At 48.8% G+C, this 49154-nt stretch carries 41 protein-coding genes; 19 read left to right on the top strand and 22 right to left on the bottom strand.

Annotation, left to right across the window (positions count from 1 at the left end; genetic code table 11):
• The first annotated feature begins 804 nt into the window (after positions 1-804).
• The 3 genes from ACFQ1C_RS10965 (at position 805) to ACFQ1C_RS10955 (ending at position 4495) form a co-directional block, all read left to right on the top strand.
• On the top strand, positions 805-2184 hold the full coding sequence (locus ACFQ1C_RS10965; protein WP_379558653.1) for a nucleobase:cation symporter-2 family protein: 1380 nt from the start codon (positions 805-807) through the stop codon (positions 2182-2184).
• A 118-nt stretch (positions 2185-2302) separates the two neighbouring features.
• A complete protein-coding gene (locus tag ACFQ1C_RS10960; RefSeq protein ID WP_379558652.1) occupies positions 2303-3646 on the top strand; it encodes an 8-oxoguanine deaminase in 1344 nt (447 codons plus the stop codon).
• A gap of 144 nt (positions 3647-3790) precedes the next feature.
• The gene (locus tag ACFQ1C_RS10955) at positions 3791-4495 is read left to right on the top strand and encodes a phosphatase PAP2 family protein (protein ID WP_379558651.1); all 705 of its coding nucleotides are present in this window, start codon (positions 3791-3793) and stop codon (positions 4493-4495) included.
• 93 nt (positions 4496-4588) lie between these two features.
• On the opposite strand, the gene ACFQ1C_RS10950 is transcribed toward ACFQ1C_RS10955, so the two are convergent.
• Positions 4589-5767, bottom strand: coding sequence for a CinA family nicotinamide mononucleotide deamidase-related protein (locus tag ACFQ1C_RS10950; RefSeq protein ID WP_379558650.1), 1179 nt, complete (start codon positions 5765-5767; stop codon positions 4589-4591).
• A 143-nt stretch (positions 5768-5910) separates the two neighbouring features.
• Here ACFQ1C_RS10950 and metA point away from each other — a divergent pair, with 143 nt between their 5' ends.
• Positions 5911-6855, top strand: a complete 945-nt coding sequence (gene metA / locus ACFQ1C_RS10945; protein WP_379558649.1) for a homoserine O-acetyltransferase MetA — start codon at positions 5911-5913, stop codon at positions 6853-6855.
• A gap of 73 nt (positions 6856-6928) precedes the next feature.
• Here the strand turns inward: metA and ACFQ1C_RS10940 are convergent, their stop codons facing one another.
• Complete coding sequence (locus tag ACFQ1C_RS10940; protein WP_379558648.1) at positions 6929-8218, bottom strand: cation:proton antiporter; 1290 nt, start codon at positions 8216-8218, stop codon at positions 6929-6931.
• A 244-nt stretch (positions 8219-8462) separates the two neighbouring features.
• Between ACFQ1C_RS10940 and metH the strand changes: the two genes are divergently transcribed.
• Positions 8463-12143: a methionine synthase gene (gene metH, locus ACFQ1C_RS10935; RefSeq protein ID WP_379558647.1), complete on the top strand. Its 3681-nt coding sequence runs from the start codon at positions 8463-8465 to the stop codon at positions 12141-12143.
• Between the two features lie 182 nt (positions 12144-12325).
• Entirely contained in the window at positions 12326-13630 is a 1305-nt protein-coding gene (locus tag ACFQ1C_RS10930; protein WP_379558646.1) for a serine hydrolase, read from the top strand.
• Between the two features lie 561 nt (positions 13631-14191).
• Here ACFQ1C_RS10930 and ACFQ1C_RS10925 read toward each other — a convergent pair.
• The 3 genes from ACFQ1C_RS10925 to ACFQ1C_RS10915 all read right to left on the bottom strand — a co-directional run bounded on the left by ACFQ1C_RS10925 (position 14192) and on the right by ACFQ1C_RS10915 (position 15949).
• On the bottom strand, positions 14192-14683 hold the full coding sequence (locus ACFQ1C_RS10925) for a methylated-DNA--[protein]-cysteine S-methyltransferase (RefSeq protein ID WP_379558645.1): 492 nt from the start codon (positions 14681-14683) through the stop codon (positions 14192-14194).
• Positions 14684-14786: 103 nt separating this feature from the next.
• A complete protein-coding gene (locus tag ACFQ1C_RS10920) occupies positions 14787-15113 on the bottom strand; it encodes an NGG1p interacting factor NIF3 (protein WP_379558644.1) in 327 nt (108 codons plus the stop codon).
• 266 nt (positions 15114-15379) lie between these two features.
• The gene (locus ACFQ1C_RS10915; protein WP_379558643.1) at positions 15380-15949 is read right to left on the bottom strand and encodes a PhnA domain-containing protein; all 570 of its coding nucleotides are present in this window, start codon (positions 15947-15949) and stop codon (positions 15380-15382) included.
• A gap of 127 nt (positions 15950-16076) precedes the next feature.
• Between ACFQ1C_RS10915 and ACFQ1C_RS10910 the strand changes: the two genes are divergently transcribed.
• The 5 genes from ACFQ1C_RS10910 to ACFQ1C_RS10890 are packed head-to-tail and all read left to right on the top strand — an operon-like array spanning position 16077 to position 21296.
• Positions 16077-17186, top strand: a complete 1110-nt coding sequence (locus ACFQ1C_RS10910) for an MlaE family ABC transporter permease (protein WP_379558642.1) — start codon at positions 16077-16079, stop codon at positions 17184-17186.
• Positions 17180-17974 carry an ABC transporter ATP-binding protein gene (locus tag ACFQ1C_RS10905; RefSeq protein WP_379558641.1) on the top strand — a complete coding sequence of 265 codons (795 nt, stop codon included), beginning with the start codon at positions 17180-17182 and terminating at the stop codon, positions 17972-17974. The genes ACFQ1C_RS10910 and ACFQ1C_RS10905 overlap by 7 nt, the downstream gene beginning before the upstream one ends.
• A 3-nt stretch (positions 17975-17977) precedes the next feature.
• Positions 17978-18916 carry an MlaD family protein gene (locus ACFQ1C_RS10900; RefSeq protein WP_379558640.1) on the top strand — a complete coding sequence of 313 codons (939 nt, stop codon included), beginning with the start codon at positions 17978-17980 and terminating at the stop codon, positions 18914-18916.
• The gene (locus tag ACFQ1C_RS10895; RefSeq protein WP_379558639.1) at positions 18913-19569 is read left to right on the top strand and encodes an ABC-type transport auxiliary lipoprotein family protein; all 657 of its coding nucleotides are present in this window, start codon (positions 18913-18915) and stop codon (positions 19567-19569) included. Before ACFQ1C_RS10900 ends, ACFQ1C_RS10895 begins: the two co-directional genes overlap by 4 nt.
• A gap of 20 nt (positions 19570-19589) precedes the next feature.
• The gene (locus tag ACFQ1C_RS10890) at positions 19590-21296 is read left to right on the top strand and encodes a chloride channel protein (RefSeq protein WP_379558638.1); all 1707 of its coding nucleotides are present in this window, start codon (positions 19590-19592) and stop codon (positions 21294-21296) included.
• 338 nt (positions 21297-21634) lie between these two features.
• Here ACFQ1C_RS10890 and ACFQ1C_RS10885 read toward each other — a convergent pair whose 3' ends face one another.
• Positions 21635-22516, bottom strand: a complete 882-nt coding sequence (locus ACFQ1C_RS10885; RefSeq protein WP_379558637.1) for a PA2778 family cysteine peptidase — start codon at positions 22514-22516, stop codon at positions 21635-21637.
• Between the two features lie 68 nt (positions 22517-22584).
• Entirely contained in the window at positions 22585-22977 is a 393-nt protein-coding gene (locus tag ACFQ1C_RS10880) for a PA2779 family protein (protein ID WP_379558636.1), read from the bottom strand.
• A 383-nt stretch (positions 22978-23360) separates the two neighbouring features.
• Here ACFQ1C_RS10880 and ACFQ1C_RS10875 point away from each other — a divergent pair, with 383 nt between their 5' ends.
• Positions 23361-24125 carry a glutaminyl-peptide cyclotransferase gene (locus tag ACFQ1C_RS10875; protein ID WP_379558654.1) on the top strand — a complete coding sequence of 255 codons (765 nt, stop codon included), beginning with the start codon at positions 23361-23363 and terminating at the stop codon, positions 24123-24125.
• Between the two features lie 138 nt (positions 24126-24263).
• Here ACFQ1C_RS10875 and ACFQ1C_RS10870 read toward each other — a convergent pair whose 3' ends face one another.
• Positions 24264-25265: an NAD(P)/FAD-dependent oxidoreductase gene (locus ACFQ1C_RS10870; RefSeq protein WP_379558635.1), complete on the bottom strand. Its 1002-nt coding sequence runs from the start codon at positions 25263-25265 to the stop codon at positions 24264-24266.
• 432 nt (positions 25266-25697) lie between these two features.
• On the opposite strand from ACFQ1C_RS10870, the gene ACFQ1C_RS10865 reads away from it, so the two are divergent.
• On the top strand, positions 25698-26693 hold the full coding sequence (locus tag ACFQ1C_RS10865) for a diguanylate cyclase domain-containing protein (RefSeq protein ID WP_379558634.1): 996 nt from the start codon (positions 25698-25700) through the stop codon (positions 26691-26693).
• Positions 26694-26959: 266 nt separating this feature from the next.
• Here the strand turns inward: ACFQ1C_RS10865 and ACFQ1C_RS10860 are convergent, their stop codons facing one another.
• The 5 genes from ACFQ1C_RS10860 to ACFQ1C_RS10840 all read right to left on the bottom strand — a co-directional run bounded on the left by ACFQ1C_RS10860 (position 26960) and on the right by ACFQ1C_RS10840 (position 31863).
• Positions 26960-27403: a universal stress protein gene (locus ACFQ1C_RS10860; protein ID WP_379558633.1), complete on the bottom strand. Its 444-nt coding sequence runs from the start codon at positions 27401-27403 to the stop codon at positions 26960-26962.
• Positions 27404-27524: 121 nt separating this feature from the next.
• The gene (locus tag ACFQ1C_RS10855) at positions 27525-28814 is read right to left on the bottom strand and encodes a TRAP transporter large permease (protein WP_379558632.1); all 1290 of its coding nucleotides are present in this window, start codon (positions 28812-28814) and stop codon (positions 27525-27527) included.
• A gap of 54 nt (positions 28815-28868) precedes the next feature.
• A complete protein-coding gene (locus tag ACFQ1C_RS10850) occupies positions 28869-29462 on the bottom strand; it encodes a TRAP transporter small permease (protein ID WP_379558631.1) in 594 nt (197 codons plus the stop codon).
• 187 nt (positions 29463-29649) lie between these two features.
• Positions 29650-30672, bottom strand: a complete 1023-nt coding sequence (locus ACFQ1C_RS10845) for a TRAP transporter substrate-binding protein (RefSeq protein ID WP_379558630.1) — start codon at positions 30670-30672, stop codon at positions 29650-29652.
• Positions 30673-31104: 432 nt separating this feature from the next.
• The gene (locus ACFQ1C_RS10840) at positions 31105-31863 is read right to left on the bottom strand and encodes a MipA/OmpV family protein (RefSeq protein ID WP_379558629.1); all 759 of its coding nucleotides are present in this window, start codon (positions 31861-31863) and stop codon (positions 31105-31107) included.
• A gap of 220 nt (positions 31864-32083) precedes the next feature.
• Between ACFQ1C_RS10840 and ACFQ1C_RS10835 the strand changes: the two genes are divergently transcribed.
• On the top strand, positions 32084-32434 hold the full coding sequence (locus tag ACFQ1C_RS10835) for a DUF488 domain-containing protein (protein ID WP_379558628.1): 351 nt from the start codon (positions 32084-32086) through the stop codon (positions 32432-32434).
• Positions 32435-32755: 321 nt separating this feature from the next.
• Here the strand turns inward: ACFQ1C_RS10835 and ACFQ1C_RS10830 are convergent, their stop codons facing one another.
• From ACFQ1C_RS10830 to ACFQ1C_RS10810, 5 genes are all read right to left on the bottom strand, one after another.
• A complete protein-coding gene (locus ACFQ1C_RS10830) occupies positions 32756-34981 on the bottom strand; it encodes an NADP-dependent isocitrate dehydrogenase (RefSeq protein ID WP_379558627.1) in 2226 nt (741 codons plus the stop codon).
• Positions 34982-35194: 213 nt separating this feature from the next.
• Positions 35195-36691 (bottom strand): diguanylate cyclase, encoded by a 1497-nt coding sequence (locus ACFQ1C_RS10825; RefSeq protein ID WP_379558626.1) that lies wholly within the window; start codon positions 36689-36691, stop codon positions 35195-35197.
• Positions 36692-36965: 274 nt separating this feature from the next.
• Positions 36966-38285 carry a dicarboxylate/amino acid:cation symporter gene (locus tag ACFQ1C_RS10820; protein ID WP_379558625.1) on the bottom strand — a complete coding sequence of 440 codons (1320 nt, stop codon included), beginning with the start codon at positions 38283-38285 and terminating at the stop codon, positions 36966-36968.
• A 276-nt stretch (positions 38286-38561) separates the two neighbouring features.
• Entirely contained in the window at positions 38562-39770 is a 1209-nt protein-coding gene (locus ACFQ1C_RS10815; protein WP_379558624.1) for an ammonium transporter, read from the bottom strand.
• Positions 39771-40108: 338 nt separating this feature from the next.
• The gene (locus ACFQ1C_RS10810; RefSeq protein ID WP_379558623.1) at positions 40109-41485 is read right to left on the bottom strand and encodes a hypothetical protein; all 1377 of its coding nucleotides are present in this window, start codon (positions 41483-41485) and stop codon (positions 40109-40111) included.
• A gap of 219 nt (positions 41486-41704) precedes the next feature.
• Between ACFQ1C_RS10810 and ACFQ1C_RS10805 the strand changes: the two genes are divergently transcribed.
• From ACFQ1C_RS10805 to ACFQ1C_RS10795, 3 genes are all read left to right on the top strand, one after another.
• A complete protein-coding gene (locus tag ACFQ1C_RS10805; RefSeq protein ID WP_379558622.1) occupies positions 41705-41950 on the top strand; it encodes a DUF2960 domain-containing protein in 246 nt (81 codons plus the stop codon).
• A gap of 204 nt (positions 41951-42154) precedes the next feature.
• A complete protein-coding gene (locus ACFQ1C_RS10800; protein ID WP_379558621.1) occupies positions 42155-44023 on the top strand; it encodes a sensor domain-containing phosphodiesterase in 1869 nt (622 codons plus the stop codon).
• A 254-nt stretch (positions 44024-44277) separates the two neighbouring features.
• Positions 44278-44760, top strand: a complete 483-nt coding sequence (locus ACFQ1C_RS10795) for a copper chaperone PCu(A)C (RefSeq protein ID WP_379558620.1) — start codon at positions 44278-44280, stop codon at positions 44758-44760.
• Between the two features lie 46 nt (positions 44761-44806).
• Here ACFQ1C_RS10795 and ACFQ1C_RS10790 read toward each other — a convergent pair whose 3' ends face one another.
• The 3 genes from ACFQ1C_RS10790 to ACFQ1C_RS10780 all read right to left on the bottom strand — a co-directional run bounded on the left by ACFQ1C_RS10790 (position 44807) and on the right by ACFQ1C_RS10780 (position 46185).
• Positions 44807-45244 carry a CoA-binding protein gene (locus ACFQ1C_RS10790; RefSeq protein WP_379558619.1) on the bottom strand — a complete coding sequence of 146 codons (438 nt, stop codon included), beginning with the start codon at positions 45242-45244 and terminating at the stop codon, positions 44807-44809.
• 93 nt (positions 45245-45337) lie between these two features.
• A complete protein-coding gene (gene trxC / locus ACFQ1C_RS10785) occupies positions 45338-45775 on the bottom strand; it encodes a thioredoxin TrxC (protein WP_379558618.1) in 438 nt (145 codons plus the stop codon).
• Between the two features lie 2 nt (positions 45776-45777).
• A complete protein-coding gene (locus ACFQ1C_RS10780) occupies positions 45778-46185 on the bottom strand; it encodes an META domain-containing protein (protein ID WP_379558617.1) in 408 nt (135 codons plus the stop codon).
• Between the two features lie 251 nt (positions 46186-46436).
• On the opposite strand from ACFQ1C_RS10780, the gene ACFQ1C_RS10775 reads away from it, so the two are divergent.
• On the top strand, positions 46437-47159 hold the full coding sequence (locus tag ACFQ1C_RS10775) for an MOSC domain-containing protein (RefSeq protein WP_379558616.1): 723 nt from the start codon (positions 46437-46439) through the stop codon (positions 47157-47159).
• Between the two features lie 132 nt (positions 47160-47291).
• On the opposite strand, the gene ybcJ is transcribed toward ACFQ1C_RS10775, so the two are convergent.
• Entirely contained in the window at positions 47292-47507 is a 216-nt protein-coding gene (gene ybcJ, locus ACFQ1C_RS10770; protein WP_379558615.1) for a ribosome-associated protein YbcJ, read from the bottom strand.
• A gap of 368 nt (positions 47508-47875) precedes the next feature.
• Here ybcJ and ACFQ1C_RS10765 point away from each other — a divergent pair, with 368 nt between their 5' ends.
• Positions 47876-49009 (top strand): aminotransferase class V-fold PLP-dependent enzyme, encoded by a 1134-nt coding sequence (locus ACFQ1C_RS10765; protein WP_379558614.1) that lies wholly within the window; start codon positions 47876-47878, stop codon positions 49007-49009.
• The last annotated feature ends 145 nt before the right edge of the window (positions 49010-49154 follow it).

Below are 49154 nucleotides of genomic sequence, written 5' to 3'. Positions count from 1 at the left end.
TAGTGAGATTGGTATTACTTCCTATAAAGGTCGGATAAACGGCCTACTCCACCGACACGCTGCAAGGGTTAATGATATTCACCATTTTAATTTACTGCGAATATTCACTGGATATTCGGTCAGATTAAAACAGTTCATCTCGGCGGAACACACTCGCCTATGACGCTCAAACACATAGCATCCCTGTTATGTGATGGTCGGTGGAGTAGAACCCTTTATCCGCCCCTATGCCACGGAACTGCCTGAGGGTGGGGTTATACCAATTGCACTAAATAAGTAGTCTGCTTTTACTTCCTATAAAGGTCGGATAAACGGCCTACTCCACCGACACGCTGCAAGGGTTAATGACATTCACCATTTTAATTTACTGCGAATATTCACTGGATATTCGGTCAGATTAAAATAGTTCATCTCGGCGGAACACACTCGCCTATGGCGCTCAAACACATGACATCCTTGTCATGTGATGGTCGGTGGAGCAGTGCCCTTCATCCTCTATTAACTCCCTCAGGTGACTGATGATGCTGTCTACAGGAAACTCGATGCTTGCAAAAAGAGGTCTTAGTGTACTATTTTTAGATGGATGCGAGTCACATTTAACCCTATTATGTATACATGTGTATAACATTTAGTTAACAGTTGTGTGTTTTTTGCTGTATTATCTAAAGCATCTATTATTTAGCTAGCGACAACGTGAAGTAAAATCTGAAAATCAGTGCCAAGCTTCTTATCAGGATGTTGGCGAATACAAACAGCGGGTAATGTATGTAGGTGCATTAGCAGCAATTAACAAAGGGATTTGTTATGACCCAGAATACAAAAGCAGCACCAAGAAAGAATCATGACTTATTGTACTCACTAAATGATAAACCGGGCTTTGTGCCATCTTCATTTGCTGCTTTACAGCATGTGCTTGCTAGTTTGGTTGGGGTAATTACACCGACACTCATTGTGGGCGGTGTACTCGGTTTAGGAGAGCATGTTCCTTATATGATCAGCATGGCCTTAATTGTGTCAGGTGTAGGGACTTTTATTCAATGTCGTCGCATCGGCCCAGTGGGCGCTGGTATGCTCTGTTTACAGGGGACTAGCTTTGCATTTTTGACCGCTATTTTATCGGCTGGCATGATTGTAAAAAACCGTGGTGGCAGCCCCGAAGATATATTGGCAACCATCTTCGGAGTCTGCTTCTGTGCCGCTATTATCGAAATTTTCTTGAGTCGTATCATCCATAAATTACAAAGAGTAATTACACCTGTCGTCACGGGCACCATTATTATCTTGATTGGTATTCCGCTGATTAAAGTGGCTATGACCGATATAGGCGGCGGTTTTGGTGCCGAAAACTTCGGTTCACTGGATAACCTGTTGCTGGCAGGCATAGTACTGTTTAGCGTCATTCTGCTAAACCGCTCCAAAAACCCCATGATCCGGTTAGCCGCAGTGGTTATCGGTTTGCTTCTTGGGATGGCTGCCGCATTCTTTATGGGCCGTTTAGACTTCTCTGGTTTGAGCTCATTACCTGTAGTGGCCGTGCCTATTCCTTTCAAGTTCGGTTTTCAGTTTGATTTGGCAGCGTTTATTCCGTTGGCCATTTTGTTCTGTGTAAGTGCGATGGAAACTACCGGTGACTTGACCGCCAACTCGACTATCTCAGGAGAGCCAGTAACAGGTCCTGTATACATGAATCGTATTCGTGGCGGCGTGTTGGCCGACGGTATTAATTCCATGATAGCGGCTACTTTCAACAGCATGCCCTCTACGACCTTTAGTCAGAACAACGGCGTTATCGCTCTGACGGGTGTGGCTAGCCGATTTGTCGGCATCTATATCGCCGCTATTTTGGTGATTATGGGACTGTTCCCCATCATAGGTGGTGTGCTGCAGCAAATGCCCAAGCCAGTATTGGGGGGAGCCACACTGATTATGTTTGGTACTGTGGCGGTAGCCGGTATTCGTGTGTTGTCTCATGCCAAGCTGGATCGTCGTGACATGATGATAGTGGCTATCTCGGTAGGCTTGGGTATTGGTGTTTCCACCGTACCAGATGTATTGCAGGAGTTCCCCAAGACTCTGGCCAATATTCTGAGCTCGCCGGTTGCTATGGGTGCTGTTAGTGCCATTTTGTTGAGCCTGATACTGCCAGAGCAGAAGCATGAGGAAGATGAGGCTGAAGTTAGTTAATGCTAATCAATAACGTCGCTTTATAAGCGTTAGCCCTGACTCACCTTCCCGGATTGTGTGTCAGGGTTTTCTACATCCGGGTGCGCGCACTTTCATATTTACAGGAGTCGGAAGTCTTATGCAAAACCCGAAAAACATCTGGATAAAGCACCCATTGGCAACACTAAAGCCAGACTATGCAGGTGGTTTGGTTGTCGCAGGCAGCCGTATTATCGAGCTGGTGGCAGCAGGGCGAACCCCCTCTCAGCCGGTTAATGAGATATTTGATGCCAGCGAACACGTGTTGTTACCAGGATTAATTAATGCTCATCACCACTTTTATCAAACCCTGACTCGGGCTCACCCAGTCGCGTTGAATAAGGCATTATTTCCTTGGCTGACCTCGCTGTACCCAGTGTGGGCTAAGTTACGACCAGAAATGGTCGAAGTTTCTACCCAAATAGCGTTGGCAGAATTATTACTTTCGGGCTGCAGTACCGCCAGTGATCATCATTACCTATTTCCGCAGGGCCTAGAGGATGCTATCGATATTCAAGTTGCGCAAGCGCAGCAGCTAGGAGTAAGGGTTCATTTAACCCGCGGCTCTATGAGTTTGGGGGAAGATCAGGGCGGCTTACCGCCACAGAGTACAGTGCAAAGTGAAGATATTATTATCGCTGACAGCGAGCGGCTGATAAGGCGCTATCATGACCATCAACCGGGTGCCATGGTACGAGTTGCGCTGGCCCCTTGTTCACCTTTTTCGGTGAGTACCGAGCTGATGAAAATGTCGGCTCAGCTGGCAACACAACATAATGTACAGCTGCATACCCATTTAGCAGAAACCCACGATGAAACGGCATTTTGTCAGAAAATGTTCGGCATGCGGCCCGTTGATTATCTGGAGTCGGTAGGTTGGCTCAGCAACCGAGTGTGGCTAGCTCATGGTATTCATTTTAATGAAGAAGAGATTGGGCGTTTAGGCCAGGCGGGGGTGGGTATCGCTCACTGTCCTTCTTCCAACATGTTACTGGCATCAGGCCAGTGTCCCACGCTGGATCTCGAAGCGGCCGGCTGTCCTGTGGGTATTGGCGTAGACGGTTCGGCTTCTAACGACGGCTCTAATATGATCACTGAGGTGCGCCAAGCCTTATTATTACAGCGCTTGCGTTACGGAGCCTCTGATATTACCCATCAGAAAGTGCTGGATTGGGCTACGCGGGGGTCTGCTGCTTGCTTGGGGCGAGACGATATTGGTGATATAGCCGTCGGCATGCAGGCCGATTTAGCACTCTTTCGCCTTGACGATATTCAATTTGCGGGAGCGGGTGATCCATTAGCCGCATTAATTTTGTGCGGAGCCAAGCAAGCCGATTGCATGATGGTGGCAGGCCGCTGGCGAGTGCGTAATGGGGCGGTTTGTGGACTAGATATTGAAGCTCTGAAAGCGAGGCAGCGCGAGTTGGCGGCACAGCTTATTTGATGGAAATATCTTATTAATCGGATTGCTAGGAAAAGGGCACTGTAATTAGTGCCCTTTATTTTAGTCGTAATTTATGATTGAACCTGCAAAATTTATTACTATCTGGTATAAACAGAGCCCATTTTTCAGATAAAAGATGTGGCTATGCGTTGGGATCTTAAAGGTTGGGCAGCGTTGCATGCGCTGGCATTATTGCTATTTTTTACGTGGTGGTTTGGCTACTGGCAAGGCTTAGATGAAGGTATCTTCTGGTGGTTTAATCAGCGCTTAGTGACGGTGCAGGGTTTTGCTGAGTTTGTTGCATTCGTTAACCAGCGTTGGATTGATGGTGCGGTTGCCTTATTGATGGCGGCCTTTGTGTTTCGCCATGCGTGGGAAGTAACAGGCCGTGAGCGGGCTAAGATAGGCTGTTTGCTGTTATTAATGGCAGGCTGTTTTTCACTGCAGGCGGCTGCCGGAAAAGCGTTGCCTATCGAACGAGCTAGCCCGACTATTGTTTATGAACAAGCGGAGCGGATAAGCCAGCTAGTCCCTGATATTAAAGCCAAAGACGCGTCAGGCAGCTCTTTCCCCAGCGATCATGGAATTGGCTTTGCTACCTTTTTATTATTTGCCTGCTATCGTTTTCCGCGGCGTTACTTATATGTCGTTGCACCATTGGTCTTTGCTTTGGCGATGCCGCGTGTGATGTCAGGTGCGCATTGGTTTACTGACTTTATCTGTGGTTCGCTCCCGTTGGCCTTGATCACGGGAGCCTGGCTATTTCATACGCCACTGGCCCATCGATTAACCGAGGCGATGGTGACGCCAGTAGAAAAGCTGCTCGCCAAATGGCGGCTGCAAGGCTAGACCCTTTGGGTAGCTATCAGCCTTAAGCTGTCCGCGATAAGCTAAGTAACAATACCAAGTAGAGGGCGACACCAATGTCGCCCTCTTTGTTTTTTATGCAGGCAGGGTGACACGTTCGCTGCAGGGCAGTATGTCGTAATCGATCATGACGGTTTCACCAACAAGGTGGCGGCGTAGCATATCAAGGGCGGCAAAAGCTAACAGCCGGCGCTGCGAAAGCGGATCGCGAAAGTGCATTTGTAAGGTTTGTACCATACAGGCTGCCTGCGTTTTTAGTGCGATGGGCGTACCTTGAGAGCCTTGAGCGCCAATGGCTAGAGTCAGTGGGCGCGCGGAGGTTTGTAACCATTGTGCTAATTCTTTGGCCTCATCCGGTAGGCCTGCCACATAGTGCCCTTCAAATTCGCGAGTAATGGTGCTAATAGTATCGGTTAAGCGACCGCCACTGGCATCTTCAAAGATCATTAAATCTTTGTCTGCTAGCTGCGGGCCTATACTGGCCGTAAAGTCCATCTCATTTCGAGCCACTAAATGAGTGCCTACTTCGGCTAGTAGCTGGGCCTCGGCATTAGCAATAGCCTCTGCATCTTCGGTATCTATGACTAGTTTTACCTCTATGGTCGGCAGATTGGCTCTGTAACCCAATGCGATACCGGCAGGCCAGCTCAGGCTATCGAGCCTGTCGCTTAACCCCGACTCAGAGAGGCCAAACAAGAAAAAACGACGCACCTGACTACGGCCATTTCGCCCTAATTGGCGACGCATTCGCGGTAAAATCTCGTCCGTCATCATCTTTTTTAGTTCAGACGGTACACCCGGCGTAAAAAAGAAAGTGGCGCGATTAAGCTTAACTGCAAACCCGCAAGCGGTGCCCACGGGGTTGTCAACCAGCTCTGCCCCTTGGGGCAGCATGGCTTGTTTGCTGTTGCTTTTAGGCATGGTGCGATTACGGTTAGCATACTTTTGCCGCATCACCTCCAGCCAGTGCTGATTAAGCTCCAGTGTGGTACCTGCTGCATCCGCCATGGCCTGTGCACTAATGTCATCGGATGTAGGCCCCAGCCCGCCGTTAACAATCACCACGTCGGCGTGATGACTACGTTGTTCAAACAGCTCTATTAAGTCAGCCTTGTCGTCGCCTACGGTGAAGCGACGACGTACCTGCCAGCCTTGTTCTAGCAATAATTGCGAAAGCCAACCGGCGTTGGTATCGGTGATTAATCCGGTGAGGACTTCATCGCCGGTGCTCACTAGCTCGATAACAGGTTCCATAATAGTCTTCCTTAAAGGGCGTTAGCATGATTTTACCGTATCTTGTGGCTTTGGCACACGTCGAGGATGACAAGATCCGTTACTTTGTTGTAGAGTTCTAGATGTCTAGACTTTTCTTTCGACGCTGTACTTGGAGTAAGCACATGCCCATCAGAATTCCCGACCGCCTGCCTGCGGCTAATGTCCTGTCTCAGGAAAACATCTTCGTGATGACGGAAACCCGAGCGGTCAGTCAGGAAATCCGCCCGATGCGCGTGTTATTGCTGAATCTTATGCCGAAGAAAATTGAAACCGAAAACCAGCTGCTGCGCATGCTGTCGAACTCGCCATTACAAATTGGTGTCGACTTGTTGCGCATCGACGATCGGCCGTCAAAAAATACGCCTCAGTCGCATCTAGAAAGCTTCTATCATGACTTTGAGCAGATTAAAGACCAGTTTTACGATGGCTTAATTATTACCGGTGCGCCGCTTGGTCTCACTGACTTTTGTGATGTGGTGTATTGGGAAAAAATAGAACAAATTGTCGACTGGGCGAAAAGTCATGTCACTTCAACGCTGTTTCTGTGCTGGGCGGCGCAGGCTGGATTAAAAATATTATATAACCTAGATAAGCGCACCCGACTGGAAAAGTTATCGGGAGTTTATGAGCATCATAATTTGGGTGAGTATGATCCGCTAGTACGTGGTTTTGACGATGTGTTTCTGGCACCACACTCGCGCTATGCCGATTTTCCGGTCGACTTATTACGTGAAAAAACCGATTTAAAAATATTAGCCGCATCAGATAAAGCGGGAGTCTATTTAGCGGCTAGCCCAGATGGGCGTCAAGTCTTTGTAACGGGTCACCCTGAATACGACTCTCATACTTTACACCATGAGTATCAGCGGGATTTAGAAGCGGGTCTCGCACCACAGATGCCGGAAAATTATTATCCGGATAATGATGATAGTCACTCGCCCCGCGCTACTTGGCGCAGTCACGGCCATTTGTTGTTTGCCAACTGGCTTAACTACCATGTGTACCAGCTAACGCCGTATGACTTGAACACTTTGAGTGCCACCGGCGAGTCACTGACGAGGGATTAACTCCCGTGAGGAGTAAATGGTGAAGAGTGAGGTGGTAACCCCACGTCTTACACCTCACCCCTCACGGTATTATTCAGTCAATCGGAAAGCCGGCTTTTTCTGCGGCTTTTGCCTTATTGATAATAGGGGTGATGGTCATGCCTTGTACGATAATAGAAAACAGTACGATGGCGTAGGTCATCATTAAGACCAGATCTCGCAGCTCGATTTGGTCATCGGTCCCCAGTTTAACGCCGGCGGGAATAGACAGCGCCATAGCCAACGACAAGCCGCCCCGCAGCCCGCCCCAAGTAAGAATACGCACCGAGAATTTGTTGTAGCTTCTAAAACGTCGAAAAATCACATAAGGCAGCGACACACTAATAAAGCGGCTGGCCAGTACCAAAGGAATGCCGCACAGCACCAGTACCCAAGCTTGCCAGTGAAATTCTACCAACAACATGGCTAAACCAATCAACAAGAACAACAAGGCGTTTAAAAACTCATCCAGTAAATGCCAGAACTGGTCGAGGTATTTTTCACTTTGCTCAGAAAACCCAGTGTAGCGGGTCCAGTTGCCGATCATGATCCCCGCGACGACCATGGCTAAGGCACCAGACAGCCCCAACATATTTGCTAAAGCAAAGCCTGCGGTAGGAATACACAACGTTATTAGCAGTTCCATAGAGCCGTCGTCGGTCGCGCTGATCATGATGTGCGACATTAAGCCTAATAAAGCACCAAAAATAATGCCACCAATGGCTTCATGCATGAATAATGTCATCACCGAACCAAGAGTTGCTTCGGTGCCACTAAAAGCCACTGCAAAAATAGTCAGGAAGATAACCAGACCAATGCCGTCATTAAACAAAGACTCGCCTTCAATTTGAATGGCGATTTGTTCTGGTGCGCCGAGCTTTTTGACGATCGCGAGCACGGCAATGGGGTCGGTAGGCGAGATAAGCGCACCAAATAACAGGCAATAAATAAATGGCAGAGGAATGGCGGCGACATAGGCTAATAGCCAGAGCCCTGCGGCAACCACACCGGTAGAAATAAGGACGCCAAAAATCACTAATATCGATATTTCCCACTTCTGGCTCTTAAGGGCTGGCAGATTAATACCTAAGCCACCGGCAAACAGCAAAAAGCCGAGAATACCTTGTAGCAGGAATTCACCAAAGTCGATATTTTCAAGGGTACCAATGGCATGGATTTGCAGCTCAGGCCAAGTGGTTTTACCCAGAATTAACATTAAGATAGAGATAACGAGGGCGCCAGAAGTAATGGCAATGGTGGTTTGTATTTTCATTATGTATTGGTTGACGAAGGCGATAGTGATCGCCGTGGCCGCCAAGAAACACAAGGTGTAATAGACGCTCATGAAGGACAGTTCCGGTAAGAGATTTTATTATATTTGCAAGCTTAGGGTCTGGTCTTCGCCAGTGGTGCATAGTGTGCCTTAATTGCAGGGTCTTCCATAGGAAAAACTGCGGTTAAATTGCTCACTTTTTTTAAAAGAATAAGGTGTTTTTTTGCTCGGAGCTGTAGATGTCTGAATTTCTAGCTAAGTATTGTGTGATAACATGTTAATCGCTAAAGGAATTAGGTTGTAACAGGAGTCAGCAGTGTCCAAATCCCCCGTTTTTTCCCAGCTCGAACAGGCGCTTGCCGAGCGCATATTAATTATTGATGGCGGCATGGGCACTATGATCCAGTCACATCGCTTAGACGAAGCGGCTTATCGCGGTGAGCGCTTTGCCGACTGGCCATCAGATCTAAAAGGTAATAATGACCTGCTGGTGCTGAGCCAACCAGAGCTAATCGCTCAAATTCACAGCGATTATTTTGCTGCGGGTGCTGACATTGTTGAAACTAATACCTTTAACTCCACGCATATCGCCATGGCCGATTACCAGATGGAGTCGCTGGCGGCGGAAATGAATTTTGAAGCGGCCAAGTTGGCGCGCAAAGTGGCAGATGAGTGGACGGTCAAAGAGCCCCATAAACCACGTTTTGTGGCCGGTGTATTAGGTCCAACCAACCGCACCGCATCTATTTCGCCAGACGTAAACGATGCGGGTTTCCGTAACGTGTCCTTCGATCAGCTAGTGGCCGCTTATACCGAAGCCACTCAAGCTTTGATCGACGGCGGCTCCCACTTGCTCATGATCGAAACCATCTTCGATACCCTTAATGCCAAAGCGGCCGTATTCGCTATCGAAACCTTATTCGCCAAGCTAGGCACCCGCATTCCGGTGATGATCTCGGGTACCATTACCGATGCATCAGGCCGTACATTGACGGGCCAGACCACCGAAGCCTTTTATCACTCGTTGCGCCACGCCAATCCTATTTCGTTTGGTTTGAACTGTGCGCTTGGCCCCAATGAGCTACGCCAATACGTCGCTGAATTATCACGCATCAGTGAAACCTATGTTTCTGCGCACCCCAACGCGGGTCTGCCCAACGCCTTTGGTGAATATGATCTAGAAGCCGAGGAAATGGCTGAGCATATTCGCGAATGGGCAGAAAGTGGCTTCTTGAATTTGGTGGGTGGTTGTTGTGGCTCGACCCCGGAACACATTCGGGTGATGTCTGAAGCCGTCGCCGGTATTAAGCCGCGGGTGCTGCCAGACATTAAGCCTGCTTGTCGTTTATCTGGTCTTGAGCCCTTTAATATTTTTTCCGACACCATGTTTGTGAACGTGGGCGAGCGGACTAACGTTACCGGCTCGGCCAAGTTTAAGCGGCTGATCAAAGAAGAGTTATACGACGAAGCGCTGCAAGTAGCGCTGCAGCAGGTAGAAAGCGGCGCACAAATTATCGATATCAACATGGATGAAGGCATGTTGGACTCGAAGGCCTGTATGACGCGCTTCTTAAATCTGATTGCCGGTGAGCCCGATATCTCTCGGGTGCCAATCATGCTCGACTCCTCGAAGTGGGAAGTAATAGAAGCGGGCCTGAAATGCATTCAGGGTAAGGGCATCGTTAACTCCATCTCGATGAAAGAAGGCGTCGAGCAATTTATCGAGCAGGCTAAGTTAGTGCGCCGCTATGGCGCCGCCGTAATCGTGATGGCGTTTGATGAAGTGGGCCAAGCCGATACTCGCAAGCGCAAGTATGAGATTTGTGAACGCGCTTATCGCATATTGGTCGATGAAGTGGGCTTTCCGCCAGAAGACATTATCTTTGACCCGAACATCTTTGCCGTTGCCACCGGTATTGAAGAGCACAACAACTACGCGGTTGAGTTTATCGAAGTAGTGAAAGACATTAAGGCGAATTTGCCGCACGCCATGATCTCGGGCGGTGTGTCGAACGTGTCGTTCTCATTCCGTGGTAACGAAACAGTGCGTGAGGCGATTCACTCGGTGTTTTTGTATCACGCTGTGCGCAACGGCATGGACATGGGTATAGTGAATGCCGGTCAGCTGGCTATTTATGAAGACATTGAGCCTGAGCTAAAAGAAAAAGTGATTGCCGTAGTGCTCAACGAAAATGACGAGGCCACCGAGGCCTTGTTAGAAATTGCTGAGCGCTATCGTAACAGCGGTGGGGAAACCATAGACCCCCGTGATTTAGAATGGCGTACTTGGCCGGTGAATGAGCGCTTGGCTCACTCACTGGTTAAGGGGTTAACCGATTTCATCGAAGAAGATACCGAAGAGTCGCGATTAGCAGCCGTTCGCCCGCTAGACGTGATTGAAGGGCCGCTGATGGACGGCATGAACGTGGTCGGTGACTTATTTAGTTCCGGTAAAATGTTTTTGCCGCAGGTCGTGAAGTCGGCGCGAGTGATGAAGCGTGCCGTGGCTTACCTTAACCCCTACATTGAGGCCAGCAAAGAGGTTGGTCAGACCAACGGCCGCGTAGTCATGGCCACCGTAAAAGGCGACGTGCACGATATTGGTAAAAATATCGTGGGCGTGGTGCTGCAATGTAATAACTTTGAAGTGATCGACTTGGGCGTCATGGTGCCGTGCGAGAAAATATTGCAAACTGCGCGCGAAACCAATGCCGATATGATTGGTCTATCTGGCCTGATCACGCCGTCACTCGATGAAATGGTACACGTGGCTAAAGAGATGCAGCGCCAAGGTTTTACTATACCGTTGCTGATTGGTGGCGCGACCACTTCTAAGGCGCACACCGCCGTTAAAATTGAACAAAACTACGACCATCCCGTGGTGTATGTATCTAACGCCTCCCGCGCCGTGGGTGTGGTACAAACCTTGCTTAGCAAAGAAAACAAGCCGGCGTTTGTAGAGCGTTTAAGCAAAGAATATGACGTGGTGCGAGACCAACACGCACGTAAGAAGCCGCGTACTAAGCCGGTGACGTTAGCCGAGGCTCGCGCCAATAAGGTAGATATCGACTGGGCAACCTATGTACCGCCGGTGCCCGCCAAGCCCGGAGTACACGAGTTTCACAACACGCCAATTTCTGTGGTGCGTGAATACATAGACTGGTCTCCTTTCTTTATGACCTGGGGATTAGCCGGTAAATATCCGCGTATTCTAGAAGACGAAGTCGTCGGTGTTGAGGCCACCAAGCTGTTTGCCGATGCCCAAGCCATGCTCGATAAGCTAGAAAAAGACGGTACCTTAAGTTGTGCGGGGGTGATTGGCTTATTCCCCGCCAACAGCGTGGGTGATGACGTTGAAATCTATACCGATGAGTCACGTAGTGAAGTGTTACAAACCCTGCGCTTCTTACGTCAGCAAACCGAGAAAAAAGACGGCTTCCCTAACTATTGCTTGGCCGACTATGTGGCACCAAAAGGTACGCAACCAGACTATGTAGGTGGCTTTGCGGTCACCGGCGGCATTGGTGAAGAAGACATCATTCGTCGCTATAAAGAGGCGGAAGATGACTACAATGCCATTTTGGCGGGTTCGGTGGCTGACCGTTTGGCAGAAGCATTTGCGGAGTACTTGCACCTGTTAGTGCGGCGTGAATACTGGGCTTATGCGGCTGACGAACAGTTGGCGTGCGATGAATTAATCCGGGAAAAATACGATGGTATTCGTCCGGCTCCTGGTTATCCGGCCTGTCCTGAGCACACCGAAAAAGGTACGCTGTGGGACTGGTTAGAAGTAGAAAAGCGCATTGGTATGCAGTTAACCGAGTCGTACGCGATGTGGCCGGGTGCTGCCGTGGCTGGATTCTATTTCTCGTATCCGAATACCCGTTACTTTGCGGTGGCACAAATTCAGGAAGATCAGCTACTGGATTATGCGGATCGTAAAGGCATGACGCGAGAAGAAGCGGAGAAGTGGCTAGCGCCCAACCTAACCGTCTAAGTGTTGTTACTTGTAATAAAAAAGCGCCTTTGGCGCCTTTTTATTATGCGAGTGGGAACCTAGCGTCTTAACTAATAAGTAAGGGCTTGGCTGCATTGCCATCAACACTCGATTTAAGGCTGGACAGAATTCAGACGATAACGTAGCGTCTGCAAAGTTTATATTATCTTTAGGGGCTTGCCATGTTAGTCGCCATCTTAGTCTCAACACGTAAAGTAACAACAAAATGGCTGCTAGCAATGGCGTTGCTGATCATAGGCGTAGGGCAGGTTAGTGCCGAGGTCAATCCTCGCTATGCAGCCATTGTGCTAGATGCAGACAGCGGCGAAGTACTGCACGCCGCGCATATGGATGCGCCGCGTTATCCCGCCTCGTTAACCAAAATGATGACCTTGTATCTGCTGTTTGAGGCTATGGATAAAGGCCTGATGCGTCTTGATACCGCCATGCCGGTATCGGCTCATGCCGCCTCTATGCCCCAGACTAATATTTCATTAAAAAAAGGCGACCGCTTGCGGGTGCGTGATGCTATTCCGGCGTTAGTGGTGCGTTCGGCCAACGATGCCGCCGTGGTGGTAGCCGAGGCGCTAGGCGGTAGCGAAAGCGAGTTTGCCAAGATGATGACGGCTAAGGCCAAAGCGATGAAGATGACCGCGACCACCTTTCGCAACGCATCGGGCTTGCCTAATGAAATGCAGCGTTCAACGGCGCGTGATTTATCAATCTTGTCGATGCGATTAATGAAGGATCACCCAGATTATTATCATTATTTTTCGACGCTTTCTTTTACCTTCAATGGCAAAACTTATAATAGTCATAACCGCATGATAAAAGATTATGCGGGCACCGATGGTATGAAAACTGGCTATATTCGAGCCTCTGGTTTTAACGTTGCTACTTCGACTTCACGAGACGGACACCGCTTAGTAGGCGTAGTCATGGGCGGCAAAAGCGCGCAATCGCGCGATGCCGAAATGGTCGCATTGTTAGATAAAAGCTTTATCAAAGCTGAGCAATTAGCGAAGTTATCACCCAAGGCGGCTAAAAAAACGGTAGCGGTACCAGCCAGCAACGTCGTCATTAGTACGCAAACGGTACGCAAGGTTAGTAGGTTGTCGTCGGACGTTGAGGTCAAACCCCAGCCACTAAGAGTCGTGACTAAGCCTATCTCGCAGACTGCTCCGTTAGCTAAACCTGCACCCTCCCAGCCTCTGATTGCGCAAGTGCTATCTGCTGAGTTAGGGTGGGCAGTACAGGTCGGCTCTTTTCGGGCATCAAAGCCAGCCCACGATAGAGCATCAGATGCAGCTCGTCGGTTTGACGACATTGCGTCTTCTCAAGTGAAGGTTAATGAGGTGAGTATCAGTGATCGCACTTTATTTCGTGCGCAATTGATTGGCCTTCAGCAAGAGCAAGCCAAACAAACCTGTGAGCGCTTAGTACGCCAAGGTATGGACTGTTTAGTGGTTAAGATGCCAAATAGCTAATGCCCATCGGGCAGCTGTATGCCTTAAGCTGTAAGCGATCAGTTAAGAGCAATATCGCTAATACGAAAATAGAAAAGGGGCAACATATGTTGCCCCTTTTTGTTCGTCTGCTTGGTTTGATCCGTAAACCGATGTTGCTCCCTGCAATCCCTGACGTGCCTATTCCTTTTCGGCTTTCCCTTTCCCAAATCCTTTGGGCTGTCCTTTATGTCATCCTGACCGCTAGTCTTCCTGACTTAACGTGTGCTTCTCCATCCTGGAGGTGTCCTTGGTGCCACTTCTGTGGTGTCCTGTGCCATCCTGGCCGCCTGCTATCCTAGCGGGCTCTTTGCTTCCTGCGAGATAAATAATACCTCAGCAGCAAAGAAATTTACGCCTCCACAATGGCGAATATATAGCTCTTGCTATTTGCATGTTATTTAAGTTATTGAAACTAATGAATAATTAATATTTTTATGGTTGATGGCGTGATCACAAAGCGCATATTTCTCCTGCTTTTTGCGTAATTACTTACAGTAAGCATGGCGAATGTCGCACACATTGATGCCGTCCGCGAAATCATTAGCTAGTGATTGCTGCCTCATGTTTTAACAGCCAAGCCTTGCGCTCTATACCACCTGCATAACCTACCAATTTTCCATTAGCACCAATCACGCGATGGCACGGAATAATAAGGGCGATAGGATTGCGGCTGTTGGCCAGCCCTACCGCACGCACGGCTTTGGAATTATGGATTTGCTCGGCGATGTATTTATAACTGCGGTGTTCGCCATGAGGAATGGTGAGCAAGGCTTGCCATACCTGTTGCTGAAAGGCCGTACCCTGTGGATCCAGTGGTAAATCAAAGTGCTGGCGCTGAGCGGAAAAATATTCATCGAGTTGCTGGCAAGCTAAACGCTGTAAGGGAGTACTAGGGGCGATGGCTTGTTCTATGTCATCACTAAAGTGCAGGGCTTTAATCACCTCTTGCTGACTGGCATGGGTGTCAGAAGCGCTGTCAGTTTCTAGTGTTATCCACCCCAACGGGCAGGCTTGGGTGCAAAGGGTCGACATAGCAGACTCCTATTATAGATAGTGAGGGGTGAATGGTGAGGGGTGAATGGTGAGGCGTGAGGAGTAAAACCGACAGCTATATTCGGTGCTAGCGTCTCATACCTTACTCTTCACTATGTGTAAACTCGCTGAGTTGCCAAGCGTCGAAGGCCGGTTCTTCATAGGGGTGGGCTGCTCGCAATGCGGCAATAGCGGGGCGGATAAGCGTATCGGCACACACCAGCTCGACCCGCACTTCGGTAACGCGCTCAAGTTTACCGGCATGTCCGATAAACGGGTTGGCTGCGGCCATGGGCTTAAATTGGCCGGTGCCGCGAGTTTCAAAGCAGCACTGCTCGTAATCGCCAATTTGGCCTGCGCCGGTGGCAAACACCGCCGCTTTTACCTCTGCAAGATGTGACTCAGGCACGAAAAATACTAACTTATACATAGGAACCTCAACTCGATAAGAGAATGTGAGGGGTGAAACGTAAAGAGTGAAGGGGACGGTATTAAATATAGCACCAAGCTAAAAGATAAACCTTAACGACTTTCTCGCCACGATTTTTTGTTACGAGCAGCACGGAAAGTAAGAATCAAATTTGAAAATAGGTAAAGGGTGATGGGTGAAGAACGGGAGATAAACTCACCCATCTTAGCAAGGGCGGTGTGGTTTTTGGCCGTCTTCTTCACCCTTCCCCCTTCACGTATTCTTTCTTAAACCTTCTTCAAGAACTTAACCGCCAGCTGAATTTGTACGCCGTTGACTCTGCCGCCCACATGCCCCGCTAGACTGGCGTTGAGGCCTATATTTTTTACGACAGTGCCGCGTTTAGCGGTAAAGCCGGCGCCTTTTACATCTAAGTCTTTAATGATGGTGACCGAGTCACCCGCTTGTAAACGAACACCATTACTATCAAGGAGGACGTCGCTGTCATCTTCTTCTTCAACCAAGCCCGCTTCTGCCCACTGTTGAACTTCTGGCTCCAAGTACATCATGTCCAGTAAGTCTTGCGCCCAACTTTCGCCGGACAGTTTTTTAAGCGTACGCCAAGCCAGCACTTGTACTGCAGGCTCAGTGTTCCACATACTGTCGTTTAGGCAACGCCAATGGTTTTGATCTTGTGGGGAGTCTAGCTCTTGCTGACAGATAGCGCATAATAAAACACAGTGTTCGGCGCTGTCATCGCTATAAGGTGCTACAGCTTGTACAGATAGCTGCTCGGTAGCCGTACATAATTCACAGCGCTGTTCGCTACGGGTTAATAATTGTTGTTCTATCGACATGGTTAGGGCTCTCATCCTGATAAAAAAGATGGCCAGATCCTAGCATAAAACCGCCTTGTTGTTGTGGTTATGGCATTGATGTCGGACAATAAAAGTCTCATATGAGTTTTTATCAGGGGCGAAAATAATGAAAAATAACGGCCCAACTTTAACCTTAGAAGCTGGCTGTGCTCAGTTGCAAGGCGCATGGACGCTAGAGCATTATGGCCAACTGAAACGTAACATGAGTGTGGTGGATGCCTCGCCGCAGCGGCTAGAGGCGAGCCAACTGATCGAGTTAGACACCGCAGGTGCCGCCTTGCTAGTTGAACTGCTGGGCGCCAAGGTGTTATGTCAATTATTGCCCAATGCCAGTGGCTTGTCAGCAGAACGGCAAGCCTTGCTATTGGCGGTGGCCGAGGCCATGCTCGACCATAAATCACCGCCCCAAGCGTCATTAAGTTGGACCGATAGTCTGGCTAATTTGGGCCAGAAAATGCTTAATGGCTGGCAACAGTTTGTGATGTTGCTGGGGTTTATGGGGCTGACCTTAAGCGCGTTGGCCTGCTCTATATTCGTCCCCAGCCGCTGGCGAATCACCGCCTTGGTAGCGCAAATGCAGCAATGTGGTTTAAATGCAGTGCCCATTGTTGTGTTATTGACGTTTTTGGTGGGGGCGGTGGTGGCTTTTTTAGGCGCCACTGTACTGGCTAATTTTGGGGCCACCATTTATACGGTGGACTTGGTCGCCTATTCTTTTTTACGCGAGTTTGGCGTGTTACTCACCGCCATTTTACTAGCTGGGCGCACCGCCAGTGCCTTTACCGCGCAACTGGGCTCGATGAAGGTGAATGAAGAGTTGGATGCGCTGCGCACTCAAGGGCTCGACCCTATCACTCTGCTTGTCTTACCCCGTCTATTAGCCTTGGTGTTGACCTTGCCCCTGTTAACCTTTGTTGCCATTTTGTCCGGTTTTTTGGGTGGGGCCATGGTGTCATTACTGTCACTAGACATATCGCTGGCGCAGTATCTGTCGATTTTGCAGCAAATACCGATACGACACTTATGGATAGGCCTGGGTAAGGCGCCCATTTTTGCTTTTTTAATCGCTCTCATTGGCTGCCTAGAAGGATTCAAGGTGAGTGGTAGTGCCCAGTCGGTGGGGCAACATACTACGTCCAGCGTGGTGCAATCGATCTTTGTGGTGATCTTACTGGATGCCATTGCTGCACTGTTCTTAATGGAGATGGGATGGTAATTCATAGCGAAACAGCGGTAATTAAAGTGCAACAGCTGGTTAATCGCTTTGGCAGCCATGTTGTGCACGAACAGCTGAATCTTAGCGTTTATCACGGCGAGATCTTGGGCGTGGTTGGCGGGTCTGGCACCGGAAAGTCGGTATTATTGCGATCGATTGTCGGCCTGCGCCAGCCCAACGAAGGCACCGTAGAGCTATTTGGCCATAACTTACCTGCACTATCAGATGCTAAGCGCAGCCAATTACAAAAGCGTATGGGGGTGTTGTTTCAAAAGGGTGCCTTGTACTCATCGCTGACCCTGAAAGAAAACGTGGCGCTGGCGCTGATTGAACAAGCGGGCTTGTCGCGCCAAGATGCCACCGCACTTGCTATGGTTAAGCTGGCGCTAGTGGGATTGCCAGCCGCGTCCGGTGATAAATACCCCGCTGAATTATCTGGCGGCATGATCAAAAGAGCGGCTCTGGCGCGGGCATTGGCGCTGGAACCCGATATCTTGTTTTTAGATGAACCCACCGCCGGCTTAGATCCCATCGCGGCGGCGGCATTTGATCGCTTACTGTTAACTCTGCGCGACGCCCTTGATTTAACGGTGTTTTTGGTAACTCATGATCTCGATACGCTATACGCCTGCTGCGATCGAGTCGCGGTGTTATCGCAAAAGCGAGTATTGGTAGCGGATCGATTAGCGGTGGTCGCCGCCACCGATGATGAGTGGGTTCGTGACTATTTTCATGGCCCTCGCGGCCGAGCGGCTCAGCAGGCCGCCGATACACTTGCTCAGGAGTAGACAATGGAAACCCGAGCTCATCATGTATTGATTGGTATTTTTACCCTAGCGATTGCCGCCGGTATTTTGTTGTTTAGTTTGTGGCTAGTGAAAGCGGGCAATCAGCAAGACACGCGTTTATATGACATTGTATTTCGCGAGGCGGTTAGTGGTTTAAGTGTGGGTAGTGCTGTGGAATACAGCGGTATTCGAGTGGGTGAAGTTGAACGACTCTCGCTGGATCCGGACGATCCGCGTCAGGTGTGGGCCAGGGTGCGCATTGCTCGACAAACACCCATTAAAACCGATACCCGCGCCCGTTTGGCACTGGCCAATATTACCGGCACGTCCAACATCCAGCTCAGTGAAGGCTCGCCAGACAGCCCGCGGCTACAAGCCGAAGATGACGCTATACCGGTCATAGTGGCAGACCCCTCGCCAATAGCGCAGCTGCGATTGAACAGCGAGGAGTTATTAAGTGGCTTTAAATCGCTGCTCGAAAATGCCAATGCATTGTTTTCAAAAGAAAACGGCGAGCATTTCAATCAGGTACTGGCCAACCTGAATGCCACCACCGGGGTGATTAGCGAGCAAAAAACCGAGCTCCGTCAAGGAGTGCAGAATTTGGTGCAGGCCAGCCAGCAGATGAAAATCACCATGAGTCGTGCCGCCACTTTGCTGGGCAAGCTGGAGGGGCAGTTCAATGATAAAGGGGAACGACTCTGGCGCAATGCCGACCTGACAGTGGCGTCGCTGGCGCGCAGCACGGCCCAGATTGAGCGCTTATTAACGGATAATCAGCAGGCGTTACACTCGGGGTTGCAAGGCATGGGCGAGCTGGAGCCCACCCTGCGCGAGTTGCGTAGTACCTTGAAGACGCTGGGCGAGGTGTCTCGCAAGTTAGAGCAAGACCCGAGTGATTTTTTGCTGGGGGGGGAACGCATTAAGGAGTTTCAGCCATGATCATGACGACAATACTCGGCCTCGTAAAACATATTCGCAGCCTAATATGGCTGTTGCTGCTTATGATGCTTACCGCCTGTACGCTACTGCCTGAACCGTCACCGGTGACTTTTTATCGTTTGCCTCCGTCCCATCTTATGTCCGCCTCGGTGTTCGCTGCGGGTTTGCCGCGGGCGATCACGCTGCGGGTCAATCAACCGGAAACCAGCGGTTTATTATCGGGTAATCGTATTGCGGTGATCCCAGGGCCCAATCAGTTAAGTGTTTATCAAGGCGCGCGTTGGGCGGCCAGTGTGCCGGTGTTGTTTCGGGATCTGCTGATTGATACTTGGCAGCAGCAAGGCAAGATCCAACATATTATTAGTGACAGTGAGGCATTACAGGCCGATATAGAGCTAAGAGGCACGTTACGTGCTTTTTATAGTGAATATCAGCAGGGTCGGCCGGTGGTTGTTATCCATTTTGATGCGCAGTTAGTTGATCCTCGCAGCCGTACCATCTTGGCGAGTCGGCGGTTTGCGGTTAATGAAGTGTCACCGACCACCGATGTCGCTGCGGTGGTGGCTGCATTTGGTATAGCCCACGCGCGGTTGGCCAACGAGATGCTGGGCTGGCTACTAGCGGTGAATATAAGCGATAGACATCAACAATAAAGAGTAGGAGCAAGGCCTAAATGAGCCACGCAAAGAGAACGCTACGTCAGTTATTTACGGGCCCTTCTAGCAGCCTGCTGCCTCTGGTGGTGATGGGGTGTGTGATTGGAGTGGTAGCGGGCTTGGTGATGGCCAGTTTTATTTCTTTATTAAATTTGATGCTGGGCTGGCTAAACGGCGCCTCGTTAGAAGACTTTGAATCGCTGTCGATGGGCTGGCGCTTTGGCTTGCCGATATTAGGCAGCATATTACTCATTTTACTGTATCGCATAACCCCGGCATCGGCCCAAACCGTGGGTTTGGTTTATGTTTTAGAACGTTTGCAGTTTGGCCGAGGCCGCTTACCGTTGGCCAATACGATGTTTCAATTTGTGGCAGCCCTTATTTCTCTCGGCTCTGGGCACAGTGTGGGGCGAGAGGGGCCCGCAGTGCAAATGGGGGCAGGTGTGGCCAGCCTGCTGGGGCAATATACTCACCGCCCGCCCAGTCAGTTACGACTGTTGGTCGGCTGTGGCACCGCGGCTGCTATTTCTGCGGCTTTTAATACGCCACTGGCCGGCGTACTGTTTGCCATGGAAGTGGTATTAATGGAGTACAGCATATTAGGCTTTGCCCCCATTATTGCCTCGGCCATTACTGCTTCTGCATTTACCAGCTCACTGTTGGGCACTCACTCCATATTAACGCCCACTCGTTTGTCACTGGCAGGCTATGGCGATATTCCCAGCTTGTTAGTCACTGGGATTTGGGTGGGGCTAGTGGCCGTATTGTTTCATTATATGGTGCGGCTATTTCTGCGCTTTCCCATTAAATCCCGCGCCGTTCGGCTGTTATTGGCGGGTGTGATAGCCGGTAGTTTAGCGTTGTGGGTTCCTCAAATTTTAGGGTCGGGCTACGACACCATTAATGCCACCTTAAGCGCTCAACTGCCTTGGCTACTGCTGTTATTCATTTTAGCGGCCAAGTTGGTTGCCACGGCTGCCGCCATTGGCCTAGGCGTGCCCGGCGGGCAGATTGCACCCATGCTGATGCTAGGCGTGTGTGCTGGAGGGATTGCAGGCGCCCTGGTACCGGGCGGATCTGAGCCGGGTTTATATGCATTACTCGGCATGGCCGCCATGATGGGCGCCATGCTGCATGCACCATTAGCGGCCATTGCCACGGTATTGGAATTATCGCTGAGTGCCGAGGCGATGTTTCCGGCGATGACGGTGGTGTTAACCGCCAATCTAGTGTGTCAGCATGGTTTTCGTCAGCCCTCTTTGATTTTAACCTTGCTGAAAGAACGAGGCCGCTTGTTGCAAACTCATCCCTTGCGAGCGGCGCTAGCTCAGCGTTATCTATCTGAGCTAGCCAGTTTTCGTTTTGTGGAGGTGGATCTGGCAGTGGAACAGGATTTAGCCGCCATCTTAGAGCAGCCTCGACCTTGGTTGGTTATAAGGCAAGATGAACACTGTTATTTGCTGAAAAAGAGCGTACTTGAACAGGCATATCAGCAACAAGAATCAGCACAGCCAATTACCTTATCCGAGCTGCTCACGCCCTTACTTAATGCCAATTTACAATTAATAGAACTCAGTGAAGACGCTTCTTTGCTCACCGGCTTGAAGATTCTTCAAAAAGAAGACACCCGTGGCTTTTTAATTCCCATCGCTCGCCAAGGCTTAGGGCTAGTTACCCGCCGTCGACTGGTCAAAATGCTTACCTCCGACGAGCCCATGTATTAACCCGGCGCAGAGCGCTAATGTTGAGTTTTGAATGCTTAATGTTGAAATGAAATACGTGGAGTAGGTTTCCTTTACCTTATCCCATGCTACACAGTAGCTGAGCAATGCTTTTTACTAGGGTCTATTTTTACGTTTCATTTAACATTAAAAACTAATACCAATCACATTAAGTATTTGGTCAGGTGTAGGGTCGGAACGTCAGAGGTAACACAGCCGCCTCCCATGACACGCTACGAGTACATCCATGTAAGCTCGGACATGCCATCCTTGGCATGTCACGGTCGTGGGAGGCTATCTCTGTTACCTCTCTTTAAGCTCCGAGTTGTCTGCTAACTTTCTTAAAGTTCTGCTAATGCCTGCTTTGCTTGCGGCTGCCACTTTCCGGATAGTGCCGCGGCTTGTTGTAGGCTGGCGCGGGCGGCTTGAGTGTTGCCTAATCCTTGTTGGGTTAACCCTAAGTTAAGCCAGGCGGCGGCCAGTGTGCTATCAGCTTGAGTGGCATGGCTAAAGGCATCGGCAGCCGCAGTAGGCTGGCCATCGGCATGTAGGGCATTACCCAAGGCAAACCAACCTAAGGCATATTCGGGCCAGCGCTCGACAACTGCTTTCCAGGCAGGCAGGGCGGCGTGGGCATCTGTCGCCGACTCAAAGGCGGAAATGCTATCGGCGGCAGCCTGTTCCGATATACCGAGAGGTAACTGGCCGGCGGGTAATACCACCATGGCCCAGCGGTCGCTGCGCGCCCAAGTCGCGTCAAAACGATTCATGGCAGTTACTTGGCGAGATTGTTCGCCGCTGTGCAGCAATAGCTGCTCTCTGCTTTGGTCATACCCAATGACTACCGCATAGTGCCACATGGGCAAAATTGGTAATGATAGATTTTGCAGTACGAGCACCGGGTGACCGGCATCGACTTCGGTTAACAGCGCATCAAAGCCGCCGTTAAGCGGGTAGCTAATACGTTGATGGCGGCGTACGGTGGCCATCATTTCTGGCTGTACACTACCTTCTCGATCGGGTAGAAAAACCTGTGGAATTAACGTATCAACGCTGACGCTTTGGCCGCTGGCGCCCAACACCATGGCTAATGCGGCAGGGCCACATTGGTAGTCACGCTGGCTATAAAACGGCACACCGGTTACATAAGACTGACTGGGCAGTTGTGCCTTGGTGTTATCAGATAACTGAGGCGTGGCAGCACAACCGGTAAGCAGCAACAAAGACCCGATCGCGAATAATAAAAAAACGCCCGCAAAGCGGACGTTTGTTGGCAGGCTAAAATGAGTCATTAGCGCGTGAAAGGAAAGACGTTAGTTAAACCTAACAGATCGGTGACTAACAACACGATAAACACGGTTAATAAAGCACCGATAACGGCGTTAGCACCGGCTGGCATATTGTCGAGCTGATCGGCCATTTGCAGCACTTCTTGGTCAGACATCGCCGCTACACGAGCTTCGACTTCACTCATTTCAACGCCGTAATTCATCAGCTGCTCTTGCACATCGCTGCGAGCCAACAAGTCATTGATGCGATCGCGTTCGTCGCTTATTTGCACGGCGTCCAGTGCACTTTGTGTCGACACTAACTGGCTGGGCTGCGCTTGCACTGCGATGGGCATGGTGCCCATCATTAGCGATAAAATGAGTAGCGGGTTAAGAATGCTGAATAATTTTTTCATTGTTATGATGCTCCTGAATAAATGGGACCTGATTATGGATAATGGCTGCGGTTGTTATGTAAGAATGCAGCACGACTCTCTTCTACTTATTTATTAATTTTTGTAGTGATGAATCTCTATTTAAATGAGAGTGATAGCAAGGTTTTTCCTGCTTTGCCAACGGGCGCTATTCGCTATATTTGCGCGTGAGCCGTTATCCATCAATAGCTTAGCTCCATTTGAACCATTTTGAAATGCGACAACTATCGACACGTATCAAGCTAATGGTAAGCGATGGAAACTAATAGTGATAAATCAAAGAGCATGCCTTTGATAGCATGGCCGATGTGGCATTGAGTTGAAAGAGGAACATCATTATTACGTTATTTTACGCAAACCTACAGCTGGCCATTTGGCTATATTGCTTATCGACGTTTGCTGTCACTGCTGCCGATATTCCTTCTGCTGCTAACCACGCGCCAGTAGTGCAGTTAACGGTTAAGGTGATTGAGCGCTTACCCCACGACCACACAGCGTTTACTCAGGGGCTGGAATGGCATCAAGGCGTGCTGTATGAAAGCACGGGTTTATATGGCAACAGCAGTTTGCGTAAGGTGGACCCGCGCACCGGCGAGGTATTGGCCAAGCGTGAACTAGATGCGGCTTATTTTGGCGAAGGGCTGACGCGAGTCGGTCAGCAACTGATCCAGTTAACCTGGCGCGAAGGGCTGGCGCTGGTGTATGACCTTAGTGATTTAAGCTTAAAGCAGGCGTTTCAATATGGCGGAGAAGGCTGGGGTTTGTGCTTTGATGGCGAAAGCTTATGGATGAGCAATGGTTCCAGTCGCTTATATAAACGTAACCCCAACAATTTTGCGGTGCAAGCGCAGCTAAACGTGACCCTCAATGGCCAGCCGGTGCTTAAGTTAAATGATCTGGCCTGCGTGAACGGGCATATTTACGCCAACATATGGAAAGAGTCGCGGCTAGTGCGTATCAATAAAAACAACGGCCGTATTGAAGCCGAAATTGATGCCAGCGCATTAGTGGCAGAAAGTGGGCAGAGTGATCCCGAAGCGGTGCTCAATGGCATTACCTATGATGAGCAAGCTGAGGTGTTTTACCTTACGGGCAAACACTGGCCCAATATGTTTAAAGTAACATGGTAGAAAAGACGCAGCCATAAGCCGCTTAGGTCATGACGCGGCACTTTGGACCTGTTATCTGGTTGATTTTTGTCTGTAGACATAGCGGTAAAGAGCGATAATGTACGCTCGCTGCCATCGGCCTATTTAATATGTTTACTATTAGAGTTTGGTCTGTAAGAACTTGGTCTGTAAGACTTTGGCTAGTTGATAAGCGCTGGTAAAGGCCGCTTCTACGCGCCCGCCTAGGCACCAGTCGCCACAAGCGGCTAAGCGCGCCTGGGTGTTTAACACAAACTCAGCATCGGGCTCAGACACATCAGCACTAAGCGCATAACGCCAACGGTGTAGCTGAACTTGAGTAATGGCCTTCGCATTGACGCCACTGAGGCTGCAAAAAGATTCAAGTAGCTGTTGCTTTACCACCTCTTGATCATCTTCTAGATGGGCGGTTGCCCATTCGGGAGTGCTGTGCACCACCACGGTTCCCGCTTGGGGGTTACGCCCAGGCAGCCGATGATTAAAAGCAACCCAGCGAATAGGGGCATCATTCACTTGGGCTGCGTCCCAGGTGGGTAAGTCGGCATCGTCCACGGTGAGTAGTAATGCATAGCAGGGAAGCATGCCATAGCGTTCTAGGTTATCACCCAATATCTCGACAGGCAGTAAGACTTGGGTTTGTGGCAGCGGAGCCGAACTAATTACCCAGTCATACTCACCTAACAATTGATCATACTCATCAAGCAGTCGCCAGTGCTGGTGCTGTTGCTCTACTTTTTCTACGCGGGTGCTTAGTTGTATATTTAAGTTACCGGCCATGGCCTTCAGCAGACGGTTCATCCCTGGTACCGCCACGTAATGGGGCTCAAACCATGGGCGCTTATATGGAGATTTGTGTGGGCTTAGCGTGGTAATGTTTGGCTGCCACTCCACGACAGTGCCGTCACTGATAAAAGGAGTCAGCAGTGCTGTAAAAGCACTGCTGCGGGCGGTAAAAAACTGCGCCCCATGATCCCACTGATGAGTGTCATTGCGACGAGTAGACATACGCCCGCCTAAGCCGCGCGCCTTTTCAAATAGCGTAATATCGGCGTGTAGGCTCAGTTCTCGGGCTAAGGTTAAACCGGCTAAACCGGCACCAATAATGGCAATGCTGGGTTTCATGTTAACGTTATTCCTTGGTTATTTTTGAGTGTGCGTTGCGGCCTGCAAGTATCAAGCACCGTTAACCTTGTCTCACTCCATTGTGGGTATTGAAGTGTGTCTTGTGTTTGAGCTGTTGTAATAACACTTGATAGCTTAATCACATGGCTATCAATCCGTTAGTTTTAGTCACGGGCCTATCTGTTGACCGTTCAGTCAGTCTAAGCCTTTCATTGAAATGTATTTTTAAGCACGTTACAGCAAAAATTCGATGTGCAACCACAATATAAGAATGACAAGGCTGTGGCCTCCAAGGTGGGGCACCTGCGCTATCACTGATGTAGCAGAATCGTGCTAGGCTTTACCATACGTTAAATCAGCATCTGGCTACTAGGAAATCAAGCTAGGCGACATAGCAAATTAATATCAATAATGAACAATAAGAGTCTTGTTATGGGGATAACTCCTTCCCGAGAGTTACTAAAACTGCAGGCTGAAAATGAACGCCTTAAACGCATTGCTGCAGATGCCAGAGAAAAACTAGATGCCGCTATGGATGGCACTGGTTTGTGTGTCTGGCAACTTGATATTGCCAGCGGTAAGTTAATTATCTTTAACCGACGCTGGGGTTCGATGTTGGGCTTTCAGCCCAAAGAGCTGGAAGCGAACTTTGAGGTTTGGAAAGAGCACCTGCACCCAGAGGATCGCGAGGAAGTGCTTAATAATTTTTACGACCATCTGCAAGGGCGTAACCATTTTTACGAAGTGCAACATCGTATGCTGAGTAAAACCGGCAAGGTGACTTGGGTGCAAGACCGCGGCCGCGTAGTGGAGTGGAATGATCAAGGTGAGCCGTTGCGGGTAATGGGTACTCATATTGATATGACACAAGAGAAAGAGTATGAGTTAGCGTTGTCGAGGTTGGCGCATAAAGATCCGCTAACCGGCTTACTTAACAGGGCTGCGCTAACGAGCGCGTTTACGCAACTACAGCAAGAGGGTGAACTTACCCTGTGTTTTATTGATTTAGATGATTTTAAGCAAGTGAATGACACCTTGGGGCATAGGGCGGGCGATCGCTTGTTGGTACAGTTTACCGAGCGGCTACAGCAAGAATGCCCCTCTGAGGTCGTTATAGCGCGTTTAGGCGGTGACGAATTTGTGTTGTTGTTACCATGGCAGCGAGGCGATGTAAGAACTCGACCGCTGCTTGAGGCTTGCATTAGCTGCCTTAACCAACCTTTTGAATTAGAGAGTGGTGAAGCTTACGTCGGCATGAGTATGGGAGTTGAGGCGGTATTGGGCGGGCATGACTTTAGTAATGTGATGGCGCGTGCAGATGCCGCTATGTATCAAGTAAAGCATGCAGGAAAGGGAGGCATGGCCTTTAGTGAGCAGCCGGTTATTGAGCAGTTAGTAATAGAGGCATCACCGGGCGCTTCTTTTTAGCAATAACAAGACCGCCGCAGCGGTCTTGTGTTTTTTATGATGGTTTGATGCCACTTTATTTAGCCGCTAGCTCAACGGTGCTTGGGTCTAGTTGTTTGCTGCGAGGCCACAGACCGATAACCACCTGCCAAGTGACGGCTAGCGCGCCTACGATGAACACGATATCAGTGTGTTTTTCCGTGGCTCTCGCTACAAAGAAACGGGCAAAAATAGGTTTAGGTTGGATGTTCTATTTGTCCTCTTCACCCATTACTCTTTACAAGCATTTAAACCACCAACACTGGGCATTTGGCGGCGCTGGTGACGCGGTGCGAGACACTGCCCAAGAGAATGCCGTCTTTATCACTGTGGGTGCCGCGGGTTCCGACCACTATCAAATCCGCTTCTTTTTCACGAGCAAATCTAACGATGACCTTAGAGGGGCGGCCACTTTTTACGAAGGCGCGTACTTGGGTCGCACCTTGGCCAAAAGCGTGTTCTTTAGCATGAGTTACCACTTCTTTTGCGTAATCAGACAGTACCTTGTCGGGAATATCCATATCCACCGGTCGGCCAATGGATAAGCTGGCTTCAAATAAGCTGTGATGTTTATAGACGCAGATAAGATAAATCTCGGCATGGGGTAAGAGCCCTTGCAGTTGCACCGCCTTTTCTACGGCTTTCAGTGATGAAGCAGAGCCATCAACGGCCACGACTATTTTATTAAACACGCAGTTCTCCTTCGGTCACTAAGAGTGTGTGTAGGGTAAAGTGTGAGGAAGCTGCACCTAGTACCGCAGATCCGGTGTATTTGTAGTACGCCTCACTCTTTACCCCTCACATCTCACCTTCTTATTCTGCGGGGAAAGCCAGATCACGTAAGAATAGGGCTATCTCGGGGAAGGCAATAATCAAGCCTGCCGCAACCACTAGCATAAAGATAAAGGGTGGGGTGCCGCGTATTACTTCCATATAGGGGCGCTTAAAGATGGCTATGGCGGTGAAAATATCACAGCCAAAAGGCGGTGTGGCCGAGCCAATGGCCACCTGTAAGGTAATCAACACCCCCACCAATACAGGGTCTAATCCGGTCGCCTGAATGGCTGGCGCAAAAATGGGCGTTAATACCAGAATTACTACTATGGGGTCGACGAACATACAGGCAATAAAGAACGCCACACAAATGGCCACTAACACACCCACGGGGCCGGCTTCGTTGATGCCTACCGACTCTAAAATGGCTTGTGGAACCTGTGCAAATGACAGCACCCAAGAAAAGCCGTTGCCCACCGCCACTAAAATAAAGACCACGGCGGTGATCAGGCCTGTGGATTTAGCGATGCGATAGAGCTCTGGCAATTTGAGTGAGCGAAAAACCACAAATTCGAGCAAAAAAGCATATAACACACATACGGCGGCGGCTTCGGTGGGGCTAAAAATGCCACCATAAATACCGCCAACAATAATCACTGGGAAAAACAGCGGCCACAGAGCTCTTTGTGAGGCGGTTACACGTTCAGACCAGCTGGCTTTTGGCTCAGTTGGAACCTTATTCTTATGGGCGTAATACAAACAGTAAAGCGAGAACATTACCAGAATAAGCAAGCCTGGACCTACGCCGGCAATAAATAGCTCGGCAATAGAGGTCTTGGAGATCACGCCATAAATAATCATGCCAATACTGGGGGGGATCAAAAAGGCAATGTCACTGGCGTTAATAATGAGCGCGAGCGTAAAAGAGTCTGAATAACCTGCCTTAAGCATTTTGGGACGCAGCGGCGAGCCTACCGCGACCACGGTGGCTTGAGTTGATCCAGAAACGGCACCAAACAAGGTACAAGAGGTGGCGGTACTAATGGCGAGTCCGCCTTTAATGTGGCCGATAAAGGCCATTACCATATTAATCAGCCGGTCGGCGGATTGGCCACGCGTCATAATGTCGGCGGCCAAAATAAACATCGGCACTGCAATGAGTGACGCGGGGCGAATACCGGCCATCATTTGCTGAATAAAGGTGCCCATCTGACCAAAGCCGTCGAAGATCATTACAAAGCCAACTACAGAGGCGGTGATCAGCGGTATCATCATGGGAAAGCCCAGTAGCAGCAGGCTAATCATGATGACCATTAATAGAGTTGCCATGGTTTATGCCTTTTTTATGATTATTAATGTCAAGTTTATGCTGCTCATGCGGTATTACACTTCCGTTTCTGTATCGGCGTAGCCGTCTATCACTCCGGTAGATAAATACACCTCTGGACTAGTGACGTTTTTAACGGCGGTTAGGAGGTATTGAATACCGGTTACAGTAAAGCCGATAGGTGCCCATATATAAATCCACCAAATTTCAAAACCCAGCGCCGGCAGAATACGCCCACGGCTGTAAAGGGTTTCTATGTACTCATAGGAGTGATAAGCCAAAAAGAACATCATGGCGGCGGTAAATAGGGCGATGAAAATCATCAATATCTTTCTGAATTTTGCGGGCAATGAATCATACAACGCAGACATGCGAATATGACGACCATGACGGGCGGCATAACCAATACCGGCAAAAGTAATAAAGATAATTAGAATCCGGTTAATTTCTCCGGAGAAGAAGAAGCCTTCACCAAACACAAAGCGGGCAATCACATTGGCGCAGGTATTAATGGCCATCAGTAATACACCCGCGGCTAACATCACGGCTTCGCCACGGGCTATCCATTCATCGATAATGCCCAGCACCCCAGGTAGGCCAGAGGTATAAGCTGGAATATCATCTTCTAATTCAGGGGGCGACTCAGACATAATTTTGCTCCAACGCAGCTATAAGCCAACATAGTTATGAGCTACATCATTAGGCTCTAAAGCTGTACTTGCAAAAGGACAGCTCAAACCTAGTTAGCGAGCTCCCATCCTGAATTGATAAGTGGTAACAGGGTAGGAGTTAATATAAAGCCCCACCGAATAGATGGGGCTTGGGAGTAGGTAACAATTACAAGTCTTTGATATCTTGCTTAAATTGCTTCAATAGTGCTTTGCCGCTGTCACCTGCCATCTCAATAAATTTATCTTCTACTTGAGGGGCGCGTTCTTTAAAGGCTTCAATTTGCTCATCGTTTAAGCGAGTCACGGTCACTTTTTTGCTGCTGTTGGTTATTTTCTCCAGCGAGCTGTCCGCTAATCCGTCGATGTGCTCTAGAATTTCTTCAAAAGCATAGTCGGAGGCCTTTTGAACTAAGGTCTGATCTTCTTTAGATAAGTCATTATAAAAGTCTTGGTTTGCCATCATGGCGGTAGTAAACCAGCCGTGTCCGGTAAAAATCAGGTTGGGTGATACTTCATATAACTTGCCTGACTCAATCCAGAAAATAGGATTCTCGTGACCCTGGATCATATTGGTTTGCAACGCACCGTAGACTTCGCCCCAAGGTAATGGCGTGGGTGTGGCACCGAAGGCCGAATAGGTTTCTGACAACAGCGGGTTGGTCATTACGCGAATTTTTTTGTTGTTCAGTTCTTCTGGCGTGGTGGCAATTTCATCCAGCGTAATGACCATTTCGCCTTCAGGGTACATTTGTAGCAACTCTAGGCCTTTTTCAGCATAGAGTTTAGGGAAGTCTTCGTTAATGGCCTTACTTTCACGGAAGAACTTCACTACCGAGCTCATGTCGGTTGGCATCAAATAAGGAATAAAAAAGATTTGCGCTTCAGGAATAAGAGCACCGGTAAAGCCGGGTGATTGGTTAACAAAGTTGAGAATGCCGGCTTGGGTTTGTTCCATTATGTCGTCAGATTCGCCTAACTCACCAAAGCGATATACTTTTAGAGTGTGGTCGGAATTGTCTTCGATGTATTCTTTAAATTTGTAAGCGTATACATCTTGTACGTCGCCCGCATATTCTTCATGGGCATAGCGCCAATTAGCGGCTTGAGCAGCAGTGCAAGTGAATAATGCTAGCGCAGATAGTCCAGTGAGCTGTTTTAAAGTACGCTTTAATCTGTATTGCTTGTCCATTAAGCACTCTCCATTGTTTCGTGTTCTAACATCCTACAGGTGGTAATAGACTGGCAAAAGAAATAGCGTGACGCAAGGATTTGGCGCCATTAAGTTTATTTTATTGATGATAATCGACTTATTAGGCATTTGTTAGATGAAAATTTATACGGGTTGTCTGTTTTTTATCTACTTGAGGTAAGTGTAACGCCAGTAATCAGACTTTTTAGTGATGAAGCTACATGGAGAAAATACCATCAATATGGTTCCATCACTAACGATTATGGTGTTTGTTTGGCAGGGGTTAAAAACGATGTGAGGCAACAAGGTTGCCTCACCAGTAAAGGGCAGTCAGAGCAACCTAAGTCGTGCTCTGTGTGTGATTTGTGCTACTTATACCAAAAAGATTGATAGCTCAAAAGCTACCTTAAAACTGATAGCTCAAAAGCTACCTTAAAACTGATAGCTTACTACCATGCCGGTTAGCATTTGAGTAGCATCACCCACCTGTTTAACGATGGGGCTGTCTTTTGCATCACCGGTTAGCTGAGTAACGCCGGCAATACCGGTTAGGGCCCAGTGGTCGGCAAACTGATAGCTAATGTTGCCACTTAGGCCTAAGCGCAAGTAACCTGACTCGGCCTTATATTGATTTAAACCACTGCGAGCGGCGTCGCGAGCGGAGACATTAAACATATCCTGAGTCCACTGGCTGCTGCTATAAGAGAGCGAAGGGGTAATGCCCACGTACCACTTTGGCGCAATTTGCTCTTGTAAGTGGGCCCGTAAAGAGGCTTTATAGCCGCTTACATCACCGGTTACCGGCGCCTGAGCTGTTACGCTATAGCGCCAAGCTCCTGGCTGGTAACTCACGCGTAATCCCGCCGTCATGCCCGCATCAACTTTTTTAAAGGTACTGATATCTCCCTCATTATCTCGACCTACGTGATAGCCAAGAAACGGCGATATTGTCCAATCTTGGTGCTGATATAGGTTGACTCCGAGACCATCGCGCCAGCTTAAGTAGGCAAAGTCACCGTAGTTAAGTTGAAGGTCGGGCACAGCTCTACTCTGGTAATCGTTACTGCCTAGATAATCGGGGAGCATCATCACACCCGCACCAATACTGCCGCTCCAAGGGGATTGTGCGAGTGCGGGGGCTGTTAACATGGGCGTTAACAGGGCCAGAGAGTACAGAAATGAACGAGACATAAACTAGAAATCCTCTTAAGTTAATTTTTAATGGTTGATCAGCCTCAGCCCATCCTTGGTCGCTCTAATACACTCAGGGCAGGACTATTTTTTATAGGTATATTGGGCGCAGCTTACCATGACGCACATTGCTTATGCGTTTGTGACCGCCCGTTATGGGTATGGAAAAGTTGACTATATTCATCTCATAGAGTGGCGGGTAAAGACGAGAGAGTACACGATGGATATTTCACTAAAACGAGCTTATGACTCTGCCAACCAGCAAGATGGTTATCGGGTGTTGGTCGATAAGTTATGGCCGCGTGGTGTCAGCAAAGAGGCCGCAAATTTAGATGATTGGCTAAAAGAGGTGGCACCCAGCGATGAGTTACGCAAGGCCTTCCATGGTGAGGATTTGGCGTGGGGAGAGTTTCGCCGTCGTTACTTAAGTGAGCTGAAGCTACACAAAGAAGCGTTGCGCAAACTAGCCAAGCGGGCCAGCGATCAGAAGGTGACCTTGGTGTATGGCGCCAAAGACGAGCAGCACAATAATGCGATGGTACTAAAACAATACCTAGAGATGTTGTGTTAACGAAGACGCGTGAAGAGCGAAAAGTACCAAGGATCTTATTGGTAAGAGCTAGACGAAGCCTTAAGCCGTCAGCTGTAAGCGATCAGCTAAGACAAACCACCTATTTTGTAGCCTTGCGCGTCACGGCCTTGTTAGCCCGCGGAGCCGGAGGGTTTGTTAGTAGATCTTACCCATTAAAATCTCTTTCAGATCTGATCTCTATTTTTCCGTGGGTTCCGTGGAGTCCGTGGCGAGATAGGTTTTAATTTAAGGTTTCTGCACTCAATTAAAAAACCCAGCCGAAGCTGGGTTTGAACGTATATCGATAAAGCAGACGAGCGCTTACTTGATAGACAGTGCCTGGTTTAGTGTTGCGCTGGGGCGCATTACTTTATCTAGGGCTGCAGCATCAATATGATAGTAACCCTCAAGGCCTGCGGGTTGACCTTGAACAGCGTCAAGCTCGGCCATAATCTTGTCTTCGTGGTTAGCCAAGTTTTCGGCTAATGGCGCGAAGTGAGCCGCTAGTTCGGCGTCCTCGGTTTGGGCTGCCAACTGCTGGGCCCAATATAGACTGAGGTAAAAGTGGCTACCGCGGTTATCTAACTCACCGGCTTTGCGCGAAGGCGACTTACCGTTATCTAACAGCAGCTCAGTGGCTTTATCTAGGCAGGTGGCCAAAATTTTCGCTTTGGTATTACCTTCTTTAATACCCAGCTCTTCTAGGGATACCGCCAGTGCTAAAAACTCGCCTAACGAGTCCCAGCGTAGGTGGTTTTCTTCTAACAGCTGCTGCACATGTTTAGGCGCAGACCCGCCCGCTCCCGTCTCGTACATGCCACCACCGGCCAACATCGGAACAATAGACAGCATTTTAGCCGAGGTTCCCAGTTCTAAAATAGGGAACAAGTCGGTGAGGTAGTCACGTAGCACGTTACCGGTAACAGAAATGGTGTCTTGGCCGCGTATAATGCGCTCCATCGAAAAGCGAATCGCTTCGTTGTAAGACATGATCTGAATATCCAGTCCGTTCGTATCATGCTCTTGCAGGTAAGCTTCTACTTTTTTACGCAGTTCATTATCGTGAGCGCGATCGGCATCTAACCAGAATACAGCAGGCGTTGCAGACTGACGTGCGCGAGTAACCGCAAGCTTAACCCAGTCACGTACGGCGGCGTCTTTGGTTTGGCAGGCACGCCAAATGTCACCTTTTTCTACATCGTGCTGCATCAGCACAGTGCCATTTTCGTCGACAATGCGCATGGTGCCATCTGCAGACAGCTCAAAGGTTTTATCGTGCGAGCCATACTCTTCCGCTTTCATCGCCATAAGACCCACGTTAGGTACTGTACCCATGGTTACAGGGTCGAAAGCACCGTTGGTCTTACAGAAGTTGATCACTTCTTGATAAATACGGGCATAGGTACTTTCAGGCATTACTGCCTTGGTGTCTTTTAGCTTACCGTCACGAGCCCACATTTTACCTGAGCTGCGGATCATGGCAGGCATAGATGCATCCACGATCACATCGCTGGGTACATGCAGGTTAGTAATGCCTTTTACCGAGTCTACCATCGCCATTTTTGGACGGTGCTCGTAACAGTCGTGAATAGCCACTTCAATTTCGTCTTGCGTCGACTGTGGCAGTGATTTTATTTTCTCTAATACGCTATTCATACCGTTATTAGGATTGACGCCCAGCTCTTCGAACAGATCACCGTACTTTTCGAACACATCACGATAAAACACTTTTACCGCGTGGCCAAACACGATGGGGTGAGACACCTTCATCATGGTGGCTTTAACGTGCAACGACCACATTACACCGGTCTCTTTACAGTCTTTTAGCGTGCGCTCAAAAAAACGAGACAGCGCTTTTGCGCTCATGAACATGCCATCCAGCACTTCACCTTGCTGCATGGGCAGTGACTTTTTAAGCTGCACGTTGCCGGCCTTATCGACGAACTCGATATGTACCGTTTGTGCTTTGTCTAGGGTGATAGATTTTTCACTAGAGAAAAAATCGCCACCCTTCATGTAATCGGCGTGAGAGCGAGAAGCTTTGCTCCACGTACCCATAGAGTGGGGATATTTACGTACAAATGCCTTAACCGCGGAGGGGGCGCGACGATCTGAGTTGCCTTGGCGTAGTACTGGGTTAACAGCACTACCTATAATACGCGAGTAGCGTTCGGCAGCTGACTTTTCTTCGTCGGTTTTGGCTTCTTCCGGCAGGTTGGGAATATCAAACCCTTGGCCCTGCAGCTCAGTAATACATGCTCTTAGCTGTGGCACAGAGGCGCTGATATTAGGCAGCTTAATAATATTGGCGCTGGGGTCTAGAGTGAGCTCACCCAGTTCGCTCAAGCCGTCGATCACCCGTTGCTCTTCAGTTAGGCGCTCGGGAAAAGCGGCCAACACACGGGCGGCAAGAGAAATATCGCTGAGAGTCACATCAATGCCGGCGCTGCTAGCAAAGGTGCGCACGATCGGCAGCAAAGAATAAGTAGCCAAAGCGGGGGCTTCGTCGGTCAAGGTATAAACTATGGTCGATTTTTTAGTAGTCATTATTTCGCTCTTTCCCTGCTTGAACATGGAGAAGGCAACGGCTAACGGGCGCGCGACTGAAATTGAGTCGAGGCAAATGGATAGCGCTGCAGTGAATACACGAACGTCATTGTATGACAGATAGGCCCTAACACTTAAGGGGCTTAAGCCAATTCTGTGGTTTAAGGCCATTATTCGCGACAAAGACGTTGAGATTAATGGCTGTAAATGTATTTATTCGCGATTGGGCTCTTTGCTTCTGGCCATAGTATCGAGATTCTCGGTTGCTACACAGACTCGATTTCGGCCATTGTGCTTAGCTTCATACAGTAAAGAGTCTGCACGCTTCGTTAGCGATTCTGCATTATCTTGTGGGTTTGCTTGAGCAACACCTGCACTCACCGTCACTTTGCCCACTTCAGAAAAGTGATGATGGCGTATTTTCCCGAGTAACAGCTCGGCAAGGTGGACGGCTTGTTCTTGAGTTGTTTCAAAGCAGAGCACCAAAAACTCTTCTCCGCCCCAACGACAAATAATATCGGATTTACGCAGGTTATCCCTTAATAGCTTGCTGCATTCCACCAGCACTTTGTCTCCCGCGAGATGACCATATTGGTCGTTAACCTGCTTGAAATGGTCAATATCCATCATAATGACCGAGAGTGGGTGCTGGTAGCGCTGTGCTCTTTCTAGATCTTTTTCTAGCGTTAAGTTTAAACCGTGTCGATTAGTCAGCTGGGTGAGCGCATCAGTTTGTGCCATTACGCTAAGCTGCTGATTTAAAATGTTAAGGCGACGCATCCAAAACAGACTGGTCCCTATCACGGCAAGCAGTAAGATTCCTAACCCATAGGCTAGGGTGTAGTCGGTAACCACCTCTGAAACTACCTGTAAGCTTAAGTGGCGATCCATTATCTGTTGTCGCTCTTGCTCGCTAATAGCCGCGATACCACGATTAAGAATACCGCGCAGGGTTTGTTCAGATTGAGATATGCCGATGCGCAGTTTATTTTCGTATCCAGGAATTTGACCTGATACCTTTAGGTTGTACCAGCCGGCCTTTTTAATGGTATGCGCAGCCACAATTAAGGATCGCAAAGTAAGGTCCGCCTTACCATCCGATACCAGTTGCATAGCTTCTGGCTCAGTATCAGTATCAATTATGATTAAGTTAGGAAAATCTCGAGTAAACAGCTCTGCCATGGCAGTGCCACGCTGTAGCGCTATTGTTTTATTATTAAGACTTGCGACATCAGAAATGAAAGAGTGCTGTTCTTGGGTAATCAATACATTGGGGTCTTCTAACAGCGGATCGGTAAAAATAAGCCATTGTTCGCGCTCTGGAGTTTGGTTGAGTGCACTTAGGGCTAGGCATTGACCACTTTTAGAGGCTATCAGGCTTTCATCCCAACTATTAGTGGGGTGCAATTGTATCTGTAATCCAGTTTTGCTGCCTACCAGAGCAAGTAAATCAGCAATAATGCCGACGTGCTTTTGATTTTGATCTATGGCCTCGAAGGGTAACCAGTTGGGATCAACACACACCGATAATACGGGGTGCGCGCTAAGATAGACCTGCTCGGTCACGGTGAGTGGCACTTGGGTTGGCGCCGCTTTTAACGGGTAGCTGGCTAGTAATAAATATAACAAAGCGCTCCACAAGCGATAGCTTGAGGGACGAAGCAAGGTAAAAAAATGCCGTGTAGCGGCGAATACAGAAACAGAGTTCATTCTCACTCTCATGCAGTGATGATGTTGATATCATGGGGATTTAATTGTAATAGCGCAAATGTTTAATGTGCGGTTTTTTGGCCAGAGCACATAGGATGCTTGAAACGGTGATTAAATAATTGAAAACAATAGTCAGATAAAAATACTGTTGAATTTGAATTTTTAATATCTAGTGGAGGGTAATTATGCAAAGTGGCATTGATATAATAATCATTGTTAAAGCTAACAAATAAGTAGTGACACCCAAGCTTAGCTTGGGTGTCAGGTTTAAACTTTATAGGGTGTGATTGTTTTTTGCAGATGAAAAATGAATATCTTCTTCTTTCTTACCCGCTTTTGGATCATTGAATCGAGCCACATCCATGGCGCCTTCGCTTTTGCCCACAATACAGGTGACTACCGAGTCGCCGGTAATGTTAACGGCGGTACGTATCATATCGAGTAGACGGTCGACGCCGATAATTAGCGCAATGCCCTCAACCGGCAACCCTACCTGATTAAGTACCATGGCTAACATAATAAGCCCGACGCCAGGTACGCCCGCAGTGCCTACCGAAGCCAATGTGGCGGTCATGATCACCATTAGATAATCGTTAAAGCTTAAATCGATATTAAAAGCTTGGGCAATAAAGGCGGTGGCGACACCCTGCATAATCGCGGTGCCATCCATATTAATCGTGGCTCCTAGCGGCACGGTAAACGCGGCCACCTTATTATCTACGCCCATGCGCCGAGTGGCGGTTTCCATGGTCACCGGTATGGTGGCGTTAGATGAGGCAGTAGAAAAGGCGAACATGATGGCATCTTCCATTTTTTTCAGGAAGATAAGTGGGTTTAGGCCGGTAAAAACGCGGAACATAATGGAGTAGGTGACCAAACCGTGCAGCAGCAAAGTACCCGCTAATACGAGGAAGTATTCCATTAAGTTAACTATAGCATCGAGGCCTAAGCTGCTGAACAGCTGCGCCATTAAACAAAACACTCCATACGGGGCTATGTTCATCAGTAGCGAAACGAGCTTCATGATCACTTCGTTGAAATCACTAAACAACGCCGCAATACGCTCTCCAGGCTTGCCAGCTAGGCTGATAGCAATACCAAACAGCACGGCAAATACGATGATTTGCAACGTGTTGCCTTCTGCCATCGAGTTAATGGGGTTGGTGGGAAACATGCCAACGATTACTTCACCCAGCGTAGGCGCTACGTTCGCACTAAAGGATGCGGCACTGGTTAAGTCGACGCCCTCACCTGGCTTAAACAGGTTGCCCATTAACAGCGCAAGCGTAATGGCGATGGCGGTAGTGACCATATAAAAAGCCAAGGTCTTGCCGCCCAGTCGGCCCAGTGTTGATAAGTCTTTTAGCGAGCTGGTGCCGCATACCAAAGACACAAAAATAAGCGGAACCACTAACATCTTTAGGCTGGCAATGAATATCTGGCCGCCGACCTGTAACAGGCCGTCGACCACATATTCCTGCACGAGCGTGACATCAGCTAACAGGGTGCGGAATATAAATCCCGCTAAAATGCCCAGGCACATGCCGAGTAGAACTCTGGCGGTCAACGACATTTTTTTCTTATCGGTGGTCATCGAGTTGAATCTCCTTGTCCGATATTAAAGAGCAAAACGGCGGCATCATCAGATGCCCTGTATTGAGGGATTACGCCTCAGATTCACCACGCCTCATCGGGCTGAAATGGCAAAATGGCGCACAGAATGCCAGTTTTTTGGTTTGGCGTGAAGTTTTCTGCTTTAAAAACCCCGTGCATCTCCCATCATTATCCTGTTTGGGTTCCTGATGAGTGCTGTGCGCTGTAGCAGAAAACATCGGCTATACACGCCTGCTCCTCGATTGCACCACAGGCTCTAGTCATTAAAAGTCGCCGCAATTTTGTGAATGCTGAGGTCGGCGCCGTTAAACTCTTGTTCTTCAGTTAAACGAATCCCCACCAGCAACTTGATGCTGCCGTATACCAGCAGGCCTCCGCAAATGGCGATGGTAATGCCGGCTAATGTACCGATTAACTGAGAGAAAAAGCTCACGTCGCCCATGCCGCCTAAGGCTTGCTGACCAAATATGCCGGCGGCAATACCACCCCAAGCACCACAGATGCCGTGTAGCGGCCAAACACCCAACACATCGTCAATTTGCCATTTGTTTTGTTGCAGGGTAAAAAACCAGACAAATAGCGCGCCGGCAATCATGCCTACCGCAAGCGCGCCGATCGGATGCATAAGATCAGAACCGGCACACACGGCCACTAAACCGGCCAGCGGACCGTTATGTATAAAGCCGGGGTCATTCTTGCCCAGTAGCAGGGCGGCGATAATACCGCCGACCATGGCCATCATCGAGTTGAGTGCAACCAGACCGGAAATACCATCTAGTGTCTGAGCCGACATCACGTTAAAGCCGAACCAGCCGATGGATAGAATCCAAGCGCCTAAAGCCAGAAAAGGGATATTGGATGGCGGAAAGGCCACCAGCTTACCGTTACGATAACGGCCCTTACGCACGCCCAACAGCAAGACAGCCACGAGAGCAATCCAGCCACCCACGCTATGGACAACTACCGAGCCGGCAAAGTCGTGGAAGGCGGAGCCAAAGGTAGCGATTAGCCAATCTTGCAAGCCAAAGTTATTGTTCCAAGCTATCCCTTCAAAGAAGGGGTAGACCAGCGCTACCGACAGGGACGACGCGCACAAAATTGGCCAGAATTTAGCGCGTTCGGCAATGCCACCGGAGACGATGGCTGGAATGGCGGCGGCAAACGTCATTAAAAAGAAGAACTTGACCAGCTCGTAGCCTTGCCCGGCCGCCAGTGTTTCGGCATCTTGAAAAAAAGTGACGTCATAGGCTACCCAGTAACCGACAAAAAAGTAGGCTAGGGCGGAAAAGCCAAAGTCGGTCATGATTTTAGCCAATGCATTCACCTGATTTTTATGGCGAACTGTGCCGACTTCTAAAAAGGCAAAACCGGCGTGCATGGCAAACACCATGACAGATCCCATTAACAAAAATAGGGTGTTGGCACTTTGTGCCAGAGTATCGATGGCGCTACCGATGCTATCCATATAATGCGTTCTCCTTCATGCCTTAAAGTGGTGCGGTGCTGCACTATTTTGGTGCTTTAGTTGTTGTTACCTGTCCGGCATGGTGCATCTCTGCGCTGGCCAAATGGCGGTCAACGCTTGATAGTCGGGGGATGGGAAGGATAAAAGCCGAACATGATCCCTGCCTCATGCGGATGGTTTGTCTCCATCAGAGACCCACATGCAGGTAGCTGCATAAATGATGCCAAAATGTTGATAGCGGTGTATCGAGAGGGATCCCTGCCGGGCAAACTGAATGATGAGCACCATACGGTTAATGATTAGCGCAAGTGTCCGCTAATCATGCGATACACCGACAATTAAGCGGTTGAGTCTGATGTTGTAGACTTTTTTTGCGGGATTTCTTCTATTTCTACAATTTTAGAACGGCTCATTACTACCTTCCAGCGCTGGATATGTGGCGGCTTCTGGCCTTGGATTTCACGAGTAACTAGATTGATGAGATAGCGCTTTTCAACAGGGTGACGGGCTACTTGTCCTTCTTTTAATTGGTAGACGTGGTGAGATCCTTTTTCCATCAGCTTGGCCAATAAGCTTAAATCTAGCTGTAGCGTCTCGCGGGTTTGCTCATAACCGCTTAAAAAGCGAGTCGGTAGCATGCGCGAGTGGCTGCCATAGTGCATTACCACTTCTTCTTTTTGGGTTACGCTGGCGTGGCGAGCCGCTAGAATCTCTTCTTTAAGCTTGGAGGGGCGACGGTAATCGAACCACTCAAGCTGGCGCCCCACCAGTTGATTACTGTGTACATCAAAATATTGCCGCCGCCATTTTGGGCGCCCTTTACGTAACCAACGCCACAAAGTGTTACGCAAGTCGTCTTTAAATATTTCACGCAGTGCATACAACAATGCTAGCAATAAAATAACCAGCAACGAGATGCTGCCCAGCGTCTCACGTACTTCAAATACCGCTAACGACATTGTCGTCATCACCACGGCGGTGACGCCGGCTTTCAGCATTTTTTCTTCACCGCCCCCCAGCTCTTGGGTTTTTTCTTTTAAGGTCACCGGATACTCAATAAGGCGGCGCAACAGGCGCATTTTATTAGAAATACGCGATAAGGCTTCGGTAGTGTGACTCGAGTTGTATTGTTGTGCTACGCGGTGCTGATGTTCAACCTCACAAACTTCTAAGAGCAGTGTTTTGGCCGTTTTATATTCTTTACCGCGGGGTAAGTGAGCCACTAGCGACAACAGCCGTTGCTCGGTGGACCACGATAAATAATTATCAATGTTGACGTAATATTTGCGCAGGGTTTGATCGTTAGGAACAGTACGGCGCAAACGCCGTAAAATATCTTGTGCCAGTGCAATCAGCTCTTCGATCGACTCTTGGCTTGCTCCGTCTTTTTCGTTACGCAACACGTGACAAGAGTGCTCTAGACCAATGGCATATTGGTAGGCATATAAACTAAGGCTTAGACGATACTGTTCGGAGGAAAGTTCGCCGCGGCGTGCTAAGCGACTGTGGATCAGCGGTAAGTAGGGACGATCACTAAAGTAAGTACGCTGTACGTGAATAGCGCTGTGATAAAACTCTTCTTCTGGGACTACCTTCGTATTGAGATCGAGCTCTTTAGGTACGAATACATAAATATCCAGCTGGTGCTCGGTCGCCTCCCGCAGAATACGAGATATTTTAAGAGAAAAACCGTCTTTACGTTCAACGCTTATCACAAATTAGAATCATTCCATAAACATGAGTAATGACAATATATTAACGCATTTTAATCGGTGGCGCTCTCGATTGCTGGTAACCGTTTACTATGCACGCTAAATAAAGAAAAAAGGTGGTGTAATGAGCTAGAGCTGTGTTTTTTTTACAGCGCACATAAGCAAAGCTTGAGTCAAGGTAGTGATTGCGGTGACAATGACGTTTTACGTGGGAATATCAGCATGGCTTTTCGTATTCGTTATCATTATCGTAAGCAGCCCAAAGACATCGGTTACGCCAATGACAAGCACCGCAGTGTGTATGACGCGGTAGCAAGCGCAGAAGGAGTCGACTTAGCGGAGTTTCATCGTGTAGAAAGCCAATTGGCCAATGTGTGCCGTAATGATCGTAAAACGATGAAGGACTTTCGTGAAGAGTATTTTCGAAAGCTCGGTTTTAGCGATGTGGTTATAGAACGCGAAGAGTGAAGAGTAATGTAGACGCATACGTATTGTTTTTCGCCTCAAGCTCAGTGAAAGCTGCTTGGTGTGTTGGTTCTTCAGCTAAGAGTTCCGTTGTCTGAGCTAATTTTGCGAGTTGAGAATGTAAAGTTTTAATCCGTAGTTTACGATAAATAGTTATTTCAGGTTTGGCACAGTAATCATCCATAGGTGGTGCCAAATGAGACTGCCATGATGACGTGGCACCCAACAGCTAATGGATTATCTGTGGAACAAATTCAGACTTTTTTTGGCTACCATAAAGCGCATATGCAGTTATTGCACAGTATCGGTTTTAGTGGGCTATGTAAGAGTAAAAAGCTAGAAGCGCTAACAGCTCTTTGCGCAGATTTACTTAAAGTAGATAGTTCGGCTATTTGGGTCATGGGGCCCGGTGGAAGCAGCTTGAGTCGAGAGCAGCGCTATCAGCCGCAAGCTGGGCATCATTATGCACCTTATCATTTAGAGCGAGCTCAACACCCGCTCTATTTTAGTGCGCTGGAGGCCGCCGAAATTTTATTTACCCACGACGCTACGCAAGACTCCCGCACTCGTTCCTTGCGGGATAATACATTACATACAGGCTGTTCGATGTTGGCCATGCTGGATGCCCCTATTTATGACGGTAGTCGGTTATGTGGCGTGTTGTGCCTAGAAAGTCGCGAACCGCGTCACTGGAGCTTGACCGATATTGCCTGTGTGGCCGCCTTTGCCGATACCATTAGTTTGATTAATACCCATGAAGCGTGGTTGAAGAGCCGTAAAGAGCTGGATTACATTACCCATCATGACGATTTTACGGGGTTGCTGAATCAGCGCTCACTACAGTATCGCGTTCAACAGTTAATTAGCCAACGAAATCCTCCGCAGTTTGCCTTACTTTGGTTTGATATCGATCGCCTTAATGCCATTAATAATGGCATGGGGGGGCAGGTTGGCGACGCTGTAATTAGTGAAATAGCATTGCGCTTAAGAGGCGTGTTATTGCCTGGCAAGGATCTAGTGGCGCGGGTAGGGGGGGATGAGTTTGCCATGCTGTACCGTTTTACGTCAGCAACGGACGATATACGTGAAGCGGTCGCGACTATTATGGCCACCATCAATCAGCCGGTTCAAGTTGGACAGCAAAGCCTTGCTGTGAGTACCAGCGTGGGCATTGCTATTTTCCCTGATGATACCGAGGACTTGGCGACGTTAATTCGCTATAGCGAGTCGGCCATGTACCAAGCCAAAGCCTATGGTCGCCGGCAAGCTCAGTATTTCAATCAAGATGTATCTGCCTCAGCTAAGGCAAGCTTTCTGATGGAGCATCAATTGATTGAAGCGATTTCCAATCATGATCTGAGTGTTTTTTATCAGCCGATTATGTCTGGCGATGCACAGAGCATCGTGGGTTGTGAAGCTTTAGTACGTTGGCAGCACCACAGTTTGGGTTTTTTATCTCCCGGCGAATTTTTACCTCTAGCGTATGAAGTTGGCTTAATTGCTGAACTCGATTTTTGGGTGCTGGAGCAGGTCTGTAAGGATATTAAATTAAGTCGAGATCGAGGACTCGCCATGCCAATTGTCGCCGTTAACTTGTCGGCAGATGCTCTGGTTGACCCTTTGCTTACGGATAAAGTTTGGGATTTGCTTGAACAATATCAAGTGCAGGGCTCCCAGTTAGAGCTTGAAATGATTGAAGACGCTATTAAAGATGATTCAAGCCTGCTGCAACAAACGCTAGAGCAACTGGTACGGATGGGCATCAAGCTTTCCATCGATGACTTTGGTACTGGTTATTCCTCACTCCTACGACTGAAAAATTTGCCGTTTACCACCCTTAAAATTGATCGCTCTTTTATTGAAGATTTGCCCAAAAGTGCCGATGACTGTGCCATAACGTTGTCGATATTAGGGATGGCAAAAGGGTTGGGCGTATCTGTGGTTGCTGAAGGGGTAGAAAACGACGAGCAAGAACGTTGGTTACAGCAACAAGGCTGTAATTATCTGCAAGGGTTTAAATACTACAAGCCAATGCCACGGGATGATTTATTTAAAGTGCTAATAGGTGTTAAGTAATAAATTCTCACCTAAGTGTTCTGCATTATACAAAATGTACAGCCCGTCACACTCTCCGTTTCTCCCCCAGAAAGTTTCCGATAATGGAAGCCGAGCGCGCCGTGCATACCTTACCGGCAGAAAATTGCCATTGCGATGAACGTCTATGCAAAGGCTAGATATTTATATCTAGCCTTTGCTATTGTCTAGCAGGCCTTTATGAGGCTAGTGCTAACGATAGTTGATAAACATGAATACAAAAGGAATCAGGAAATATGACACCATTGAAAATGTTATTTGCCTCGGCGCTGCTGTTGGGCTCTGCCGCAGTGTCTGCTCATAATTATCATGCGGGGGAGCTGGATATTGCCCACCCTTGGGCTAGGCCATTGCCGCCAGTGGCAACAGTTGGCGTTACCTATTTTACTGTGACCAATAACGGTGACACAGATGATGTGCTATTGAGTGCCGAAAGCCCGGTCGCCGAAACAGTAGAAATGCATACCCATGTCAAAGAAGGTGACATGATGAAAATGCGTAAACTGGAAGCATTAGTGGTTCCCGCTAAGGGTGAACTGACTCTGGCTCCAGGCGGCCACCACTTAATGCTAATGAACCTTAAACAAGTGCCAGTAAAAGGCGAACGCTTCCCAGTAACGCTGCATTTTAAACAAGCGGGTACCGTGGAAATTGAGGTAGCGGTTGACACTAAGCCAGCAGAAAAACACGATGGTGAACCCCAGCACAACCATCACTAATTAAGCGAAATATAATATTAGGGGGGCTTCCCCTAATATTTAAACTCTAGTTAGCGCTATGCATCAGTAGTTTATGCACTTTTTTGATGCAAATATCTTCAACATAATCAAGTTCTTCCTCTCTTGCCGACTCTGCTGCAACTGTACTGGTCACGCCTTCTTGCAGCCATAGACACTGCGCATTATGTGCAATCGCCTCTAGTGTAATTTGGGCTGCAAATTCGCCACGACGAAACACATTGATAAGATCTACTTGCTCTAGCTCTTCTAGAGAGCTCACACACGTCTTCCCTAAAATAACAGCTCCGGCTAGCTGTGGATTAACGGGATGTACATCAAAGCCATGCGTTAATAAATACTGCATCACGTCGTAGCTGGCGCGTTCTGGTCGATTAGAGGCACCTATTAAGGCAATGCTTTTTGTTTGACTTAATATGCGTGCCAAACGCCGTTTTTCGAGCGGTTTGAGTTCAAGTTGATCCATCATGTATCCCTAGTGATAAGAGCGCCTTACGCCATACGTTCGTTGCTCGAAGAACTGCGGTCTTTCTTTATCGTATAGCGTACGGCATATAGCTTACGACTGCTTTAAGCTTTCGAGCCATTGGCGTAATTGCCCGGCTGACAGTGCACCAGACTGACGCGCTACTTCTTTACCGTGGTGAAACGCAATTAAGGTAGGAATAGAACGAATGCCAAACCGAGCCGCCGCCGCTTGATGAGCTTCGGTATCTAGCTTAGCGAGTCGGAGCTGGCCGCTCATGTCACCAGCTGCGGCGCTAAATACGGGCGCCATTTGCAGACAGGGGCCACACCAAGGAGCCCAAAAGTCGACCACCAGCGGCAAAGTCTCGTTGGCTAATAACCTGTCCAGCTTAGGGCCGCCCAGAGTGAGTGCCTCAGACGGGACTAGTTCTGCTTTACACTTGCCGCATAACGGTACTTGCTGTAGACGAGTGCTGGGCACGCGATTTTTAGCGTCGCAACCCGGACAAATCAATAAGTGTTCACTCATCATTACATCCAGTCGGCAAGCGCATAAGTCAGCGTATGTTGCTCGCCTACCAGTTCGAGTTGCTGGCCGTGATTATTGACAGAGGCACCATTACTCAGGGTATGAAGCACGGCGGCTTCAACTTCTTGTTCTGCAGGAGAGCAGGCCATTTTTGTGCTGGCCAGTGGATCTGCCTTAATGCGATTTTTTTCTAAGGTGGCACTGCCAAAGAAGCGGTTACAGCCCGCTAAACCATTAATAGAGAAGTGCTCACCAATCTCTAGATCAGACTTAATATTGGTGTTTATGGTGGTGCCATCAATGGCAACTAAGTTCCAGTGATGATGCTGTAAGTCAGACTCAGTCACCTTAAGGCCACCACTGCAAGCGGTGATAAGTAGAGTGCTGGCGATCACTATGGCTGTTTTCATAACGGCTCCTTTATTGATTATTTTTGTTTAACGCAGGCATGAATATCTGCATTCTCACATTATGATACGGATGATCTTAAGCAATAATAGTGAACAGTTAGCGATGTTTTTTCAAGGAAAGCCGGCTGATCCTCGTTGTAGCGTCAACAAACTGAGCTTAATGTGATGATAGTCGCATCGAACAGTCAATAATGGCGTAAGCAATCGTATTTAGCGAATGGCAACCTTTAGTCATGAGGGATGGGGGTACTATGCAAGTGAGTATTTTGGCGGGTAAAGCCGCGATGCTAAATGAGCACATTAGCAGTGCTATTGATAAACGGCTGATCCCTAAACGGCAGTTTTGTGGCGTTACGGGACTCGTTGAAGATGCTCAAGTATCATTGCAGTTTCATGGTGGGCCCGAGCGAGCGTTGCATTATTATCCCCGTGAGCATTACTCTTTTTGGCAAAGCTGGTTTCAGGGTATGGGATTAAATAGTGCGGTGTCGTTGTTCGGCCCTGGCGCCTTTGGCGAAAATATTTCTGGCATTGGCTTAACAGAGCAAGATGCCTGTATTGGCGATATTTATCGCCTAGATGATGCCTTAATTCAGATTAGTCAGCCCCGCTCGCCGTGCTATAAACTCAATGCTCGCTTTGGCTGCGATTTTTTTTCGGTCGTGGTGCAAGCCAATGGTCGTACCGGCTGGTTATGGCGGGTGTTAGAAACTGGCGAGGTAGGGCCAGAGGCGACTTTAACGTTAGAAGATCGCCCGCACCCGCAAATGACCGTTAAGCGAGCCGGCGACATCGTATTTAATCAGGCATTTAGCCCAGACGGGCTGCAAGAGCTGGCAACACTCGCGGGGTTATCACCGAGTTGGCAGCAGAAGGCGAAGGATTACTTAGCTGCAGGCCAAGTTACCGACTGGAGCATGCGACTATTAGGGCCAAGCCCAAAGGGCTGCGGTCAGCCGTTCCCCTACGGGTAGCTATAAGCCGTCAGCGATCAGATAAACTAAGCCCGACAAAGACGGTATCTGTGTTTAACTTACGGCGTACAGCGTAAGGCGTGTTGCTGCTCTTTAGCTGAGAGCTTACCGCTGACAGCTTACGGCTGTGTTTTAAGCAATCACTTCGACCTGTTGACCGTTGAACTCGACTTGCTGACCGATGATGATTTTACAACGCTTACGCAGTTCAACTACGCCGTTTACGGTCACTAACCCATCATCGATGACCATCTTGGCCATAGCGCCAGACTCGCACCAGCCCTGTACTTTTAATAGGTTATGCAGCGGAATAAAGGGGTGGCCTTCTAGGCTGAATTTTTCTTGCATCAGTATTTACCTGGGATAAAAATAGTGCGTAATGGTAACACCGACTCAGGCTATGCGGGTAATAGCAGGCGATTAAAATTTGAGTATTAGGCCTTTGTTATTTACCTGCACACTAGGCATTATTAACGGACTCACGTTTGGCTGGTGATCCTCGCCTATACTAGAATCATCAGTTGTCGCTCAGGCTCATCACTAGGCCGCCCTTCCATCTCGTATGAGGGTAAAGTCGCTGTGTTGTCTAACCGCATGGAAGGTAGGGATATCATATATGGCAGGGATAGGTTTCGACCTGAAAGGTCTGTTTACCGGCGCCAACCGCAGTCGCAGATAGTGTGCTTGTTATTTAGTTATTAGTTCAAGAGGTGCTTATGTCCGGACTTTTACCCCATGTCGATCCCGAAGGCCTACTGGAATATTCAGTGGTGTATACCGATCGTGCGCTTAATCATATGTCGCAACGTTTTCAGCAAGTAATGTGCGATATTTCTTCCAATCTTAAAGATATTTATCAAGCTCACTCCATCGTGGTGGTGCCCGGTAGTGGTACCTTTGGCATGGAAGCGGTGGCGCGTCAGTTTGCCACCGATCAACACTGTCTTATTATTCGTAATGGCTGGTTCAGCTACCGCTGGAGCCAAATATTTGCCGCTGGTAGCATACCTGCATCAGAAACCGTATTAAAAGCCCGCCCAATAGAGGCAGGACCACAAGCGGCCCTAGCCCCTGCGCCTATTGAAGAAGTAGTGGCGAACATCAAGGCCAATAAGCCCGGACTGGTGATTGCGGCTCATGTTGAAACGGCCGCCGGCATGATACTGCCCGATGATTACCTTAAAGCAGTGAGCGAAGCGATACATGAAGTGGGCGGTTTGTTTGTGCTCGACTGCATAGCTTCCGGTGCCACTTGGGTAGATATGAAGGCATGCGGTGTGGATATTTTACTGAGTGCCCCGCAAAAAGGCTGGAGCAGCTCGCCTTGCTGTGGTTTGGTGATGATGAGTGAGCGTGCCCGCACGCGCATTGAAACCACGCAAAGCACCAGTTTTGCTTGTGACTTAAAGCAATGGCTACAGGTGATGGAAACCTACGAGCAAGGTAGCCACGCTTATTACACCACCTTACCCACCGATGCATTGGCGCTCTTTCGCGATACCATTAATGAAACTGGCGGCTTAGGTTTTGCTGAAATGAAGTTGCGCCAGCAACAGTTAGGCGAAAGGGTGCGCGCCATGCTGGCGGCGCGGGGTATTAAGAGTGTGGCCGCCAACGGCTTTGCTGCCCCCAGTGTTATCGTGTGTTATACCCAAGATGCCGCTATTAAAAACGGCAGCAAATTTGCTGAAGAAGGTGTGCAGATTGCTGCTGGTGTGCCCTTACAGTGTGATGAGCCTGAAGACTTCCAAACCTTTCGTATCGGGCTGTTTGGCTTAGAAAAGCTGAAGGACGTGGCCGGTACTTTAGCCACTTTAGAGCAAGCGCTAGACAAGGTATTAAAAGACTAAGACTTATGCCGTTGTGTACCGTAATAATAAAAAGGCCGCCTCGAGCTAACACCATTCAGTTAAGCGTGTTTAGAGCGAATGGTGTACCGAGTTTTTGATATCCGAACGGTCCTACTCTTGGGCCGTTTTCTTTTTTCAGGCAAAA

The sequence above is a fragment of the Oceanisphaera ostreae genome (assembly GCF_042676125.1).
Classification (GTDB): domain Bacteria; phylum Pseudomonadota; class Gammaproteobacteria; order Enterobacterales; family Aeromonadaceae; genus Oceanimonas; species Oceanimonas ostreae.
Note: the sequence above shows the minus strand (reverse complement) of the source record. Positions and strands in the feature narration are given on the sequence as shown.

Bases quoted from the DNA above. Each gene is read 5' to 3' on its own strand.
- ACFQ1C_RS10870 (WP_379558635.1), bottom strand. From the start codon at position 25,265: ATGAAACCCAGCATTGCCATTATTGGTGCCGGTTTAGCCGGTTTAACC.
- ACFQ1C_RS10835 (WP_379558628.1), top strand. From the start codon at position 32,084: ATGGATATTTCACTAAAACGAGCTTATGACTCTGCCAACCAGCAAGAT.
- ACFQ1C_RS10910 (WP_379558642.1), top strand. From the start codon at position 16,077: ATGAAAAATAACGGCCCAACTTTAACCTTAGAAGCTGGCTGTGCTCAG.
- ACFQ1C_RS10895 (WP_379558639.1), top strand. From the start codon at position 18,913: ATGATCATGACGACAATACTCGGCCTCGTAAAACATATTCGCAGCCTA.
- ybcJ (WP_379558615.1), bottom strand. From the start codon at position 47,507: ATGCAAGAAAAATTCAGCCTAGAAGGCCACCCCTTTATTCCGCTGCAT.
- ACFQ1C_RS10855 (WP_379558632.1), bottom strand. From the start codon at position 28,814: ATGGCAACTCTATTAATGGTCATCATGATTAGCCTGCTGCTACTGGGC.
- ACFQ1C_RS10815 (WP_379558624.1), bottom strand. From the start codon at position 39,770: ATGGATAGCATCGGTAGCGCCATCGATACTCTGGCACAAAGTGCCAAC.
- ACFQ1C_RS10905 (WP_379558641.1), top strand. From the start codon at position 17,180: ATGGTAATTCATAGCGAAACAGCGGTAATTAAAGTGCAACAGCTGGTT.
- ACFQ1C_RS10920 (WP_379558644.1), bottom strand. From the start codon at position 15,113: ATGTATAAGTTAGTATTTTTCGTGCCTGAGTCACATCTTGCAGAGGTA.
- ACFQ1C_RS10900 (WP_379558640.1), top strand. From the start codon at position 17,978: ATGGAAACCCGAGCTCATCATGTATTGATTGGTATTTTTACCCTAGCG.
- ACFQ1C_RS10825 (WP_379558626.1), bottom strand. From the start codon at position 36,691: ATGAACTCTGTTTCTGTATTCGCCGCTACACGGCATTTTTTTACCTTG.
- ACFQ1C_RS10950 (WP_379558650.1), bottom strand. From the start codon at position 5,767: ATGGAACCTGTTATCGAGCTAGTGAGCACCGGCGATGAAGTCCTCACC.
- ACFQ1C_RS10890 (WP_379558638.1), top strand. From the start codon at position 19,590: ATGAGCCACGCAAAGAGAACGCTACGTCAGTTATTTACGGGCCCTTCT.
- trxC (WP_379558618.1), bottom strand. From the start codon at position 45,775: ATGAGTGAACACTTATTGATTTGTCCGGGTTGCGACGCTAAAAATCGC.
- ACFQ1C_RS10840 (WP_379558629.1), bottom strand. From the start codon at position 31,863: ATGTCTCGTTCATTTCTGTACTCTCTGGCCCTGTTAACGCCCATGTTA.
- ACFQ1C_RS10955 (WP_379558651.1), top strand. From the start codon at position 3,791: ATGCGTTGGGATCTTAAAGGTTGGGCAGCGTTGCATGCGCTGGCATTA.
- ACFQ1C_RS10830 (WP_379558627.1), bottom strand. From the start codon at position 34,981: ATGACTACTAAAAAATCGACCATAGTTTATACCTTGACCGACGAAGCC.
- ACFQ1C_RS10800 (WP_379558621.1), top strand. From the start codon at position 42,155: ATGATGACGTGGCACCCAACAGCTAATGGATTATCTGTGGAACAAATT.
- ACFQ1C_RS10850 (WP_379558631.1), bottom strand. From the start codon at position 29,462: ATGTCTGAGTCGCCCCCTGAATTAGAAGATGATATTCCAGCTTATACC.
- ACFQ1C_RS10790 (WP_379558619.1), bottom strand. From the start codon at position 45,244: ATGGATCAACTTGAACTCAAACCGCTCGAAAAACGGCGTTTGGCACGC.
- ACFQ1C_RS10795 (WP_379558620.1), top strand. From the start codon at position 44,278: ATGACACCATTGAAAATGTTATTTGCCTCGGCGCTGCTGTTGGGCTCT.
- ACFQ1C_RS10880 (WP_379558636.1), bottom strand. From the start codon at position 22,977: ATGAAAAAATTATTCAGCATTCTTAACCCGCTACTCATTTTATCGCTA.
- metA (WP_379558649.1), top strand. From the start codon at position 5,911: ATGCCCATCAGAATTCCCGACCGCCTGCCTGCGGCTAATGTCCTGTCT.
- ACFQ1C_RS10780 (WP_379558617.1), bottom strand. From the start codon at position 46,185: ATGAAAACAGCCATAGTGATCGCCAGCACTCTACTTATCACCGCTTGC.
- ACFQ1C_RS10960 (WP_379558652.1), top strand. From the start codon at position 2,303: ATGCAAAACCCGAAAAACATCTGGATAAAGCACCCATTGGCAACACTA.
- ACFQ1C_RS10925 (WP_379558645.1), bottom strand. From the start codon at position 14,683: ATGTCGACCCTTTGCACCCAAGCCTGCCCGTTGGGGTGGATAACACTA.
- ACFQ1C_RS10775 (WP_379558616.1), top strand. From the start codon at position 46,437: ATGCAAGTGAGTATTTTGGCGGGTAAAGCCGCGATGCTAAATGAGCAC.
- ACFQ1C_RS10940 (WP_379558648.1), bottom strand. From the start codon at position 8,218: ATGAGCGTCTATTACACCTTGTGTTTCTTGGCGGCCACGGCGATCACT.
- ACFQ1C_RS10915 (WP_379558643.1), bottom strand. From the start codon at position 15,949: ATGTCGATAGAACAACAATTATTAACCCGTAGCGAACAGCGCTGTGAA.
- ACFQ1C_RS10765 (WP_379558614.1), top strand. From the start codon at position 47,876: ATGTCCGGACTTTTACCCCATGTCGATCCCGAAGGCCTACTGGAATAT.
- ACFQ1C_RS10965 (WP_379558653.1), top strand. From the start codon at position 805: ATGACCCAGAATACAAAAGCAGCACCAAGAAAGAATCATGACTTATTG.
- ACFQ1C_RS10865 (WP_379558634.1), top strand. From the start codon at position 25,698: ATGGGGATAACTCCTTCCCGAGAGTTACTAAAACTGCAGGCTGAAAAT.
- ACFQ1C_RS10805 (WP_379558622.1), top strand. From the start codon at position 41,705: ATGGCTTTTCGTATTCGTTATCATTATCGTAAGCAGCCCAAAGACATC.
- ACFQ1C_RS10820 (WP_379558625.1), bottom strand. From the start codon at position 38,285: ATGACCACCGATAAGAAAAAAATGTCGTTGACCGCCAGAGTTCTACTC.
- ACFQ1C_RS10845 (WP_379558630.1), bottom strand. From the start codon at position 30,672: ATGGACAAGCAATACAGATTAAAGCGTACTTTAAAACAGCTCACTGGA.
- ACFQ1C_RS10930 (WP_379558646.1), top strand. From the start codon at position 12,326: ATGTTAGTCGCCATCTTAGTCTCAACACGTAAAGTAACAACAAAATGG.